Source organism: Pseudomonas sp. NPDC089392 (assembly GCF_044749595.1).
In the GTDB taxonomy this organism is placed as follows: domain Bacteria; phylum Pseudomonadota; class Gammaproteobacteria; order Pseudomonadales; family Pseudomonadaceae; genus Aquipseudomonas.
This window is the reverse complement of record NZ_JBIVIF010000047.1, coordinates 1-45,555: the sequence shown is the minus strand read 5'-3', so window position 1 is coordinate 45,555 and position 45,555 is coordinate 1. Positions and strand designations below refer to the sequence as shown.

At 61.6% G+C, this 45,555-nt stretch carries 44 protein-coding genes, 1 tRNA gene and 1 pseudogene; 16 read left to right on the top strand and 30 right to left on the bottom strand.

Annotated elements, in window-relative coordinates:
- Positions 1 to 264 precede the first annotated feature (264 nt).
- On the top strand, positions 265 to 423 hold the full coding sequence (locus ACIP1G_RS27250; protein ID WP_009681539.1) for a YqaE/Pmp3 family membrane protein: 159 nt from the start codon (positions 265 to 267) through the stop codon (positions 421 to 423).
- A 125-nt stretch (positions 424 to 548) separates the two neighbouring features.
- Here ACIP1G_RS27250 and ACIP1G_RS27245 read toward each other — a convergent pair whose 3' ends face one another.
- From ACIP1G_RS27245 to ACIP1G_RS27200, 10 genes are all read right to left on the bottom strand, one after another.
- Complete coding sequence (locus ACIP1G_RS27245; RefSeq protein ID WP_400742636.1) at positions 549 to 2,372, bottom strand: prolyl oligopeptidase family serine peptidase; 1,824 nt, start codon at positions 2,370 to 2,372, stop codon at positions 549 to 551.
- Entirely contained in the window at positions 2,338 to 3,498 is a 1,161-nt protein-coding gene (pqqE, locus tag ACIP1G_RS27240) for a pyrroloquinoline quinone biosynthesis protein PqqE (RefSeq protein WP_400742633.1), read from the bottom strand. Before pqqE ends, ACIP1G_RS27245 begins: the two co-directional genes overlap by 35 nt.
- On the bottom strand, positions 3,470 to 3,745 hold the full coding sequence (gene pqqD, locus ACIP1G_RS27235; protein WP_021782695.1) for a pyrroloquinoline quinone biosynthesis peptide chaperone PqqD: 276 nt from the start codon (positions 3,743 to 3,745) through the stop codon (positions 3,470 to 3,472). Before pqqD ends, pqqE begins: the two co-directional genes overlap by 29 nt.
- The gene (pqqC, locus tag ACIP1G_RS27230) at positions 3,742 to 4,497 is read right to left on the bottom strand and encodes a pyrroloquinoline-quinone synthase PqqC (RefSeq protein WP_061550893.1); all 756 of its coding nucleotides are present in this window, start codon (positions 4,495 to 4,497) and stop codon (positions 3,742 to 3,744) included. Before pqqC ends, pqqD begins: the two co-directional genes overlap by 4 nt.
- A gap of 134 nt (positions 4,498 to 4,631) precedes the next feature.
- Complete coding sequence (pqqB, locus tag ACIP1G_RS27225) at positions 4,632 to 5,543, bottom strand: pyrroloquinoline quinone biosynthesis protein PqqB (RefSeq protein WP_400742630.1); 912 nt, start codon at positions 5,541 to 5,543, stop codon at positions 4,632 to 4,634.
- Between the two features lie 79 nt (positions 5,544 to 5,622).
- Positions 5,623 to 5,694: a pyrroloquinoline quinone precursor peptide PqqA gene (gene pqqA, locus ACIP1G_RS27220; RefSeq protein ID WP_003243383.1), complete on the bottom strand. Its 72-nt coding sequence runs from the start codon at positions 5,692 to 5,694 to the stop codon at positions 5,623 to 5,625.
- A 170-nt stretch (positions 5,695 to 5,864) separates the two neighbouring features.
- A complete protein-coding gene (pqqF, locus tag ACIP1G_RS27215) occupies positions 5,865 to 8,153 on the bottom strand; it encodes a pyrroloquinoline quinone biosynthesis protein PqqF (RefSeq protein WP_400742627.1) in 2,289 nt (762 codons plus the stop codon).
- A 157-nt stretch (positions 8,154 to 8,310) separates the two neighbouring features.
- On the bottom strand, positions 8,311 to 9,105 hold the full coding sequence (locus ACIP1G_RS27210; protein WP_400742624.1) for a carbon-nitrogen hydrolase family protein: 795 nt from the start codon (positions 9,103 to 9,105) through the stop codon (positions 8,311 to 8,313).
- Between the two features lie 14 nt (positions 9,106 to 9,119).
- Positions 9,120 to 10,802, bottom strand: coding sequence for a flavin monoamine oxidase family protein (locus tag ACIP1G_RS27205; RefSeq protein WP_400742621.1), 1,683 nt, complete (start codon positions 10,800 to 10,802; stop codon positions 9,120 to 9,122).
- Between the two features lie 162 nt (positions 10,803 to 10,964).
- Complete coding sequence (locus ACIP1G_RS27200; protein WP_400742618.1) at positions 10,965 to 11,279, bottom strand: helix-turn-helix domain-containing protein; 315 nt, start codon at positions 11,277 to 11,279, stop codon at positions 10,965 to 10,967.
- Positions 11,280 to 11,829: 550 nt separating this feature from the next.
- On the opposite strand from ACIP1G_RS27200, the gene ACIP1G_RS27195 reads away from it, so the two are divergent.
- A complete protein-coding gene (locus ACIP1G_RS27195) occupies positions 11,830 to 12,120 on the top strand; it encodes a hypothetical protein (protein ID WP_400742615.1) in 291 nt (96 codons plus the stop codon).
- Positions 12,121 to 12,132: 12 nt separating this feature from the next.
- Here ACIP1G_RS27195 and ACIP1G_RS27190 read toward each other — a convergent pair whose 3' ends face one another.
- Entirely contained in the window at positions 12,133 to 12,594 is a 462-nt protein-coding gene (locus tag ACIP1G_RS27190) for an Lrp/AsnC family transcriptional regulator (RefSeq protein WP_012270181.1), read from the bottom strand.
- A gap of 276 nt (positions 12,595 to 12,870) precedes the next feature.
- On the opposite strand from ACIP1G_RS27190, the gene ACIP1G_RS27185 reads away from it, so the two are divergent.
- The 5 genes from ACIP1G_RS27185 (at position 12,871) to ACIP1G_RS27165 (ending at position 15,464) form a co-directional block, all read left to right on the top strand.
- Positions 12,871 to 13,425 carry a serine acetyltransferase gene (locus tag ACIP1G_RS27185; protein WP_400742612.1) on the top strand — a complete coding sequence of 185 codons (555 nt, stop codon included), beginning with the start codon at positions 12,871 to 12,873 and terminating at the stop codon, positions 13,423 to 13,425.
- A gap of 42 nt (positions 13,426 to 13,467) precedes the next feature.
- The gene (locus tag ACIP1G_RS27180; protein ID WP_400742609.1) at positions 13,468 to 13,752 is read left to right on the top strand and encodes a DUF4160 domain-containing protein; all 285 of its coding nucleotides are present in this window, start codon (positions 13,468 to 13,470) and stop codon (positions 13,750 to 13,752) included.
- Positions 13,749 to 14,276 carry a DUF2442 domain-containing protein gene (locus ACIP1G_RS27175; RefSeq protein WP_400742606.1) on the top strand — a complete coding sequence of 176 codons (528 nt, stop codon included), beginning with the start codon at positions 13,749 to 13,751 and terminating at the stop codon, positions 14,274 to 14,276. Before ACIP1G_RS27180 ends, ACIP1G_RS27175 begins: the two co-directional genes overlap by 4 nt.
- A 491-nt stretch (positions 14,277 to 14,767) precedes the next feature.
- Complete coding sequence (locus ACIP1G_RS27170) at positions 14,768 to 14,947, top strand: type II toxin-antitoxin system HicA family toxin (RefSeq protein ID WP_400742603.1); 180 nt, start codon at positions 14,768 to 14,770, stop codon at positions 14,945 to 14,947.
- A gap of 109 nt (positions 14,948 to 15,056) precedes the next feature.
- Positions 15,057 to 15,464, top strand: a complete 408-nt coding sequence (locus ACIP1G_RS27165; RefSeq protein ID WP_400742602.1) for a type II toxin-antitoxin system HicB family antitoxin — start codon at positions 15,057 to 15,059, stop codon at positions 15,462 to 15,464.
- Positions 15,465 to 15,715: 251 nt separating this feature from the next.
- Here the strand turns inward: ACIP1G_RS27165 and ACIP1G_RS27160 are convergent, their stop codons facing one another.
- On the bottom strand, positions 15,716 to 15,937 hold the full coding sequence (locus ACIP1G_RS27160; protein ID WP_400742599.1) for a hypothetical protein: 222 nt from the start codon (positions 15,935 to 15,937) through the stop codon (positions 15,716 to 15,718).
- Here ACIP1G_RS27160 and ACIP1G_RS27155 point away from each other — a divergent pair.
- The gene (locus ACIP1G_RS27155) at positions 15,915 to 16,499 is read left to right on the top strand and encodes a hypothetical protein (protein ID WP_400742597.1); all 585 of its coding nucleotides are present in this window, start codon (positions 15,915 to 15,917) and stop codon (positions 16,497 to 16,499) included. The genes ACIP1G_RS27160 and ACIP1G_RS27155 overlap by 23 nt on opposite strands.
- Before the next feature lie 9 nt (positions 16,500 to 16,508).
- Here ACIP1G_RS27155 and ACIP1G_RS27150 read toward each other — a convergent pair whose 3' ends face one another.
- The gene (locus ACIP1G_RS27150) at positions 16,509 to 16,745 is read right to left on the bottom strand and encodes a WYL domain-containing protein (RefSeq protein ID WP_400742594.1); all 237 of its coding nucleotides are present in this window, start codon (positions 16,743 to 16,745) and stop codon (positions 16,509 to 16,511) included.
- A 21-nt stretch (positions 16,746 to 16,766) separates the two neighbouring features.
- Here ACIP1G_RS27150 and ACIP1G_RS27145 point away from each other — a divergent pair.
- Positions 16,767 to 17,071, top strand: a pseudogene (locus ACIP1G_RS27145) (tyrosine-type recombinase/integrase); the annotation flags it as partial.
- Complete coding sequence (locus tag ACIP1G_RS27140) at positions 17,061 to 17,291, top strand: hypothetical protein (RefSeq protein ID WP_400742592.1); 231 nt, start codon at positions 17,061 to 17,063, stop codon at positions 17,289 to 17,291. The pseudogene ACIP1G_RS27145 and the gene ACIP1G_RS27140, both read left to right, overlap by 11 nt.
- 96 nt (positions 17,292 to 17,387) lie before the next feature.
- Here ACIP1G_RS27140 and ACIP1G_RS27135 read toward each other — a convergent pair.
- The 5 genes from ACIP1G_RS27135 to rpsU form a co-directional block, all read right to left on the bottom strand.
- Positions 17,388 to 17,464, bottom strand: a tRNA-Ile gene (locus ACIP1G_RS27135).
- Between the two features lie 16 nt (positions 17,465 to 17,480).
- Positions 17,481 to 21,224: an EAL domain-containing protein gene (locus tag ACIP1G_RS27130; protein WP_400742589.1), complete on the bottom strand. Its 3,744-nt coding sequence runs from the start codon at positions 21,222 to 21,224 to the stop codon at positions 17,481 to 17,483.
- A 288-nt stretch (positions 21,225 to 21,512) separates the two neighbouring features.
- Positions 21,513 to 23,363: an RNA polymerase sigma factor RpoD gene (gene rpoD / locus ACIP1G_RS27125; RefSeq protein WP_400742586.1), complete on the bottom strand. Its 1,851-nt coding sequence runs from the start codon at positions 23,361 to 23,363 to the stop codon at positions 21,513 to 21,515.
- A gap of 67 nt (positions 23,364 to 23,430) precedes the next feature.
- Positions 23,431 to 25,413: a DNA primase gene (gene dnaG, locus ACIP1G_RS27120; RefSeq protein ID WP_400742583.1), complete on the bottom strand. Its 1,983-nt coding sequence runs from the start codon at positions 25,411 to 25,413 to the stop codon at positions 23,431 to 23,433.
- Positions 25,414 to 25,716: 303 nt separating this feature from the next.
- Entirely contained in the window at positions 25,717 to 25,932 is a 216-nt protein-coding gene (rpsU, locus tag ACIP1G_RS27115; protein WP_003255575.1) for a 30S ribosomal protein S21, read from the bottom strand.
- A gap of 204 nt (positions 25,933 to 26,136) precedes the next feature.
- Here rpsU and tsaD point away from each other — a divergent pair, with 204 nt between their 5' ends.
- Entirely contained in the window at positions 26,137 to 27,162 is a 1,026-nt protein-coding gene (tsaD, locus tag ACIP1G_RS27110; protein WP_400742581.1) for a tRNA (adenosine(37)-N6)-threonylcarbamoyltransferase complex transferase subunit TsaD, read from the top strand.
- A gap of 16 nt (positions 27,163 to 27,178) precedes the next feature.
- Here the strand turns inward: tsaD and plsY are convergent, their stop codons facing one another.
- Positions 27,179 to 27,748 (bottom strand): glycerol-3-phosphate 1-O-acyltransferase PlsY, encoded by a 570-nt coding sequence (plsY, locus tag ACIP1G_RS27105; protein WP_400742578.1) that lies wholly within the window; start codon positions 27,746 to 27,748, stop codon positions 27,179 to 27,181.
- A 74-nt stretch (positions 27,749 to 27,822) separates the two neighbouring features.
- Between plsY and folB the strand changes: the two genes are divergently transcribed.
- The gene (gene folB, locus ACIP1G_RS27100) at positions 27,823 to 28,179 is read left to right on the top strand and encodes a dihydroneopterin aldolase (protein WP_004375185.1); all 357 of its coding nucleotides are present in this window, start codon (positions 27,823 to 27,825) and stop codon (positions 28,177 to 28,179) included.
- Complete coding sequence (gene folK / locus ACIP1G_RS27095) at positions 28,170 to 28,679, top strand: 2-amino-4-hydroxy-6-hydroxymethyldihydropteridine diphosphokinase (RefSeq protein ID WP_400742575.1); 510 nt, start codon at positions 28,170 to 28,172, stop codon at positions 28,677 to 28,679. The genes folB and folK overlap by 10 nt, the downstream gene beginning before the upstream one ends.
- A 109-nt stretch (positions 28,680 to 28,788) precedes the next feature.
- Here the strand turns inward: folK and ACIP1G_RS27090 are convergent, their stop codons facing one another.
- The 11 genes from ACIP1G_RS27090 to ACIP1G_RS27040 form a co-directional block, all read right to left on the bottom strand.
- Positions 28,789 to 29,895 (bottom strand): multifunctional CCA tRNA nucleotidyl transferase/2'3'-cyclic phosphodiesterase/2'nucleotidase/phosphatase, encoded by a 1,107-nt coding sequence (locus tag ACIP1G_RS27090; RefSeq protein WP_400742573.1) that lies wholly within the window; start codon positions 29,893 to 29,895, stop codon positions 28,789 to 28,791.
- Positions 29,896 to 29,950: 55 nt separating this feature from the next.
- Positions 29,951 to 31,519, bottom strand: a complete 1,569-nt coding sequence (locus tag ACIP1G_RS27085) for a SpoVR family protein (protein WP_400742570.1) — start codon at positions 31,517 to 31,519, stop codon at positions 29,951 to 29,953.
- Positions 31,516 to 32,787 (bottom strand): YeaH/YhbH family protein, encoded by a 1,272-nt coding sequence (locus ACIP1G_RS27080; protein ID WP_400742569.1) that lies wholly within the window; start codon positions 32,785 to 32,787, stop codon positions 31,516 to 31,518. The genes ACIP1G_RS27085 and ACIP1G_RS27080 overlap by 4 nt, the downstream gene beginning before the upstream one ends.
- Positions 32,788 to 32,928: 141 nt before the next feature.
- On the bottom strand, positions 32,929 to 34,851 hold the full coding sequence (locus ACIP1G_RS27075) for a PrkA family serine protein kinase (RefSeq protein ID WP_400742567.1): 1,923 nt from the start codon (positions 34,849 to 34,851) through the stop codon (positions 32,929 to 32,931).
- Positions 34,852 to 35,134: 283 nt separating this feature from the next.
- On the bottom strand, positions 35,135 to 35,464 hold the full coding sequence (glpE, locus tag ACIP1G_RS27070) for a thiosulfate sulfurtransferase GlpE (protein WP_400742565.1): 330 nt from the start codon (positions 35,462 to 35,464) through the stop codon (positions 35,135 to 35,137).
- Between the two features lie 15 nt (positions 35,465 to 35,479).
- Positions 35,480 to 36,346, bottom strand: a complete 867-nt coding sequence (locus ACIP1G_RS27065) for a symmetrical bis(5'-nucleosyl)-tetraphosphatase (protein ID WP_400742562.1) — start codon at positions 36,344 to 36,346, stop codon at positions 35,480 to 35,482.
- Positions 36,346 to 36,726, bottom strand: coding sequence for a Co2+/Mg2+ efflux protein ApaG (gene apaG / locus ACIP1G_RS27060; protein ID WP_135001515.1), 381 nt, complete (start codon positions 36,724 to 36,726; stop codon positions 36,346 to 36,348). The genes ACIP1G_RS27065 and apaG overlap by 1 nt, the downstream gene beginning before the upstream one ends.
- A 206-nt stretch (positions 36,727 to 36,932) precedes the next feature.
- Entirely contained in the window at positions 36,933 to 37,736 is an 804-nt protein-coding gene (gene rsmA, locus ACIP1G_RS27055; RefSeq protein WP_400742560.1) for a 16S rRNA (adenine(1518)-N(6)/adenine(1519)-N(6))-dimethyltransferase RsmA, read from the bottom strand.
- Positions 37,733 to 38,722, bottom strand: a complete 990-nt coding sequence (gene pdxA / locus ACIP1G_RS27050) for a 4-hydroxythreonine-4-phosphate dehydrogenase PdxA (protein ID WP_400742557.1) — start codon at positions 38,720 to 38,722, stop codon at positions 37,733 to 37,735. Before pdxA ends, rsmA begins: the two co-directional genes overlap by 4 nt.
- Complete coding sequence (surA, locus tag ACIP1G_RS27045) at positions 38,719 to 40,038, bottom strand: peptidylprolyl isomerase SurA (protein WP_400742555.1); 1,320 nt, start codon at positions 40,036 to 40,038, stop codon at positions 38,719 to 38,721. Before surA ends, pdxA begins: the two co-directional genes overlap by 4 nt.
- Entirely contained in the window at positions 40,019 to 42,853 is a 2,835-nt protein-coding gene (locus ACIP1G_RS27040; RefSeq protein WP_400742552.1) for an LPS-assembly protein LptD, read from the bottom strand. The genes surA and ACIP1G_RS27040 overlap by 20 nt, the downstream gene beginning before the upstream one ends.
- 130 nt (positions 42,854 to 42,983) lie before the next feature.
- Here ACIP1G_RS27040 and ACIP1G_RS27035 point away from each other — a divergent pair, with 130 nt between their 5' ends.
- Genes ACIP1G_RS27035 through ACIP1G_RS27025 form a run of 3 tightly spaced genes read left to right on the top strand, consistent with a single transcriptional unit; the run spans position 42,984 to position 45,440 of the window.
- The gene (locus ACIP1G_RS27035) at positions 42,984 to 44,003 is read left to right on the top strand and encodes an aminoglycoside phosphotransferase family protein (protein WP_400742549.1); all 1,020 of its coding nucleotides are present in this window, start codon (positions 42,984 to 42,986) and stop codon (positions 44,001 to 44,003) included.
- Entirely contained in the window at positions 44,000 to 44,671 is a 672-nt protein-coding gene (gene murU / locus ACIP1G_RS27030; RefSeq protein WP_400742546.1) for an N-acetylmuramate alpha-1-phosphate uridylyltransferase MurU, read from the top strand. Before ACIP1G_RS27035 ends, murU begins: the two co-directional genes overlap by 4 nt.
- A gap of 1 nt (position 44,672) precedes the next feature.
- Entirely contained in the window at positions 44,673 to 45,440 is a 768-nt protein-coding gene (locus tag ACIP1G_RS27025) for a TerB family tellurite resistance protein (RefSeq protein ID WP_400742543.1), read from the top strand.
- Positions 45,441 to 45,555 lie beyond the last annotated feature (115 nt).

Here is a 45,555-nt window from a genome sequence, read left to right as displayed (position 1 = left end):
AGGCTGCAACCCACCTGGCACAGGAATAACTGGCCCGAAACAGATGTAGGAGCAGCCTTGTGCTGCGAAGCGCCGCGCGGGCGGCGCTCGATCTGCGCATCAACCTGAATCCCCAGCCATGCACCTGGAGGCCCTAACCCCACTTCCCCGACAGGCAAAGCGCAGCCACTCCTCCCCAACTCTGCGTGAAGAACCTTTTCCTACCTGTGGAACCTCTACGGCGGCCGGCTAGTCTCTGATGTAACCCTTTCAGGAGACACTCGCATGGACTTTATCCGCATCATCATCGCCATCATCCTGCCGCCGCTGGGGGTGTTCCTGCAGGTGGGGTTTGGCGGGGCGTTCTGGCTGAATATCCTGCTGACCTTGCTGGGGTACATTCCGGGGATCGTGCATGCGGTGTACATCATCGCCAAGCGCTAAGCGGCAAGCACGGTCCCTGTAGGAGCAGCCTTGCGCTGCGAAAGGGCCCTTATGGCCAGCGCATTTGCTGTGCCTGTAATGGCCTCTTCGCAGCACAAGGCTGCTCCTACAAAGACTCGGTCGGCTTATTGCCCGAGCACCCGGCAATAAAACTTCCACTCTTCTTCCAGCGCATGCGCCAGGTTTTCCGCCTTACGGAACCCATGCCGCTCCCCCGCATAGAAGTGCCCTTCAGCCTCGATCCCGTTAGCCTGCAACGCCGCCAGCATCGACCGCGTCTGCTCCGGCACCACCACCGCATCCAGCTCACCCTGGAAGAAAATCACCGGAACCTTGATCTGCCCCGCATGCAGCAGAGGCGTGCGTTGGCGGTAGCGCTCGGCATCCTGCTGCGGGTCGCCTATCAGCCAGTCCAGGTAATCGCCCTCGAACTTGTGCGTGGCACGCCCAAGCGCAACCGGGTCGCTGACCCCATACAGACTGGCGCCGGCGCGGAATACATCATGGAAGGCCAAGGCACACAGCGTGGTGTAGCCGCCAGCGCTGCCGCCGCGGATGAACGCCTTGTGCCTGTCGACCAGGCCCTGTGCGGCCAGGTATTCGACCGCCGCGCAGGCATCCACCACATCGCTTTCGCCCCAGCGCAAATGCAGTGCCTGGCGGTATGCCCGGCCATAGCCGGTGCTGCCGCGGTAATTCAGGTCGGCGACCGCAAAGCCGCGTTGGGTCCAGTACTGGATGCGCGGGTCGAGCACGGGATAGCAGGCCGAGGTTGGCCCGCCGTGGATGAACACCACCAGCGGCGTGGCGCCATGCGACCGCGCTGCCGGGTAGAAGAACCCATGGGCCTGCTCGCCGTCACTGCCGTAGTGGATTGATTGCGGCAGGCTGATTTGCCCTGCCGGCAACACTTCGGCACCACCGGCCAGCACCCGTACCTCGTGGTTGCTGCGATCAATGGCAATCACCGTCGGCGGGCTGATGGGCGAGGCGGCGATGGCATAGAGGTGGTCGCTATCCATGGCCAGGTTGCGAAAGCGTGTATAGGCACTGGCGAAACGCTCCGTGCGGCCATCGGCGCCGCGCAGCCCCAATTGCCCGAAGCCGTTTTCGAACCAGCTGGCCAGGTAGCTTTGCGGCCCCAGCGCCAGCCAGGTGCAGGTGCCGAGTTGCCAAGGCGCAGCAGCGTGGTCCGCAGGCTCGGCAGGCAGGGCCTGCCAGTGGCCATCGACCTCACCCCAGGGCTGCCAGAAGCCATTGCGGTCGGACAGGCAGTACAGCCGGCTTTCGGCATCGAAACGTGGCTGTTGCAGCGACTCGTCAGCGGCGGCCACACACTGCACCGGCCCCCATTGGCCGCTGCTGTCACGTGCGCGGCACATCAACCGGGTCACGGTCCAGGGCTGTGCCGGGCGGTCCCATTCGACCCACGCCAGCCGCTGGCCATCGTCACTCACAGTGGGTGAGGCATAGAAGTCGGCGCCCTCGGCGAGTACCTCACGGCTGCCCTCGCGCAAAGCGACCAGGCGATGCTCGACCTGTTCGGCATGGCATTCCTCGACAGCTAGTACCTGGCCGTCGTGCCACTGCACATCACCGTAGCGACAGTTGGCATCCTGGGTCAGTGCACGCGGCAGTAGATCGTCCAGCGGCTGGGTGTAGACCTGCTGGTCCTTTTCGTTGACGAACACCAGCCCGTCGCCACCCAGGCAAAAGCTGCCACCGCCATACTCGTAGACCCGGCTGCGCACGCTGAAGCCATCCGGCGTCAGGCAGCGGGCCTGGTAGTGCAGCCAGTGCCAGATACGGCAAGCGCCATCGGCCGGGCGAAATTCAAGCCAGAACAGCCCGTCGGCACTGACCTTGAGGTCGGCAAAGTCAGTGCCGGCGGCAACCGCCTGGGCCGCGCTGAATTCAGCCGCGGACGATGACACGGGAGTTTCGTTCATTGCGGAAGGTCATCTGTTCAATGGCGAGCTGGGCGCTTTCCGCCTCCTCGCGGGCCTTGAGGATGATGCCGTGGTCGGCCGATTTGGCGCACACCGGGTCGGCGTTGCTGGCGTCACCGGTCAGCATGAAGGCCTGGCAGCGGCAGCCGCCGAAGTCCTTTTCTTTCTCGTCACAGGAGCGGCACGGTTCGCGCATCCACTCATAACCACGGAAGCGGTTGAAGCCGAACGACTCATACCAGATATGGTGCAGGTCGTGGTCGCGAACGTTGGGGAACTGCACCGGCAACTGGCGGGCGCCGTGGCAGGGCAGCGCGGTGCCGTCCGGGGTGATGGTGAGGAACAGGTTGCCCCAACCGTTCATGCAGGCCTTGGGGCGTTCTTCGTAGTAGTCCGGGGTGACGAAGATCAGCTTGCACGGGTTGTCCTCGGCCTTGAGCTTGTCCCGGTACTCGTTGGTGATGCGCTCGGCACGCTCCAGCTGCGCGCGGGTTGGCAGCAGGCCCAGGCGGTTGAGGTGGGCCCAGCCGTAGAACTGGCAGGTGGCAAGCTCGACGAAGTCGGCTTCCAGGGCGATGCACAGCTCGATGATGCGGTCGATCTTGTCGATGTTGTGCCGGTGGGTGACGAAGTTGAGCACCATCGGGTAGCCGTGGGCCTTCACCGCACGGGCCATCTCCAGCTTTTGCGCAAAGGCCTTCTTCGAGCCGGCCAGCAGGTTGTTCACCTGCTCGTCGCTGGCCTGGAAGCTGATCTGGATATGGTCCAGGCCAGCTTTCTTGAAGTCGGCGATGCGCGCCTCGGTCAGGCCGATGCCCGAGGTGATCAGGTTGGTGTAGTAACCCAGCCGGCGGGCCTCGCCGATCAGCTCGGCAAGGTCTTGGCGCACCAGCGGTTCACCGCCGGAAAAGCCGATTTGCGCAGCACCCATTTCCCGCGCCTCGGCCATTACCTTGAACCACTGCTCGGTGCTCAGCTCCTGGCCCTGGGCGGCAAAGTCCAGCGGGTTGGAGCAGTACGGGCACTGCAGCGGGCAACGGTAGGTCAGCTCGGCCAGCAGCCACAGCGGCAGGCCGACCTCGGGCGTGGGCGGCAACTCAGGCGAGGACGATCCAGTGTTCGGCACGGGCCACCTCCATGAACTGCTCGATGTCATCGGCTACTTGCGGGACACCGGGAAATTGCTGTTCGAGTTCGCTGATGATTGCTGCCACGTCACGCTGGCCGTCGATCAGGCCACCGATCAGGCTTGCGCTGTCGTTGAGCTTGATCATGCCCTCGGGGTATAGCAGCACATGGCCCTTCTGTGCCGGCTCGTACTGGAAGCGGTAGCCGGGGCGCCAGTTTGGCACCTGGTTACGGTCGAAACTCATAGGGTGATCCCCTTGTGCCACACCCGTTCCTGGGTGACGGAGTGATAGGGCGGGCGGTTCAGCTCGTAGGCCATGCTCATGGCGTCGAGCATGCTCCAGAGGATATCCAGCTTGAACTGCAGTATCTCCAGCATACGCTCCTGGCCCGCGCGGGTGGTGTAGTGCTGCAGGGTAATCGCCAGGCCGTGCTCCACGTCACGCCGGGCCTGGCCCAGGCGGGTGCGGAAGTACTCGTAGCCGGCCGGGTCGATCCACGGGTAGTGCTGCGGCCAGCTGTCCAGGCGCGACTGGTGGATTTGCGGGGCGAACAGCTCGGTCAGCGAGCTGCTGGCGGCTTCCTGCCAGCTGGCGCGGCGGGCGAAGTTGACGTAGGCATCCACGGCAAAACGCACGCCGGGCAGTACCAGCTCTTGTGAGCGCAGTTGGTCCGGGTCCAGGCCCACGGCCTGGCCCAGGCGCAGCCAGGCTTCGATGCCACCGTCTTCGCCGGGAGCGCCGTCGTGGTCAAGCAGGCGCTGGATCCACTCGCGGCGCACTTCGCGGTCCGGGCAGTTGGCCAGGATCGCGGCATCCTTCATCGGGATGTTGACCTGGTAGTAGAAGCGGTTGGCCACCCAGCCCTGGATCTGCTCGCGGCTGGCGCGGCCCTGGTACATCGCCACGTGGTAAGGGTGATGGATATGGTAGTAGGCGCCCTTGGCGCGCAGGGCCTGCTCGAATTCGGCAGGGGACATTGGCAGTGCGTCGCTCATTCGGCTGGCTCCTGTAAAACTGAGTCTCGGCTCGATCCCTGTAGGAGCGGGTTTACCCGCGAACACCGGCAGAGCCGGTGCCATACACTGTGTTGGATTCTTCGCGGGTAAACCCGCTCCTACAGGATTTGTTTTTACAACTCGATACTCATGCCATCGAAGGCCACTTCCACGCCCCGGCGCAGTACTTCGGCGCGCTCGGGCGAGTCTTCGTCGAGAATCGGGTTGGTGTTGTTGATGTGGATAAGTACCTTGCGCTGACGCGGGAAACCATCGAGCACTTCCAGCATGCCGCCGGGGCCGTTCTGTGCCAGGTGGCCCATTTCGCGGCCGGTGCGGGTGCCTACACCACGGCGCTGCATTTCATCGTCTTCCCACAGCGTGCCGTCGACCAGCAGGCAGTCAGCGCCATGCATCATCGTCAGCAGTTTTTCATCGACCTGGCCCAGGCCCGGGGCATAGAACAGCTTGCCGCCAGTGCGGGTGTCCTCGACCAGCAGGCCAAGGTTGTCGCCCGGGTGCGGGTCGAAGCGGTGCGGCGAATAGGGCGGTGCGGCACTGCGCAGGGGGAACGGGGTGAACTTGAGGTTGGGGCAGGCGTCGATCACGAAGCTGCCTTCCAGCTCGATGCGGTTCCACTGCAGGCCGCCGTTCCAGTGGCTGAGCATGTTGAACAGCGGGAAGCCGGTGGTCAGGTCCTGGTGGACCATGTCGGTGCACCACACCTGGTGCGGGCAGCCTTCGCGCAGGCTGAGCAGGCCGGTGGTGTGGTCGATCTGGCTGTCCAGCAGGACGATGGCGTTGATGCCAGTGTCGCGCAAGGCCCGGGCCGGCTGCATCGGCGCAAAGGCTTGCAGTTGGGCGCGGATGTCGGGCGAGGCATTGCACAGTACCCAGTGCACGCCGTCGTCGGACAGGGCGATGGACGACTGTGTACGCGCCGTGGCCCGCAGGGTACCGTCACGGTAGCCCTTGCAGTTGACGCAGTTGCAGTTCCACTGTGGGAACCCGCCACCGGCGGCGGAGCCGAGAACCTGGATGTACATGGCCACTCTCTATGCTGAAAACCGGATCGGAAAAACGAAAACGCCCCGGCAGGCCGAGGCGTGAAACCCTAAGCCGGGCTTAGCGGTTAGCGAAGTACATGGTGACTTCGAAGCCGATACGCAGATCAGTGTATGCAGGTTTGGTCCACATGGAATTACTCCTTCCGGATGGGGTTGGGGTTGTTCAGCTACTACTTGGGTACCACCATTGGCTGGAGGTTCCATAAGCTGGGATTGCGCTATCTTACAAGAAAAATTTGTACCGAAAGGTTAATTATTCGAAAAGTGCCGTTGCATTTCGCGTAACAATCGTCGGTTCGGTCATTGCCAGAAGGCATCTGGCGCGGCAGCGTTGGCCAAGCTTAGCCAAGGGCAACCTATATCGAGCAGGTCGCTCAGCAGCTGGTCCAGATCCGTCTGCCGCGTGTTCAGGATAGAAGCGCGCAGCTCATCCAGCTTGCCGGGTTGTGTAGCCAGGTGTGTCTGCCACGCCCATTCGGCTAATTCGGCGTTGGCCATGGCGGGTTCGTCGAACTGCCCGGCCAAGGTTTGGCGGGCGGCTGGGTCCAGGGTAACGCCCTGACGCAGCAGGGTTAGCAGGTGGTCAAGAATGTGTGCTTGGCTGGTGTGGGGCGATTGCACCCCGAACAGCAGGCCGCCGACGCCCTCGACCTGACGAAAGGTACTGAATACCGCGTAGCCGAGTTGCAGCTCTACCCGCAGGCGCTGGTAAACCGGCCCTTGCAGCAGCTGGGCGAGCAGGCGGCCAGCGGCTTCGTTGGCCGCCGGTAGTGGGCAGAACAGCAGCAGGGCATGCTCACTGCCGGGCACTTCGGCATGCTGCCAGCGGCGTTTTGCCCAGGCGGTCAGAGGTGCAGGTGCCGAACCTTGGCCAGGGCAGTGCTGCAATGCAGTTGCCAAGGCGTTTAGCGCGGTGTCGTCGAAGCCCACAGCCAGGCCGTGCCAGCGTGTGTGCTGCCACAGGCTGTCGAGCTGTGTCTGTTGCAGCGTGCAGACCGGAACAGGCGCAGGCATGGCGCCCAACACCGCGTCGGGCAGTAATTTGAGCAGGGCCCTGATGGGAATCAGCGCCGCAGGCTGCGGCGAGGTTGCCAGCCAGCTGACGGCAGGGGGCTTGAGCAGCAATGCCAAGGCCTGTTCCACGGTGCGCACTACCGCTGCCGGCAGGCCGGCGCAGCGCAATTTCCAGTATTCGCCAGCGCTACTGAACTGCAGCTGCACCGCTACACGCTCGCAGCGCTCTTGCAGGGGCTGCAAGGCGCGTTCAAGCATCGCGTGCAGCTGCTGGCGCAAGGGCGAAGGGACATGCCAGCGCATGTACAACGCCGCGTATTGACGAGCGCCGGGCAGCTGGTTGCTGACGTTGAGTGCCGCAGGCAAAGGCTGCGGCCTGGCATTGGGCAGGTCGGCCATCAGCAAGGGGTCGACTACGGGCAGTTGCCATTGCCCATGCTCGCGGCCTGCCAGGCCTTCCAGCAGGGCGAGCAGGGCCCTTGAACCTTGCGCATCCAGCTTGGCGAATGGCTGGCCGGTGCTGTCCCGGCGGGCCAGCTCCAGCGCGCTGGCGCTGTGTTCGCGGCTGTGCTGCAGCAGGCCGAATGCGCTGTTCAACTGCTCAGGGTCGGCCTGGCGGATGAAACTGAACCAACCTTGCAGCAGGGCATTGGCTTCGTCTGGACAAGCATCTGCGCTGAGCTTCAGGTCGATGTGCCACAGCAACTGCCCGGCAAAGGCATACAGCATTTCGGCCTTGAAGCTTTGCAGCCAGCCACGCTGGCGAAGCTTACAAAGCCAGGTACCCGGGCGACTGTCACCGAGGCAGGCGATCAGCAGCTCCAGGGCCTGCTCGGCACCTGTCGGGAGGTGCTCGTGAGTGAAGATCAGTGGCGCAGTGTTTGTCGACAGTGGCGGCGGCACAACCTGTGGCACGTGCTCACCCGTTGCGAACAGTGCGGCATGCTGGCGGCCAAGTTGCTCCAGTACATCCAGCGGCTGCGGGCCGCACAGGCTCAGGACGATCTGGCCGCCTTGGTAGAAGCGCTGGTGAAAGCCTGTAAGCGCTTGCTGGAAGGCCGGATCCTGCAAGGCCAGGGTGTGCCGGTTACCGGCATGGAAAGCGCTCAGTGGATGGCCGGGTGCCACGGCCTGCAGCAAGGCGAACTGCTGCTGCGCCTGGGGGTTGCGCGACCAGGCGATGAACTCGGCATGGATCACTTCACGTTCGCGGCGTTGGCGTTCTATGCCCAGGTCCGGCTCGGCCAGCATCTGGCACAGGCGTTCGAGGCCGCCTGCCAAGGCACTGGGCGGGACTTCGAAGAAGAAATCGGTGGTGCGTTCGCGGGTGCTGGCGTTGACCTGGCCGCCGAGGGCCTGCACGTAGCGCATCAGGCCGTCGTCCAGTGGAAAGCGTGGGGTGCCGAGGAAGAACAGGTGTTCGAGGAAATGGGCCAGGCCGGGCCATTTGCCTGGGGCGTCGTGGCTACCCGCGTGCACCCGCAGTGCGGCGGCCGAGCGCTTCAGGCGCGGGGCGTGGCGCAGGGTCAGCTGCAGGCCGTTGGCGAGGGTGAGGTGGCGGGTGGCGTCAGGCATGGGGGCTCCGGTAACTGCTGGCCATGCTAACCCATTTTTTTGCAGGCCCGGCCTCTTCGCGGGTGAACCCGCTCCTACAGGATTGGTGTTGAGCTCCAGATCACGCTGTTCTTGTAGGAGCGGGTTTACCCGCGAATGGGCCGCAAAGCGGCCCCTGTCAGTCTTTACGCAGATGCAACTCCTGGCGCAAATCGTCCAGATAAGGAAACGCCAATCGCCCCTGCACCACCCGCTCATGCTCCAGTTCTGCCAGCAACTGGCATTCATCCCGCCCGGCCATGGCCAGCAGGCTGCCATCCGGGCCAATGATGCTGCTCTGCCCGCAATACTGGATCTCGTCTTCCGCGCCGCAGTAATTGGCATACACCAGGTAGCACTGGTTCTCCTGCGCCCGGGCCCGCACGGTCACCTGGCAGATGAAATCGTATGGCGTCATGTTCGCCGTCGGCACCAGGATCAGCTCGGCGCCGCCCAGCGCCAGGCGCCGGGCGTTCTCCGGGAACTCGATGTCGTAGCAGATCAGCAGGCCGACCTTCCAGCCGTCCAGTTCCACCACCGGGAAGTGGTCGGGGCCCGCGCTGAACATCGAACGGTCGAGCTCACCGAACAGGTGGGTCTTGCGGTAGTTGCTCAGGCTACGGCCATGCGCATCGATCAACTGCACGCTGTTGTAGAGCTCGCCATCATCGCCGCGCTCCGGGTAGCCATAGACGATGGCGATGCGGTGCGCCTGGGCGATTTCCACCACTTCCATGGCCGCCGGGCCATCGTCGGTCTCGGCCAGGCGCTCGACCTGGGCCAGGCCGATGTTGTAGCCGGTCAGGAACATCTCCGGGCACACCAGCAACTGGGCGCCGCGTTCGGCCGCCAGTTGCGCCTGGTGGCGCAACCGTTGCAGGTTGCCGGGCACGTCCAGTGGCTTGGGCGCGCCCTGGAATAGAGCGATGCGCATGCTGCCTCCTTGTCTCAGTCGGCCAGGGCGATTGGGCCGATTTCGTCGAATACGTCGCCTGGGCCTGGGTTGTCCGGGTGGGTACGGCCACCGAAGTGGTTCATGATACCCCACACCGCATTCAGCGACGTCTGCACCGCGCCTTCCACCCAGGCCGGGGTCCACGACACGTCGTCACCGGCAATGAACATGCCGCGTTGTTCGGCTGGCATGTCCTGCTGCATGAAGTGTGCGTACATGCGCTGGTTGTAGCGGTAATGGCCCGGCAGCGCGCCCTTGAAGGCGCCCAGAAAGTGCGGGTCGGCCTCCCAGGAAATGGTGATCGGGTCGCCGATGATGTGCCCGGCAATATCGGTTTTCGGGTAGATCTTCTTCAGCGCGTCCAAGGCCAGTTGCACGCGCTTTTCCACCGGGTGCGGCAACATCTTCAGCGCATCGCTCATCCAGGCATACGACAGGCAGATCACCCCTGGCTTGTCGTCGCCGTTGTCGAACAGGTAGGTGCCGCGGGTGAGGCGGTCGGTGAGCGTCATGCTCATCAGGTCGCGGCCGGTTTGCGGGTCCTTGTCCTTCCAGAACGGCCGGTCGACCATGACGAAGGTTTTCGACGACTGCATGTAGCGGGTGCGGTCCAGGGCCATCCACATTTTCTGCGAGAACAGCGATTCCTCGCAGTCGATCTGGGTGGTCAGCAGCCAGGTCTGGCAGGTGGCGAGCACGGCGCTGTAGTGGCGGGTGTCGCCCCAGTTGTCGGTGACTGCCAGGCGGCCATCGGCGGCGCGGGCAATGCGCTTTACCCCGGTACGCGGTGCGCCGCCATGCAGCGCGCTCAGGCTGGTGCCCTCCGGCCAGTGCACGCAGCGCTCCGGTACATGGCGCCAGATGCCTTGCGGCACCTGCTCCACACCACCGACCACCAGATGCTGGTGGTCGTCGCAGTTGGTCATCACCACGCGGAAGATTTCCAGCATCGAGTTGGGGAAGTCCGAGTCCCAGCCGCCGGTGCCGAAGCCGACCTGGCCGAACACTTCGCGGTGCTGGAAGCTCAGCTTGGCGAACGAGCGCGAGGTGGCGACGAAGTCATAGAAGGTGCGGTCGTCCCACAGCGGGACCAGCTTGTTCCACAGTTCTTTCAGGCGTGGCACATCACGGTCGCGGATGGCTTGCTGGATGTCGGCGAACTGCGCGCCACTTTCCAGCGCATCGGCCCAGGCGTCGGCCACCTCGTGGAACAGCTGGGGCAGGTCGGTAGCTTTTTCGGCGTAGTAGGTCTGGCCTTCCAGGTCGATCACCGTGCTGCCCGAAGCCGGGGTCAGCGGGTTGGGGAAGGGCTTGGTCTCCAGGCCCAGTTTGTCGACGTAATGGTAGAAGGCGGTGGACGACACCGGGAAACGCATGCCACCCAGTTCGGCGATGATCCCATCGGTACCGTTGAAGGCTTGCGAACGCAGCCGGCCACCCAGCTTGGAGGCCTCGTACACCACTGGCTTGAGGCCCAGCTTCATCAACTCGTAGGCCGCCACCAGGCCGGCGATACCGGCGCCCACGATGGCCACTTCCTCACCATGGCGCTCGGCGGGAATGCTGCCAAGGCCTGCCGGGTGTTCCAGCCAGTCGTCGAAGGCGAAGGGGAAGTCCGGGCCGAAGATGGTGATCGGCTGCTTGCCGTCGGCGGGGTGGCGGTTTTTCTTGTTCATTAAGTGACCTTGCCAGAGAGGCTGCGCGGGGAGCGGAGCCTGAGTATAGGAGATGCCTGGGGGTCATTTTAGGGAGTGGGGTGTTCGTTATTAAGGTGCAGAGTGTTGTCTTAATGTAGCTTTGCTCGTCGTTATTCACATAATTAGAGTGATTCTGACGAATCAGCTTAGTGAGGCCAAATGATCTACGGTCTCAGGGTATTTCTGCACCAGACGAATCAGTGCGACTGCTTGCGCATTGGGCCTGGAACGGCCTTGCTCCCAGTTCTCCAGCGTTCTGGCATTGGTTCGGAGATGGTTCGCGAACACTGCCCTGGACATGTTGAGGCGTTGGCGCAGTTCAAGCAGTTCGTTAGGAGCCAAAGGTGCTAGCTCGGTGAAGCTGGCTTTGTGCGAGCGCAGGGTTTTCTTGCCTTGGCGTTCTTCAGCCAGGGCGTCGAAGCCTTCCGTGAGCTCAGTGAACAAGTTGCGGGGCATTGGGGAAGCCTCTTGTGAATATCCCCATTCTGCATATCTCTACGCGATTTACGTATGGTTAATTGGTGACAAAAAGCATCAGCGCGTCTGATTGGCTTGTAGCTGCAAAGCTGAGATCGCTAGTGCACCGCGTATTCTGTGGGAGCGGGTTCACCCGCGAATGCGTCGGTAGATTCACAGCAGCATTCGCGGGTAAACCCGCTCCCACAGGGGACCGTGCTGCCTTTGTGATACGAGTGATCAGACAGATCCTACGCCCATGCCTTGAGATAAAGAATTACCCTACACCCGCTATCGCCTCGGTCTGGCATCGCGGGAATCGCTTCACCGTTATCTTCACCGGGTCGCCATAAATTCGGCGATCGGGCGTGAGAACCCGCTGATCTTTCTGGAGGCACACTGCTATGGCAGCTGTGCGCGGGCAGGCTTTGCCTGGCCGGGTACGCGCCTCCAAGTTCGCCGGTTCTCACCTCGCGCATGGCTGCCACCCAATTCCCGTGAGAAGGATGCGATTGGCCGCCAATCACCCCTGTGATGTGGAGGCTATACCATGACCGACCGCTTACTCGACCAACCCGAAAAACTCAAACCCACCGCCGAAAAGCCCTTCTGCAACTGCGAGTCCAGCCACCCGCCGCTATTCGCCATCCGCCCCGGCATCGACGCTGCCGACGCCTTGGTCCACGCCTGCCTGCTGGCCCGTGGCCTCAATCAGATCGCAACTGACTACGCCCAACACCACGCCCCCGAAAGGAGCCGTGACATCGTCTGGTCAATGCAGCATTCCGCCGAAAGCCTTTCGGCAATCCTGGAGGGCCTGCTCGACGGCCAGGAAGCCTGACCGCCGACCAGCTCAGAGCGGCTGCCCGCGGTCCACCTTGCTGCTGAGAATGATCGACGTGGTGGTCTTCTCCACCCCGTCGACACTGCCGATCTGATCGAGCAACTGGTCCAGCTGCTCAGGTGAATCCGTACGCAGCCAGGCCACATAGTCGAACTCGCCACTCACCGCGCACAACTGCTGCACCTGCCCCATGGCACTCAGGCGCCGCACCACCTCTTTGCCGGAGCGCGGTTGCACCTTGATCCCCACATACGCCTGCAGCCCGCCGCCTATCACACTCTGGCCCAGGCGCACGCCATAGCCGGAGATGACCTTGTTCTTTTCCAGCCGCTCCAGGCGCGAATTGACCGTGGTGCGGGCGATGCCCAGCTGGCGGGCGAGGGTGGCGACGCTTTCGCGGGCGTTGATCTGCAGCAGGGCGATCAGCTGGCGATCGATTTCATCCAGCGTGATGGAGCGGGAATCCGACATGGCGAGTCTCTACGGTTGGCCCCGCTAGCCTAGCCAGCCAGTGCCAATCAGGGCAAGGCCAGTCACCACCGCCCCTGCTGACGCGGTCCCGGTGTAGGAGCGGCCTTGTGTCGCGAAAGGGCTGCAAAGCAGCCCCAGGATTTCATCGGCGATGCAGATATTGCTGGGGCCGCTTTGCAGCCCTTTCGCGACGCAAGGCCGCTCCTACAACAACCGCGCTGGCCCGATGGCTTTACCTTCGGCATGATGAACCGCTAGTCCAACGGAAACCTAAGCGTGAACCTCGACCACCTGCTCGAATGCTGGCGACTGGAAGTCTCCAACAAGAAAAGGCCCGGACGCCGCATCAGCCTGCTGTTCAACGTGCTGCGCCGCGCACGCAAGGACAACAAGCTGCGTTTCCTCTTCGCCTACCGCCTGGCCCAGTACCTCGACGCCCGCGGCGGCCTGGCCCGGCGTCACGCCCGGCGCATGCAGCAACGGCTCAACCGCAAGTACGCCGTGGACATCGATATCGGCGCCCAGATCGCCCCCGGCCTGCGCATCGCGCACCTGCCAGGGGTGGTGATTACCCGGCACGTGAGCATCGGGCGCAATTTCTTCATTCGCCAGAACTGCTCGATCGGTATCAAGACCCTCGGGCTGGAGGAATACTCGCTGCGCATTGGCGACAACGTGAGCATGGGCGCCAACAGTTGCATCGTTGCCGATTGTATCGACATTGGCGACGACGTGGTGATTGGCGCGATGTCGCTGGTTACGCGGGATATTCCGGCAGGGATGACTTTCTACAATCCGCGGCAGGTGGAGATGCGGCCGAGAGGTGAGTAACCAAAAGAGTTACATTTTCTGGGCTGTCGGCGGGTTGGTCGAATGGTACTGTCTAGTGCAACCATTGCACTGTATGATCAGCCTATGCCCACGATCCATCGGTTGTCCAATTGCGTAATCTGCCTCTATGCAAATGACCATCTGCCTCCGCATTTCCACCTGCGGTTCAGTGATGGTCGTCAGGCTCTGATAGCGATCAATGATCTGTCTCCGCTGGCCGGGTTCGGTGCTTCACGGGTATCTCTGCGCGAGATGAGTGAGGCGCTTGAATGGGCCTCGCAGAACAGGGCTCGACTGCTAGCAATGTGGGAGGATCTGAATCCATGACCAATAAACATTTCCAACTGACCGAGGTGGCCGTTGCGGCCCCCTGTTCATTGCTGCTGACCTTTGCCGACGGGCAGCAATTCACTGTGGCTCTGGATGAAATCATAGCGAAACACGCGACGTTGGCCCCCCTTGCCGACCCCAAGGTATTCGCAACGGCTGCAATTGGTGAGTGGAAAGACACGGTCATCTGGGCCGGTGACGACAATCTTGAACTTGCTGCCGACAACCTGCGCGCACGCGCGGTGGAGCAGGTCGGGGAATGCTCGCATGAACTCATCTGGAACTGGATGGCCAAGCATGAGCTGACGTTCGATCGTGCAGCTCAGGAGCTGGGGCTGAGCAGACGTATGTTGGCTTACTACCGTAGTGGCGAAAAACCCGTTCCAAAGACCGTTGCCCTGGCTATGAAGGGGTGGGAAGCACTTCGGATGTCTGATGCGGAAGTGAAAAACGTATCCCGTCGAATGTCTGCCAAGTTCCCTAGTGGGGCAGCTGGGCAAGCCACGAAGCAACGAGCGTGATTCCCTAGCTGAACGACAGGCACAAAAAAGCCGCGCAATCGCGCGGCTTTGTCGTATCTGGTGGGCCCACACGGACTCGAACCGTGGACCAAAGGATTATGAGTCCGAAAAATACTCCCGTGATCATTGGACAGTAGTACCGGATTTTATTGAACATTCGGTCATATTGGGGAAAGACTTTTGATGTCGGTGTGGACGTTTAGGACTGTACCAGGCTGAACAGATCTTCAATGCTTTGCACTCTGCGCAATGCCCCCGAGCTCTGCGCAGCCCGTGGTGGACCTGTTCTGGGGATGCTTTTCACCTGACCTACCCTTTGCACCATTTTCCGAGGCAAAGTGCGTCGGCGGGAGGGGGACAAGTGATTTTCACAGCCGATTTTTTTCTGAGTTGAGCTTACTGTCGGCAATTCTTGGTGGTGGGTATAGTGTTGACAGGTGCGCTTCTGGTGGGTACAGTAACCACCAATAGCGCAGTGGAAGGAGGTGATGTTGAATAGCCGCGAGCTAATGGCGAAGATCGAGGCGGATGGTTGGATCGAGGTACGGGTGAAGGGAAGTCATCATCACTTTAAACACCCGACGAAGCCGGGATTGGTAACAATCCCACATCCGAAGAAGGATCTGTTGCTGAAAACAATCAACAGTATTTTGAAACAAGCCCAACTTTAAGGAGGAGGGTCTTTCAACCGCTTGATATCCATTGAGCCAAGCGGTTGAATCTGACCTAGCTGATGTCGAAGCTAGGGGATACAATACAGCGTCCGAGGAGGACAAATTAGTGCTTTATCCAATTGCGATTCTTCCTGGCGATGAGCAACACGCTTGGGGTGTCGAAGTTCCAGATATTCCTGGCTGCTTCTCAGCTGGTGATGATCTCGACGATGCTATGGCTATGGCCAAAGAAGCAATCGAGGGTCACTTGGAATTACTGGCCGAGGATGGAGCGGCGATTCCTACCGCACATAAGGTGACCGTCCATTCGGCTAACCCTGAGTATGCAGGCTGCACCTGGGCAGTGGTTGATATAGATATAACGAAATATCTAGGTAAGGCTGAAAAATTGAATATTACTCTACCTAGGCATTTGCTTAATCGTATCGACGAGTATGTGAAACACCACCCTGAGCAAAAAAGCCGATCCGGTTTTTTGGCTTCGGCTGCACTGAGAATATTGCAAGAAGCATAATATAACTGTTGGCCAAACTAAGTTTTAGAGGTTGCAAAACTAGGAAAATTAAATTCTTGAACAGGACGTTTTCTAGGCTCATAGATAGCTTGGGTCTGAGGGAGTTCAGACGGTAACCGACAAGGGATGCTTGTCGAGAAAGCATGACGTTTGCCCGTCTTTATGGCGGGCTTTGTGTTTGTAGAATCAAGAATTGACCGATTCAACTGTCCGTATCAAAGGGAAGGGCTGTCCGCACAGAAAGCTCTTGGTCAGCCCCGGTTGACGGCGGATTTAGAGCCTTCAACCTTGGGACGGATGAGATACCGGCCCAGCTCGATCTCACGGCGGATGGCCGAGTCGGACTGGCCCGAACGCTTGGCGTACTCGCCGACAGTGACGTAGGGCGTGTCGATGTGCTCGAACTCAGCAAAAAGCACCTTCAGAAAATACGAGGCCGGGATCATCGAGATGGGCGCGCCGGCACTGATCAAGATCTCCAGCCATCCACGATTTAAGAAGTACACGCTGTGGCTGATGACCGGTGATACGGCACCAGAAGGCGGCCAGGTCAGCCCGAACCGAGGTATCTACAAGGAACGTTCTATGAGCAAGGAATATGCGTCGTTCGCAAAGCCGATGGTCGGTGTAGCAATCATTGACTTGGTGATGCTGTGGTACTTCGATTGGGCTGGATGGGCATGGGTTGCGGCCGCAGTGCTTGCTGTGATGGTTCTGATTGGACGGTTCAAGGAAGCTTTGGAAGTTCATCGCGAACGCTCAGGGTCATCGCCGGCTGGCGCCGCCCCTGCCAAAGCAGCTGACCGCCCTCCGTTGCATCACCATCTTCTGCAAAAGTCGGATCAAGTCGCTGAGTTTACGCTCATCCAATTTAGGCGCCTTTTGGAAAGCACCTCTCGATCCATCGCCCATGATGCGACGCTGGAGGTGCAGGGTCTCTTGCTTCGATTTGACAAGACGACGGATACGGGGCCCCGCCCGCCCCTCGGGTCGGCAGTCAACAAGCCACTGTCCATCATCCTTTTTCGTGATTGACATGGAGACCTACTGACCACTCAGCTCAAACAGATGCCAAAACGTAGCCATCTCACCACTCGAGGTATCAGTAACTTCCCCCTGGATCCGGTCAACCCGGAATGTCCGGGGCTCTCGTCGCATGTGGAAGTAGCCCTTGAAATAGGTACTCCTGCACCCACGCCCCTTTGAGACAACCAGATGAACAGTGACCTCCCGATCTGAGTTACCAGAATCTGAACTCTGGTAGGCAGGTACCGGCTGCATGGCCAGATTTTGAAAGCTGGAGAGGAACTACAGAACCGGCTTACTGCAGCCTTAACTTTCAAACCGAGTTACTCAAAATTCCGGGATATTGTAGACGCAATCGGGCTTGAGCTACCTGAAGGTCAATTGAGTCATCTCTTGCGCCACACTTTCGCGAGCCATTACATGAAAAATGGTGGTGACATCCTCACGCTGAAACGAGTGCTTGGACATGCCACATTGGCTATGACTCAAAAATATTCGCATTTCAGCCCCGGCATCTGGCCGAGGTTGTGAAACTTAAACCTTTGTCCACTAAGCAAATAGGAGAAAAACATGAAGCCTAATACAAAGTTTATTGCACTGAAGGATCTCAAAGATCGGAAGTGGGTGGTTGCTGTCAGCTCAATCTCAAGTGTTGTGCCAGCCACTTCTAGCGGCTGGGAGGGTAAGGTGAAGGTGAATTTGAAAACACCGTTTTCTGGCTGGGGTGAGTCGCAGTCCCGCGAGGGCATCACGATCAATGAGGACGAGGCGCGGAAGCTGCTGTCAATTCTGCTGGATTAGTCGTATGTGGACATTTTGCGGGCGTTGGAAAGGTTGCTGCACCAACCTTCACTCTGCCTAAAATGACGAAAGCCGCGCAATGCGCGGCTTTCAAGGTGGTGGGCCCACACGGACTCGAACCGTGGACCAAAGGATTATGAGTCCTCTGCTCTAACCGACTGAGCTATAGGCCCTCAGTAAGTGGCCGGATTATAACGAGGGTTTCGCACCTGTGCCATCTGAAAGATCCGATAGTGCTATGCGAAGAAACGTTGCGGCGAACTCTTCTGGGGGCAGGGGCAGGCTGACGATGTAGCCCTGGATCTGCTCGCAGCCTTCGGCGGCCAGGAAACGTTGCTGGGCCTGGTTCTCCACGCCTTCGGCAATGATGGTCAGCTGCATGCTGCGCCCCAGGGCGATGATCGCGCGGGCGATGGCGGCGTCGTGGGGGTCGTCGGGCAGGCCGCGGATGAACGACTTGTCGATCTTGAGAATGTCCAGCGGCAGGCGCTTGAGGTAGCTCAGCGATGAGTAACCGGTGCCGAAATCGTCGATGGCCAGTTGCACGCCCAGTTTCTTCAGCTGGTACAGCACGGCCAGGGCTTCTTCGGCCTGGCTCATGATGAAGTTTTCGGTGATTTCCAGCTGCAGGTCTCCGGCCTTGAGCTGGTGAAGCTTGAGCAGCTGCTCGATGCGCCGGGCCAGATGCGGGTGGCGTAGCTGGGCGCCGGCGAGGTTGATCGACAGCGGGCCAAAGGGTTCGTAGTGCAGCTTCCAGGTTTGCATTTGCAGGCAGGCCTGCTCCAGTACCCAGTCGCCGAGCTGAAGGATGGTGCCATTCTCTTCGGCCAGGTGGATGAAGTGTTCCGGCGGCACTTCGCCAAAGGTCGGGTGGCTCCAGCGGATCAGCGCTTCGGCACCGACCAGTCTCTGGGTCTTGAGGCTGAGCTTGGGCTGGAAGTACAGGCTCAACTCGTTACGTTCGATGGCCCGGCGCAGCTCGTGCTCCAGGGCGATGCGCTCGCTGGCCTGGGCGGTGAGGTCGCGGGTATAGGCTTCGACGCGGTTGCGGCCCTTGGCCTTGGAGCGGTACATGGCGGCGTCGGCGTTGCGGATCAGCGAGGAAACATCCGAACCGTCCTGTGGATAAAGGCTGATGCCGATGCTGGCGCTGGTGAAGAACTCGTGTTCACCGGCCTGGAATGGCGCATTGAAGCAAGCCAGCAGCTTGTTGGCGATGGTGCTGGCGTCGCTGGGCTTGTGCAGGCCAGGCAACAGGATGATGAATTCGTCGCCGCCCAGGCGGGCCACGGTGTCAACGTCGCGTACCTGTTCTTTCAGGCGCTGGGCGATGCCCTTGAGCAACAGGTCGCCAACCGGGTGGCCGAGGCTGTCGTTGATGTGCTTGAAACGGTCGAGGTCGAGGAATAGCACAGCACCCTGGCGGTTGGACACTTGCGCGCAGGTGAGCACGGCCTGCAGGCGGTTCTCGAACAGGGCGCGGTTGGGTAGGCCGGTCAACGGATCGTGGTGGGCTTGGTAGTCGAGTTTGGCCTGCGCGTGCTTGATGCTGGAGATATCTGCGAAAACTGCCACGAAGTGGGTGACTTCGCGTTCACTGTTGCGCACGGCGCTGATGGTCAGCCAACTTGGATAGAGTTCGCCATTCTTGCGCTTGTTGTAGATCTCGCCTTGCCAGTGGCCTTCGGCGGTCAGCTGGTGCCACATGGCCACATAGAAGGCGCTGTCGTGCTGGCCGGAGGCGAGCAGGCGCGGGGTCTGGCCGAGGGCTTCGATCTCGCTGTAGCCGGTAATTTCGCTGAAGGCGCGGTTGACGGCGCTGATGCGCTGGTCGATATCGGTGATCAGCACGCCTTCGGCGGTGTTCTCGAACACAGTGGCGGCCAACTGTAGTTTTTCCTGCATCAGGTGGCGTTCGGTAATGTCGCGGGCAATGGTCAGCATGCAGTCGACGCCGCCAATCGGCAGCGGCCGTGCGGACAGCTCGCACAGGCGTATCTGCCCGTCGCTGCGGCGGATGTGGCAGGTGAAATCGCGCACGAAGCCATCGCGGTTGAGCTGTTCTATCAGGCGCTTGCGTTCGTTGAGGTCGACCCAGATACCCAGGTTCAGCGAGGTCTGGTCGATGGCCAGGTTGAGGTCGTAGCCGGTGAGGCGGCAAAAGCCCTCGTTCACTTCAAGCAGCAAGCCGTCACTCTGGCGCGACAGTAAAAGGCCGTCGGGTGAGGCGTGGAAGGCTTTGGCGAACTTTTCTTCCGAGGTTTGCAGCTGCTCCTGGGTTTCCTTCAGCTGGCTGATGTCGCGTACCGCTACCACCAGCGCCGGGGTGCCGTCGAGTTCGAAGGTTTCGGCCGAGGTCAGGCCGGTGAACAGCTGGCCGTTGCTGCGCCGGAAGCTCATCTCCAGGTTGCGAATACCGCCCCGGTGCAGGCGCTCAAGCAGCTTTGGCCCGGTGCCTTCAACGCCCCACAGGTTCAGCTCGGTGGCGCTGCGGCCAATCACTTGGCCCGGAGTCAGGCCGATCTGCTCTTCGAAGGCTTCGTTGACTTCCAGCAGGCAGCCGTCACTGTGGCGGGCGATAAGCAAGATGTCAGGGCACTGTTGGAAGACCGAGGCAAACTTCTGCTCCGACAGGCGCAGGGCGTCCTCGGTACGCTTGGTGTCGCTGATGTCGATCATCAGCCCGCGCATCAAAGGCTGATGGCCATGCTCGATCATGCTGACGATGTTGCGTACCCACAGTGGCTGGCCATCGGCCCGGATGACCCGGTAGTCCAGGCTGTGGTCACGGCCGCCCGCCGTTTCGCTGTCACAGTAGGCCTGGGCCCACAGGGCATCTTCCGGGTGCAGGATGCTGCGCCAGAAGCCAGGCTTGAGCCATTCGCTCAGCGGGTAACCCAGCAGGTCTTCGGCATGAGGCGAGACGTAGCTGTAGGTGAAATCATTGGCATCGGCTTCCCAGGCAATGGCGGACAGGCTCTCGACCAGGCCACGGTAGTGGTACTCGCTGCTGCGCAACTCCTGTTCAAGGGAGATGCGCCGGGAAATCTCCGAGCTGAGCCGGCGGTTGATGCGGATGACCACGGCCAGTACTGCCATCAGCAGCAGCACCGTTGGCAGGCCATAGACCAGCAAGTCGGACCAGAACATCCGCTGGTCGACCACATTGCCCACCCAGTGCTGCTGGATCTGGCTGACTTCGTCGCTGCTCATGTCGGCCATTACTTTATCCAGAATGCCGACCAGCACCTTGTTGTCGCGGGGGGCGGCCATGGCCAGTTGGTAACGGTAGGGCGTTTCGCCGCTGACGTAGAGACCGTCGAGTTTCAGCTGGCGCAGGCTCCAGATGCTGGAAGCCAGGTCGCCGACCACGGCGTCCACTTGGTCGGTGGCCAGGGCTTGCAGTGTGGAGCTGACGTTGGGCAGTGCCACCAGGTTGAGGTCGGGGTGATGGGTACGCAGCAGCTCGTGTGGGGCGTAGTTTTCGACCACGGCGATTTTCAGGCCGTACAGGTCGTCCAGGTTGCGCGGTTGGGCACCGCCTTTGTGGGCGAGGATGACGATGGGGAAGTCGAGGTACGGGCGGGTGAAGGCCAGATAGCCCTGGCGTTCGGGGGTGGACATGATGCCGGGCAGCAGGTCGATGCGGTTTTGCCGCGCCTGCGCCAGTACCTCGGTCCAGCTGCTGGGTTCGACCGGTTTTAGCGTCACGCCCAGGCGTTGCTGGATCATGGCGATGTAATCGGCGGCCAATCCCTGGTACCGGCCCTCCTGGTCGCGAAACTCGAACGGTGGCCAAGAGGCGTCTATGCCCAGGCTTAGCTGCGGGTGGGCAGCCAACCAGGCTTTCTCCTCGTCTGTCAGGGTCAGGGCGCCGGCCGTTGTGTTCCACAGAATCAGGAGCAGCAACAGGATGGCCGGCTTCAAGGACATGGCGGCCTCGCATTCAGATAGTCTGAAGTCGAGTGTAGACGGGCATTGCTGCAGGTGTGCGGTGGAAGGTGGGGTCTTTTGTCAGATACAACAGGGCCTTGCGCAAATTCCGGGGCGGCGCAGTCACTGTATGAGATTTTGTGGGGGCGGGCTTGTCCCGCGAAGCCGGCGACGCGTTGCATGGCACCGGCTTTGCCGGTGTTCGCGGGACAAGCCCGCTCCCACAGGGACCCCGAACATTTCGAAAGGCAGAAAAGAAAAACCCCGGCCTGGGCCGGGGTTTTGACATCACTCGTCGAGGAAGCTGCGCAGGTGCTCGCTGCGAGTCGGGTGGCGCAGTTTGCGCAACGCCTTCGCTTCGATCTGACGGATACGCTCACGCGTTACGTCAAACTGCTTGCCCACCTCTTCGAGGGTGTGGTCGGTGTTCATGTCGATACCGAAACGCATGCGCAGCACCTTGGCTTCGCGTGCGGTCAGGCCCGAGAGCACGTCGCGGGTGGCTTCTTTCAGGCTTTCGACCGTGGCTACGTCGATCGGGGACTGCATGGTCGAGTCCTCGATGAAGTCGCCCAGGTGCGAATCTTCGTCGTCACCGATCGGGGTTTCCATGGAGATCGGCTCTTTGGCGATCTTCAGTACCTTGCGGATCTTGTCCTCAGGCATTTCCATGCGCTCGCCCAGCTCTTCCGGGGTCGGTTCGCGACCCATTTCCTGCAGCATCTGCCGGGAAATACGGTTGAGCTTGTTGATCGTTTCGATCATGTGCACCGGAATACGGATGGTGCGTGCCTGGTCGGCGATCGAACGGGTAATTGCCTGACGAATCCACCAGGTGGCGTAGGTCGAGAACTTGTAGCCGCGACGGTATTCGAACTTGTCCACCGCTTTCATCAAGCCGATGTTGCCTTCCTGGATCAGGTCGAGGAACTGCAGGCCACGGTTGGTGTACTTCTTGGCGATGGAGATGACCAGACGCAGGTTCGCCTCGACCATTTCTTTCTTGGCGCGGCGGGCCTTGGCTTCACCGATCGACATGCGACGGTTGATTTCCTTGATCTCGACAACGGTCAGGCCGGTTTCGGTCTCAAGGTCGATCAGCTTCTGTTGGCAAGCGACGATAGCAGCGTTTTTTTCACCCAGGGCAGCAGCCCACTTGGTGTTGCGCTTGGCCAGGTCACCGCTCCAGGTCTGGTCGGTTTCGTTGCTCGGGAACATACGCAGGAAGTCGGCGCGCGGCATGCGGGCGTCACGCACGCACAGCTGCATGATGGCGCGTTCTTGCTGGCGCAGACGGTTCAGGGCGTCACGTACACGCTCGACCAGTACTTCAAACTGCTTGGGTACCAGCTTGATCGGCATGAACAGGTCAGCCAGGGCCTGCAGGGCCTCGATGCTTTCCTTGTGGGCGCGACCGTTTTTCTTCAGGACCTTTTGAGTGGCCTGAAGCTGGTCGTTGACCGCACCGAAACGCTGGGCTGCGATGACCGGATCGGGACCGCTTTCGGTCTCTTCCTCGTCGTCACTGCCTTCGCTTTCTTCGTCTTCGTCGTCCGATTCTTCCTTGGCCGCAGGGGCCTTGGCGCCAGGGACCGGCACTTCGTCGGTGGGCGCCGCGATATTGTCGTCAGGGTCGATGTAACCGCTGAGAACATCGGACAGGCGGCCACCTTCGGCGGTGACGCGGTCATATTCGCCGAGAATGTAGTCGACAGTGCCCGGGAAGTGGGCGATAGCGCCCATGACTTCACGAATGCCTTCCTCGATACGCTTGGCGATTTCGATCTCGCCTTCGCGGGTCAGCAGCTCGACGGTACCCATTTCGCGCATGTACATGCGCACCGGGTCGGTCGTGCGGCCGATATCGGTTTCAACTGCCGCCAACGCAGCAGCGGCTTCTTCCGCCGCGGCTTCGTCGGTGTCGGCTTCCGCCAACAGAAGGGCATCCGCATCCGGAGCACTCTCGAATACGTTGATCCCCATGTCGTTGATCATGCGGATGATGTCTTCCACCTGTTCCGGATCTGAAATATCCTCAGGCAGGTGGTCGTTGACCTCCGCGTAAGTCAGGTAGCCCTGCTCACGACCGCGGGTGATCAACTCTTTGATACGAGACTGCTGTTGCGCTTTTCCGGACATAACACCCTATCCACTGAAGGTCTTGGCGGGCAAAAAACAAGCCGAGGATTATACCCGAGCATGGGCCTCACGCGCCAGATGAGGTCGGCGTTTGTGCGGGAACATTCCGGCTCAGCAGGGCGAGGAGCTGGGTTTTTTCCTCGCTGGTCAATTCGCTTTGACGTGATTTCCTGAGCAGTTGTTCCAGGCTGCGCTCGCGTTGGCGGGCGGACAAGCTAGTTATAGTGTCGAAAAACTGTTGTTCAAGGTTATCGGCCACGATCAGCCATTCCTTTTCTGCCAGGGCCCGCAGCAGGCGGCCCTGTTCGGTGCCATGCCAACGTGCGATCAACTGCATTGAGCTTAGCCCAGGATTTTTCTGTGCGGCTTCGATCAGTGCCACCAGCAGCTGGCTATACAGATGTTCTTCGTCGGCGAAGTGGCTGGCGTCTTCCACCTTGCCGGCCAGCAGCGGGTGGTGCAGCAGGGTGCGCAGGGCGGCCAGGGTGGGCGGCTCGACCGGGGCCGGTACGCGCGGTGGCGCCTCGTCACGTTGCTGCCAGGGCTTGCCGCCTTTGCGATTCTTGTCCCAGGGCTTGTCGCTCCACGGTTTCTTGCCGCCGCCTTTGTTCGGCTTCCACTCCGGTTCCTGGTGCACGGGGGCATAGTCGTGCTGCGGCATGTCGCCGTAGTCCGGGGTGTAGCTCGCCATGGCATCGTAGTCATAGCCAGGGTCGTAATCGGGCACGCTGCTGGCAGCCGGGGTTTGTTGCGCCAGCTGTTCGACCTGCTGTGGGTCGAGGCCGGTGATTTCTTTCAGGCGGTTGCGCATCAGCTGGCGCAGGTTGGCGCCGGGGATTTTTTCGATCAACGGTGCGGCCAGGGTCGCCATGTGCGCCTTGCCTTCCAGCGAGCGCGGGTCGGCTTCGACGCTCAGTTGCTCGAAAAAGTAATCGGCCAGCGGCTGGGCGTGCTGGTTGATACGTGCCCTGAAGGCATCTGTGCCCTCGGCGCGCACCAGGCTGTCCGGGTCTTCGCCTTCGGGCAGGAACAGAAAGCGCGCGCGGCGGCCGTCCTGCAGGTTCGACAAGGTCGATTCCAGCGCACGCCAGGCGGCCTTGCGCCCGGCCTGGTCGCCGTCGAAGCAGAACAGCACGCTGGGCACCACGCGGAACAGGCGCTTGAGGTGCTCTTCGCTGGTGGCGGTGCCGAGGGTGGCCACGGCATTGCGCAGGCCCTGCTGGGCCAGGGCGATAACGTCCATGTAGCCCTCGACCACGATGATCTCGTCGAGGTTGCGGTTGTGCTTGCGCGCCTCGTACAGCCCGTACAGCTCCTGGCCCTTGTGGAACACTGGGGTTTCCGGGGAGTTCAGGTACTTGGGCTTGTCGTCGCCGAGCACCCGGCCACCGAAGGCGATGATGCGCCCGCGGCTGTCGCGGATCGGGAACATCACCCGGTCGCGGAAGCGGTCGTAGCGCTTGCCGCTTTCGGCGTTCTCGATCAGCAGGCCGGCGTCGATCATCACCTTTTGCTGCAGGGTGTCGGCACCCAGGTGCTTGAGCAAGTTGTCCCAGCCCGGCGGGGCGAAGCCCAGGCCAAAGTCGCGGGCGATTTCCCCGGACAGGCCACGGCCCTTGAGGTAGTCCACCGCCGCCTTGCGGGTCGGGTGGCTGCGCAGGGCCTGGCGGTAGAACTCCGAGGCGGCGTCCAGCAGAGGGTACAGCGGCGAGTCGGTTGGCTGGCGTGGTTTGTGGTCACGGCGGCCTTGTTCGCGGGGCACTTCCATGCCCGCGGCGCGGGCCAGTTCCTCGACGGCCTGGGGGAAGTCCAGGTTGTCGTGGTCCATGACGAAGCCCAGGGCGTTGCCGCCGGCGCCGCAACCGAAGCAGTAGTAGAACTGCTTGTCGGGGCTGACCGTGAAGGAAGGGGTCTTTTCCTTGTGGAACGGGCAGCAGGCGGAGTAGTTCTTGCCGGTTTTTTTCAGCTGGACGCGCGAACTCACCACGTCGACGATGTCGAGGCGGTTGATCAGGTCGTCAATGAAGCTCTGGGGAATCAGCCCGGCCATGGCAGTCTCGTCATCTGGCAACTGGCAAGTCTAATCGCTCGCGCGCCGAATGGGGCGGGTGCAGCTTGGGGAAGTGCGAGGGAATGTGTGCTCGCCGCCAGCCCCTAAGGGCCCGTCAGTCGGACGTGCACGTCTGGTCATACAGCAAGAAGGACCAGCTCTGACGTTTCAGGCAGGTTGCCCCGTGTGCAGTTCGCATGAAGCTTGTGCAGGGCCTTGGGCTAGCTGCCCAAGTTTGAAGCGACCACTGCCATCGCCCGGCGGTTAGCCGGGCAGGCAGAAGCTTTGCGTTGAACGCCTGTATTAGTACAGGCGAACGGCGCGGCGCTGTTCGCGCTGAACTTTCTTGGCGTGACGCTTAACAGCAGCAGCTGCTTTGCGCTTACGCTCTGCGGTCGGCTTCTCGTAAAACTCGCGGCTACGAACTTCAGCCAGTACACCGGCTTTTTCGCAGGAGCGCTTGAAACGACGCAGAGCTACGTCGAAGGGTTCGTTCTCTTTAACTTTGACGGCTGGCATCCAGGGCTACCTTAATTCATTACCGGGGTAGACGTGCTCCTGGCAAAACAAAGGTGTGCTGGAGAACGTCGGTTTTCAAGGGTTGCGGATGTTAACCCTTAGCAAGCCGGAATGCAAAGCCTCTGATCGAAAACCGCTGGTCGGCATCCAACTCGGGGACTATCATGCGCGGCTTCGAATTCAGCCCCCACAAGGGACGAACCCATGCTAGTACTGGGATTGGAAACATCCTGCGACGAAACTGGCGTCGCATTATACGACAGCGAACGCGGTTTGTTAGCCGATGCGCTGTTCAGCCAGATCGACCTGCACCGCGTGTTCGGTGGGGTGGTACCCGAGCTTGCCTCGCGTGACCACGTCAAGCGCATGCTGCCGCTCATTCGCCAGGTGCTGGACGAGGCTGGCTGCGTCGCCACCGAGATCGACGCCATCGCCTACACTGCGGGCCCTGGCCTGGTCGGCGCATTGCTGGTGGGCGCCTCCTGTGCCCAGGCGCTGGCCTTTGCCTGGGACATCCCGGCAATTGGCGTGCACCACATGGAAGGCCACTTGCTGGCGCCCATGCTGGAAGAAAATCCCCCCGAGTTTCCGTTCGTCGCTTTGTTGGTTTCCGGTGGGCATACCCAGCTGGTCCGGGTGGATGGGATCGGCCAATACCAACTGCTGGGCGAGAGCCTGGACGACGCCGCCGGCGAAGCCTTCGACAAGACCGCCAAGCTGATCGGCCTGAATTATCCGGGTGGCCCGGAAATCGCTCGGCTGGCCGAACAGGGCGTGGCTGGGCGCTTCGTGTTCCCGCGGCCAATGACCGACCGGCCGGGCCTGGAGTTCAGCTTCAGTGGCCTCAAGACCTTCGCCCTCAACACCTGGCAGCAATGCAAGGATGCTGGCGACGACGGTGAGCAAACCCGTTGCGACGTGTCCCTGGCATTCCAGCAGGCGGTGGTAGAGACTTTGACCATCAAGTGCAAGCGCGCCCTCAAGCAGACTGGCCTCAAGCGCTTGGTCATCGCTGGCGGCGTGAGTGCCAACAAGGCCCTGCGCGCGTCCCTCGAGGACATGCTGGGCAGCATCAAGGGCAATGTGTACTACGCTCGTCCGCAGTTCTGCACCGACAATGGCGCGATGATCGCCTATGCCGGTTGCCAGCGCCTGTTGGCCGGGCAGCAGCAGGACCTGGCAATCAGCGTGCAGGCACGCTGGCCGATGGAGCAGTTGCCGCCGCTGTAAGGTTTGGTTGCAGGGTTCAGAAGTGGCGCTCGCGCCCGGCGAACAGGTCGCGCAGGTTGCTGCGGTGGCTCCACACGATCAATGCGGTAAGCACGGTGATCGGCAGCAGGGCTTCTGGCTCGCGCCAGGCCAGCAATGGCAAGGTCAGCGGCGTGGCGATCAGTGCGGCCAGCGAGCTGGTGCGGGTGAGGTAGAAGATCAGCAGCCAGGCGCCAATGGCCAGCAGTGCGGCCGGGAAGTACAGGCCCATGAGCATGCCGGCGGCCGTCGCCACACCCTTGCCACCCTGGAAGCGGAAGTACAGTGGGAACAGATGGCCCAGTACCGCACACACGCCGACCCAGGCCTGTTCTTGCAGGTCCAGCCCGGCAAGGCGGGCGAGCAATACTGGCAACAGGCCCTTGCACAGGTCGCCAAGCAGGGTCAGGATCGCCAGTTTGCGGCCTGCCAGGCGTAGCATGTTGGTGGCGCCGGCATTGCCTGAACCGCTGGAACGCGGGTCCGGGCTGCCCGAAAGGCGGCTGAGGACAATGGCGAAGGACAGCGAGCCAAGCAGGTAGGCGAGCAACGCCAGTAACCAAAACATGCTAACTATTCCGGGCGAGGACGCCCTGATTCTAACGGCGCCAGTCGCCCTTGTCGTGCTGTGGAGAGAAGTGCTTGGACAGAGTGTTCATCGAAGGCCTGGAAGTCGATACCGTCATCGGTGCCTATGACTGGGAGCGGGATATTCGCCAGTGCTTGCGCCTGGACCTGAGCTTTGCCTGGGACAACCGCCCGGCGGCGGCTGGTGATGACCTGAACCTGGCGCTGGATTACGCCAGTGTGTCGGCGCGTATCCAGGCATTTGCCGAGCAGGCCCGTTTCGAACTGGTGGAAACCTTTGCCGAGCGCCTGGTGGCTACGTTGATGGAAGAGTTCCACATCCCGTGGGTGCGCTTGAAGCTGACCAAGCCGGGCGCGGTGCCGGCGGCTCGCGGTGGTGTTGGCGTGGAGATCGAGCGCGGATGTCTCTGAGCACGGTTTACCTGGGCCTTGGCAGCAACATCGACCGCGAGGCGCACCTGTGCGCCGGGCTCGATGCGTTGGCCGGCATCCTCACCGACATGCGCTGTTCGCCGGCGTTCGAAAGCCAGGCGGTGGGCATCAAGAGCGGGCCGTTCATCAATTTCGTGGTGACCGGGCAAACTGCGTTGCCGTTGATCGAGCTGGACCGCCGGCTGAAGTTCATCGAGGCCGATAACGGCCGCTATGCGCCAGACCGCAAGGGGCTGCCGCTGGATATCGACGTGCTGATGTATGACGACCTGCATGGCGCCTTCGATGGGCTGGTATTGCCCCGGGCCGAGATCTTGAAGAACGCCTTTGTGTTGTGGCCGCTGTCTCTGCTGGCACCCGAGTTGGTGCATCCGGGGGCGGGCAAGAGCATGGCGCAGTTGTGGCAAGAAGCACAGATCGACCAGGTGCTTGCCCCGGTCGCGTTTGAGTGGCGTGGGTTGCAGCTGACTCCAGCATAATCCTGTACCGGCCCTTTCGCGGCTAAAGCCGCTCCTACAGGGATTGCACAGCACTTGGCATCATACGATCCCTGTAGGAGCGGCTTTAGCCGCGAAAGGGCCCGCAGCTCTAACCGCGCTGGTAAGCCTCAAGCGCTTTCAGCCGCTCAGCTTTGAGCGCTTCGCCCAGCGCCTGGCCAGCCAGCCCGGCCTGCACCAGCGGCTTCACATCCACCGCCCGCGCCGCCGCAGCGGCCCTTCGCAAATACTCGGCCTGTGGATAACCCGCTTTGCCATCCCCCAGTGCTGCCATCTCGCAAGCAGCAATGAAATCCTCAAACCGCTGCGGCCGCCGGTACACATCGAACTTCTGCAACAGCTCCAGTAGCGCCATGGCAGGCAGCGCCAGCGCCTGATTGGCCTGCGCCAGGCACTCCCCCGTCAGCAGCGCCAGTTCCTGGCATTCTCGCGGCGCCTTGAGCCGCTGGTTTACGGCTTTGATCGAAGCGGGAGCCAGCGGGTGCAGCAGGCAGGCCCAGCGCACGTGCAGGGGCTGCTCATGCAACGCAGCCTGCTCCAGCGCCGCCAGTGCCTGGGTATCGTCCTCAAGCTCAGGCAGCAGCTCCTGCAGGGCCCCACAGGCACGCAACACCAGGAAGAACACCTGCGGTTGCGCCTCCATCAGCGCTCGCTCGATTTCCTTCCAGCTGCGTTCGGCGGTCAGGGCCTGCAACTCGCCTGAGGCACTGATCTGGCGCATCAGCGCCAAGGTCTCGTCGGCAACCCGGAAACCCAGCGGTGCATAGCGGGCAGCAAAGCGCGCAACGCGCAGCACGCGCAAGGGATCTTCGGCGAATGCAGGTGAAACATGGCGCAAAATGCGCTGATCGAGATCGTCTTTGCCATGGTAAGGATCGTAGACCGTGCCCGCTTCATCCTCGGCCATCGCATTGATGGTCAGGTCACGCCGTATCAGGTCTTCTTCCAGGGTAACGTCGGGGCTGGCGTGAAAAGTGAACCCGCCATAACCGCGCCCGCTCTTGCGCTCGGTGCGCGCCAGGGCATATTCCTCACCGGTTTTCGGGTGCAGGAATACCGGGAAATCGGCACCGACCGGGCGATAACCCTTGGCAAGCATTTCTTCGACGGTGGCGCCAACCACCAGCCGGTCGATATCGCTGACGGGGCGGCCGAGCAGGCGGTCACGCACGGCGCCGCCGACTTTGTAGATGTTCATGTGCAGCTCTCCATAACTGCCGACAGGATACCCCGTCGGCAGTTATGGCGTGGCACTAGAGGTGGTGGATGACAGCCAGGTCCATGCGGCCGTAGTCGGCGCTTTCGCCGTGCTCGCCGCGTGGTGGCATGTGGTGGGTCTTCATCACTTGCTCACCCTGTACGGTCTCCAGGTGGATATCGAAGCCCCACAGGCGGTGCAGGTGCTTGAGCACCTCATCGGTCGAGTCGCCCAGCGGTTTGCGGTTGTGTTGCTGGTGGCGCAGGGTCAGCGAACGGTCGCCGCGGCGGTCGACGCTCCAGATCTGCACGTTCGGCTCGCGGTTGCCCAGGTTGTATTGCGCCGCCAGTTGCTCGCGGATGGTCCGGTAGCCGGCTTCGTCATGGATGGCGGGTACCAGCAGGTCGTCACGCTGGTCATCATCGAGGATGCTGAACAGCTTGAGGTCGCGCATCACCTTGGGCGACAGGTACTGCAGGATGAAGCTCTCGTCCTTGAAGCTGCTCATGGCGAACTTGATGGTAGAAAGCCAGTCACTGCCAGCAATTTCGGGGAACCAGTGGCGATCTTCTTCCGTCGGATTTTCGCACATGCGGCGGATGTCGGTGTACATCGCAAACCCCAGCGCGTAGGGGTTGATGCCGCTGTAGTACGGGCTGTCGAAGCCGGGTTGGAACACCACGCTGGTGTGCGACTGCAAAAACTCCATCATGAAGCCTTCGGTGATCAGCCCCTCGTCGTACAGGTCGTTCATCAGGGTGTAGTGCCAGAATGTCGCCCAGCCTTCGTTCATTACCTGGGTCTGGCGTTGCGGGTAGAAGTACTGGGCGATCTTGCGCACGATGCGCACCACTTCGCGCTGCCAAGGTTCGAGCAGCGGGGCATTCTTCTCGATGAAATACAGGATGTTTTCCTGTGGTTCGGCGGGGTAGCGCCCTTCATCGCGTTCGTTACCCTTATCGGCGCTTTTCGGAATGGTCCGCCAAAGGTCGTTGATCTGCCGCTGCAGGTGCTCTTCGCGCTCCTGTTGCCGGCGCCGCTCTTCTTCGGCAGAAATCGGGTAAGGGCGCTTGTAGCGGTCGACACCGTAGTTCATCAGGGCATGGCAGGAGTCGATCAAGTCTTCCACGGCATCGATGCCATGGCGCTCTTCGCAGCGGGCGATGTACTGCTTGGCGAACACCAGGTAATCAATGATCGAACTGGCGTCGGTCCAGGTGCGGAACAGGTAGTTGCCCTTGAAGAAACTGTTGTGGCCGTAGCACGCGTGGGCAATCACCAGTGCCTGCATGCACATGGTGTTTTCTTCCATCAGGTAGGCGATGCACGGGTCGGAGTTGATCACGATCTCGTAGGCCAGGCCCATCTGGCCGCGGCTGTACGACTTTTCGGTGCTGAGGAACTGCTTGCCGTAGGACCAGTGGTGGTAGCCCAGCGGCATGCCGACGGAGGCGTAGGCGTCCATCATCTGCTCGGCAGTGATCACCTCGATCTGGTTGGGGTAGGTGTCCAGGGCGTAACGCTCGGCCAGCCGACTGATTTCCCGGTCGTAGGCCTGGATCAGTTCGAACGTCCACTCGGACCCGGTGGAAATGGGTTGGCGTCTCTGTGCTCTGGCGGTCATGTGGCTAACCTGCGCTGGAAGAGTTCACGGAAGACCGGGTAGATGTCGCCGGCCGATACCAACTGCTGCTGGGCGAACGTGTCGGGGAAGCCTTCGCCGATGCGCTCGTATTCATACCACAGCGCCTGATGCTCACGGGGGGTGATTTCCACGTAAGTGTAGTACTGCACATGCGGCATGATCTGCTTGGACAGGATTTCGCGGCAGATCGGTGAGTCGTCGTTCCAGTTGTCGCCGTCGGAGGCCTGGGCGGCGTAGATGTTCCAGTCGCTGGCCGGGTAGCGCTCGGCCATGATCTCCTGCATCAGCTTGAGCGCACTGGAGACGATAGTGCCGCCGGTTTCCCGCGAGTAGAAGAATTCTTCTTCGTCGACTTCACGGGCGCTGGTGTGGTGGCGGATGAACACCACCTCGATGCGGTCATAGTTACGCTTCAGGAACAGGTACAGCAGGATGAAGAAGCGCTTGGCGATGTCCTTGGTAGCCTGGGTCATCGAGCCAGACACGTCCATCAGGCAGAACATCACCGCCTTGGAGCTGGGGTTGGGCTGTTTGACCAGCAGGTTGTACTTGAGGTCGAACGTGTCGAGGAAGGGCAGGCGGTTGATGCGTGCCTTCAGGCGTTCGATTTCCTGCTCGGTTTCCTGGATATCGGTGAAGTTGTCCGGTTCTTCGACCCGCAGTCGGTCGAGTTCCTTTTGTGCTTCACGCAGCAGTGCGCGGCTGCTGCCGGTCAGGGCGATACGCCGGGCGTGGGCCGAACGCAGGGTGCGTACGATGTTGATGCGCGACGGGTTGCCTTCGTTGGCGATACCGGCGCGCACGGTCTTGAAGGTGTCGGCCCCGGTCAGGTGACGTTTGACCAGGTTGGGCAGTTCGAGGTCTTCGAACATGAACTCAAGGAACTCTTCCTGGGTGATCTGGAAGACGAATTCGTCCATGCCCTCGCCGGAATTGCCGGCCTTGCCACGGCCGCCGCCGCCCCCTCCGCCTTGCGGCCTGGGGATGTGTTCGCCGGCTGTGAATTCCTTGTTGCCAGGGTGCACGATGGTCTGTTTGCCCCCGCGACCATGGTGCAGCACCGGTTCGTCGATGTCGCGCCCCGGAATACTGATCTGCTCGCCATGTTCCATGTCCATGATGGAACGGCGACTCACCGCCTCTTCGACGGCCTTCTTGATGTGCTCACGGTAGCGCCGCAGAAAACGCTGGCGGTTGACCGTGCTCTTGTTCTTGCCGTTCAGGCGTCGGTCTATAACGTAGCTCATGGTCCCTCCGGTAGCTGGGAGCAGCTGCAAGCCACAAGCTTCAAGCTGCCAGAAAGAGCAGCCACCGCTGCTGCAAGCTACGGCGCCGGGCTTGCGCTCGGCGCTGGGCAGCTTGGAGCTTGCGGCTTGTAGCTTGCCGCTTTATTGCGATTTCCTGACCCGCAGGTACCATTCCGACAGCAGGCGCACCTGTTTGTCGGTATAACCACGCTCCACCATTCGGGTGACGAAGTCGTTGTGTTTCTTCTGGTCCTCTTTGCTGGCCTTGGCGTTGAAGCTGATGACTGGCAGCAGGTCTTCGGTGTTGGAGAACATTTTCTTCTCGATCACTACCCGCAGCTTTTCATAGCTCAGCCAGCTTGGATTCTTGCCGTTGTTGTTGGCGCGTGCGCGCAATACGAAGTTGACGATCTCGTTGCGGAAGTCTTTCGGGTTGCTGATGCCCGCCGGCTTCTCGATCTTCTCCAGCTCCTCGTTGAGAGCGATGCGGTTGAGGATTTCGCCGGTTTCCGGATCGCGGTATTCCTGGTCCTGGATCCAGAAGTCGGCATACAGCACATAGCGGTCGAAGATGTTTTGCCCGTATTCGCTGTAGGACTCCAGGTAAGCGGTCTGGATTTCCTTGCCGATGAACTCGATGTAGCGCGGTGCCAGGTATTCCTTCAGGTAGCGCAGGTAGCGTTCGCGCACTTCGGCCGGGAACTGTTCCTGCTCGATTTGCTGCTCCAGCACGTACAGCAGGTGCACCGGGTTCGCCGCAATTTCATGTGGGTCGAAGTTGAACACCTTGGACAGGATCTTGAAGGCGAAGCGAGTGGAAAGGCCGTTCATGCCTTCGTCGACGCCGGCCGAGTCGCGGTATTCCTGGATCGACTTGGCCTTTGGATCGGTGTCCTTGAGGTTTTCCCCGTCGTAGACGCGCATCTTCGAATAGATGTTGGAGTTCTCTGGCTCTTTGAGGCGCGAGAGCACCGTGAACTGCGCCAGCATCTTCAGCGTATCCGGTGCGCAATGGGCCTTGGACAGCGAACTGTTGACCAGCAGCTTGTCGTAGATCTTGATCTCGTCGCTGACGCGCAGGCAGTACGGCACCTTGACGATGTAGATCCGGTCGATGAACGCCTCGTTGTTCTTGTTGTTGCGGAAGGTGTGCCACTCCGATTCGTTGGAGTGCGCCAGCAGGATACCGGTATAGGGAATCGCCCCAAGGCCTTCGGTACTGTTGTAGTTGCCTTCCTGGGTGGCGGTGAGCAAGGGGTGCAGGACCTTGATCGGTGCCTTGAACATTTCGACGAATTCCATCAGGCCCTGGTTGGCCCGGCACAGCGCGCCCGAGTAGCTGTAAGCGTCGGCGTCGTTCTGTGGGTACTCTTCAAGTTTGCGGATATCGACCTTGCCGACCAGGGCAGAAATGTCCTGGTTGTTTTCATCGCCGGGTTCGGTCTTGGCGATGGCGATCTGGTTCAGGATCGAAGGGTAGAGTTTGACCACTGTGAATTTTGAGATGTCACCGCCGAATTCTTGCAGGCGCTTGGTGGCCCAAGGCGACATGATGGTGTTCAGGTAGCGCCGTGAGATCCCATACTCTTCCTCGAGAATGGCCCCATCTTCGGTGGCGTTGAACAAGCCAAGCGGTGATTCGAATACCGGTGAGCCTTTGATGGCGTAGAACGGTACCTTTTCCATCAACTGCTTGAGTTTTTCGGCCAAGGAGGACTTGCCGCCGCCCACCGGCCCCAGCAGATAGAGGATCTGTTTCTTCTCTTCCAGGCCTTGGGCGGCGTGGCGGAAGTACGAGACGATCTGGTCGATGCACTCTTCCATGCCATGGAAGTCGGCAAAGGCCGGATAGCGGCGGATAACCTTGTTGGAAAAGATACGCGACAGCCTGGAGTTGGCAGAGGTGTCGATCAGTTCGGGCTCACCGATGGCCAGCAACAGCCGTTCGGCCGCCGATGCGTAGGCACTGCGATCCTCTTTACACAGCTCGAGGTACTCCTGCAGCGAGAGTTCTTCCTGGCGCGTAGACTCGAAACGTTGTTGGAAGTGGCTAAAAATACTCATGACGTCACCTCGCTCGATACGTGGAGACGACGCCGGATCAGTCAGCTGATGCTGGCATGCAACCGGGTTCGCCGATTGCTGTATACCCCCCAGAACACCCTGTAACGCTACCGATGACCCGCACGCCGGTGTACCGGCTCTCCCCTTTTTTGGATGGCCTGAGCTTAAGCGTAGTTGGTTATCTGCAAGGTCAAGGGGCGAGGGAGGGAGAAGTTGCGAGCGACCGTTCGTCTGATTGCCCGCAAGCCCGCGCGGGGCGCGGGCTGCAGTAAAAATGAAAAAATTATTCGGCGGTGCCTTGGGCGGTCTCGGCCGGGTAGGTGGCGCGCCACAGCTCAAAGCCGCCATCGACGCTGTAGACGTCGGAGAAACCTTGGTTCACCAGGTAGGCGGCAGCGCTCTGGCTGGAATTGCCGTGGTAGCACACCACCAAGGTCGGGGCATCGAGGTCGGCATTGCGGATGAACTCGGCCACCGAATGGTTATCCAGATGCTGGGCACCAGTGATGTGGCCGGCCGCGAAGGCCTGCGGGTCGCGAATGTCGACGACTACCGCACCTTGCGCGCGCAGGGCCAGGGCCTGTTCGGGAGGGATGCGCTTGAATTCGCTCATGGGTACGGCTCTCTTTCAGGGTTGATCGTTCAGTGTAGTGGGTTGTGCCCGCGGGCGGACGGTGCCGTCGTCGGCGCAGTCGCAGCGGTGATACTCACCGCTGTCGACGTTGTACAGGGTCATGGCGCCGCCCCACACGCAGCCGGTGTCCAGGGCGATGACGCTGGGGTCGTCGACACGGCCTTCAAGCGCGGCCCAGTGGCCGAAGATGATCTTCACGTGGCGTGAGCGGCGGTCTTTGTGGGCAAACCACGGCTTGTAGCCTTTGGGTGCGGTACCCACGCCTTCCTTGCTCTTGAGGTCGAGCTTGCCCTCGGCGGTGCAGAAGCGCATGCGGGTGAAGTAGTTGGTGATGACCCGCAGGCGTTCGATGCCTGCAAGATTCTTGCTCCATTTGTTCGGCTCGTTGCCGTACATGCCGTCGAGGTACAGCTTCAGGCGGCCATCGTCGCGCAGCACCTGTTCTACCTCTTCTGCCAACTTCAGGGCCTGGCCAAGCGTCCACTGTGGCGGTATGCCCGCGTGAGCCATGGCGATACCCCTGGCTTCGTCGTAATGCAGCAGCTTTTGCTGGCGCAGCCAGTCGAACAGTTGGTCGGCGTCTGGGGCTTCGATGATCTCGCGCAGGGTGTCGCTTTTCTTCAGGCGCTCGACGTTGTGCCAGGCGGCCAGCAGGTGCAGGTCGTGGTTGCCCAGCACGCAGACCAGCGACTGGCGCATGGCGTAGAGGTAGCGCAGGGTTGCCAGTGATTCGGGGCCACGGTTGACCAGGTCGCCGACCAGCCACAGGCGGTCGACGGCCGGGTTGAAGTTGACGCGTTCGAGCAGGCACTTGAGTGGCTGCAAGCAGCCCTGCAGGTCACCGACGGCGTAGGTGGCCATCAGTGCAGCGCCCCGGGTACCGCCAGGCGGAAGGGGGCGATCTCGGCATCGAAGCGTTTACCGTCTTCGGCGAACATCTGGTAGCTGCCCTGCATGGTGCCCACGCGGGTGCTGATGACCGCGCCACTGCTGTAAGTGTGGCTCTGGCCCGGGTCGATGTTGGGTTGCTGGCCGACCACGCCAGCGCCGCGCACTTCCTCGACCTCGCCGTCACCGTTGGTGATCAGCCAGTGGCGCGACAACAGTTTGGCTTTGAGCGAGCCGTTGTTCTGCACGGTAATGGTGTAGGCGAACGCGAAACGACTGTTTTCGGGGTCGGATTGGTCTTTGAGGTAACGGGTCACGACGCTGACGTCGATCTGATAGCGGGGATCGGACATGCAATGGCCTTGGGCGAACTGACGCAATAATGCAGTCTAGGCCATAGGCAGGGGGGAGGGCCAGCGGTGTAGGGGGTTGGGGATTTGTGTTGTCTGTGCCGGCCTCTTCGCGGGTAAACCCGCTCCCACAGGATCTCACCACATTTGAAGGTAGTGGAATATCTGTGGGAGCGGGTTTACCCGCGAAGAGGCCGGTGCAGGCTGTATCAGGCTTGTTGCTGGTCAGCCAACTGGTCAGCCAGGCGCACAAAGGCCGCCAGGTCCAGCTGTTCAGGACGCAGGCTGCCATCTACGCCAGCAGCCTCGATGGCCGCGCTGTCGAGCAGGCCTTTCAGGGTGTTGCGCAAGGTCTTGCGGCGCTGGTTGAACGCTTCACGTACCACACGTTCCAGCAGCAGGTGGTCCTTGGCCGGGTACGGCAGTACTTCGTGCGGTACCAGGCGAACAATGGCCGAATCCACCTTCGGCGGTGGGTTGAAGGCGCCAGGGCCGACATTGAACAGGTGCTCGACCCGGCAGTGGTACTGCACCATGATCGACAGACGCCCCCAGTCACCACCGCCAGGGCCGGCAGCCATGCGCTCGACCACTTCCTTTTGCAGCATGAAGTGCATGTCGCGGATCAGCCCGGCATGGCTGAGCAGGTGGAAGATCAGCGGGGTGGAAATGTTGTAGGGCAGGTTGCCCACCACCTTGAGGCTGCGCGGCGGCACGCCCAACTGGTTGAAGTCGAACTTCAAGGCGTCGCCCTGGTGCAGGCGGAAGTTGCTGCGGCCAGCAAACTTGTGCTGCAGGATTGGCACCAGGTCCTTGTCCAGTTCCACCACGTCCAGCTGTGCGCCACTGCCCAGCAGGCCTTCGGTCAGGGCGCCCTGGCCCGGGCCGATTTCCAGCAGGTGTTCGCCAGCCTTGGCGTTGATGGCACGCAGGATGCGGTCGATGATGCCGGCGTCGTGCAGGAAGTTCTGGCCGAAGCGCTTGCGCGCCCGGTGTTGGTATTGCTCGTTCATGGTCGGTTCTCGGCCATCTGGTAGGCGGTTTCCAGCGCGACGCGCAGGCTGCCGGTGTCGACCTTGCCGCTGCCGGCCAGGTCCAGGGCGGTGCCGTGGTCGACCGACGTGCGGATGATCGGCAGGCCCAGGGTCACGTTCACTGCAGCGCCGAAGCCTTTGTACTTGAGTACGGGCAGGCCCTGGTCGTGGTACATCGCCAGCACCGCGTCGCAGTGCTCCAGATATTTTGGGGTAAACAGGGTATCGGCCGGCAACGGCCCGCGCAGGTCCATGCCTTCGGTGCGCAGGCGGGCCAGGGTCGGCTCGATGATGTCGATTTCCTCGCGGCCCAGGTGGCCGCCTTCACCCGCGTGCGGGTTGAGGCCACACACCAGGATGCGTGGGTTGGCAATGCCGAACTTGTCGCGCATGTCGGCATGCAGGATGCGGGTAACACGCTCGACGCGCTCGGCAGTGATGGCGTCGGCAATGTCACGCAGCGGCAGGTGCGTGGTCACCAGGGCCACGCGCAGGCCGCGGGTAGCCAGCATCATCACCACTTGCGCGGTGTGGGTCAGCTCGGCGAGGAATTCGGTGTGCCCGGAGAAGGCAATGCCGCTTTCGTTGATCACGCCCTTGTGCACAGGGGCGGTGATCATCCCGGCGAAATGCCCATCCAGGCAGCCTTGGCCGGCACGGGTCAGGGTTTCCAGTACGAACGCGGCGTTGGCTTTGTCGAGTTGGCCTGGCACTACCGGGGCCGCCAAGGGGGTATCCCACACGTACAGGCTACCCGCTGGCGCCGGTTGCTCGGGCCATTGGCCCGGCGCTACCGGCAGCAGGTTGACGGCCAGCCCCAGCTGCGTGGCCCGCTCGGCGAGCAGGTCACGGCTGGTGATGGCGATCAGGGGGTGAGGCTGGGCGTCTGCGGCGAGCAGCAGGCACAGGTCGGGACCTATGCCGGCCGGCTCGCCGGGGGTGACGGCGAAGCGCAGGGGCTTCACTGGGCGGCCTGGTCAGCGCCAGGCAGCTTGATTTCAACGTAGGCTTCGTCGCGGATCTGGCGCAGCCAGGTTTGCAGCTCTTCGTCGTACTTGCGGTTGCGCAGTACGCTCAGGGCCTGCTGCTCGCGCGCCTGCTCGGTGCTGTCGGTGGCGCGGCGGCCCAGCACTTCCAGAACGTGCCAGCCGTACTGGGTCTTGAACGGTTTGGTCACTTCGCCTTGCTGGGCGTTGGCCATCTGTTCACGGAACTCCGGTACCAGGCTGTTCGGGTCTACCCAGTTGAGGTCGCCGCCGTTAAGCGCCGAACCCGGGTCTTCCGAGAAGCTCTTGGCCAGCTCGCCGAAATCTTCGCCGTTCTTGATGCGATCGTACAGGCGCTCGGCCAGTTGCTCGGTGGCCGCCTCGCTGCGGATCTCGCTTGGCTTGATCAGGATGTGGCGCACGTGCACTTCATCACGCAGCACGTTCTCGCTGCCACCGCGCTTCTCCTCAAGCTTGAGGATGATGAAGCCGTTGGGTATGCGGATCGGCTGGGTGATTTCACCAATCGGCATGCTGCTGAGCATCTTGGCGAAGTCGGGTGGCAGCTGGCCAGCTTTTCGCCAGCCCATCTCGCCGCCTTCCAGGGCGTTCTCGCTGGCCGAGTTGGCAATCGCCATCTGGCCGAAGTCCGCGCCTTGCTTGAGCTGCTGGTAGACATCGCCGACTTTGCGCGCAGCCTTCTGGATGTCGTCCGAGTTGGCCGCTTCCGGGGTCGGGATCAGGATGTTGGCCAGGCGGTACTCTTCCGACATCTGCATCTTGCCCATGTCCGAGTTGAGGAAGTTCTTCACTTCCTGCTCGGACACCTGGATGCGCTCGGCCACGCGGCGCTGGCGCACGCGGCTGATGATCATCTCGCGCTTGACCTGCTCGCGGGCGTCGTCGAACGACAGGCCGTCGTGGGCCAGGGCGGCGCGGAACTGCTCCAGCGACATGCCATTGCGCTGGGCAATGGTGCCGATGGCCTGGTTCAGCTCTTCGTCGGTGATGCGGATGCCGGAGCGCTCGCCGATCTGCAACTGCAGGTTCTCGACGATCAGGCGTTCCAGCACCTGCTGTTCCAGAGCGCCAGTCGGCGGCACGCCGCCGCCGCGCTTAGCGATGGTTTGCTGAACCTCGTGGACACGCTGGTCCAGCTGGCTTTGCATGACCACGTCGTTGTCGACGATGGCCACCACGCGATCAAGAGGTTGCACCGCGGCATGCACCGCGCCACTCAGCAAAGCGACGCCCAGCAACACTGGGCGCAGACGATCAATAAGCTTGGTCTTCACGTTCACGGTAACCTTGAATGCCTTGGTCGAGGAAAGACTCGACCTTGTTGCCAACTACGCCACCGAGGCCTTTCAGGACGATCTGAAGGAAGATGCCGTGGTCGCCTTTTTCGTTCGCCGGGAGGGCTTGGCTGAAGTCGTCGTAATCAAGCCAGTAGCGGTTGATCAGGCGCAGCTTCCAGCAGCAGTTGTCGTATTCGAAACCGCCCATGGCTTCCAGGGTACGGTTGCGGTTGTAGTCATGCTGCCAGCGAGCGATGACGTTCCACTGCGGAACAATTGGCCAGATGACCGAGAAGTCATGCTGCTGGATCTTGTAGTAATCCTTGATGTAGTTCGGATCACCCGGGGTGCCATAGTCGCCGCCGCCCACTTTCCAGGTACCCGTGGTCGAGTCGTAGGAAATGGTGTCGTTGCGGTAGCGATAACCGAAGTTGACGATCTTGTTCGGGTTGTCTTCAGGCTGGTAGTGGAACATCGCGCTGCCCGAACGGGTGCTGCGGCTGTCCGGGTCCCAGTTGAAGTCCGAATTGAAGCGCCAGTCGCGGTTGAAGTAGTAGTTGTACAGCAGGGCATATGGCGACACATCGGACTGCGCATCCTTGCGGGTGCGGTAGTCGATGCCTGGCAGCTGGACCTTGCGGTCCTTGAAGTAGTAAGCCTGGCCGATGCTGAAGTTCTGGCGTTCGAAGCCGTTGTCTTCGATCCAGCGGGTGGTTACGCCCAGCGACAGCTTGTTCTCGTCGCCGATGCGGTCGGTACCGCTGAAGCGGTTGTCACGGAACAGCGAGTCGTAGCTGAACAGTGTTTCACCCGAGTCGAACAGCGGGATGTCCACCTGGTCCTTGTACGGGACATAGAGGTAGTACATGCGCGGCTCGAGCGTCTGGCGATAGTTGGTGCCGAACAGCGAGGTATTGCGGTCGAAATACAAGCCGCTGTCGACGCTGAGAATCGGGATATCGCGGTTCTGGTTGCTCTTGAAGTCGCCGAACAGGTCCAGGGTCTCGGGGCTCGAAGCGGCAACGTCACTCTTGCCCTTGCTGTCCAGGTCAAGATCGTAATGGGTGTACATGTACTTCAGCTTCGGCGTGACATAGCCGTAGCTGGCGGTCATCGGCAGGCTGATGGACGGGGCGACGTTCAGACGGGTACCGTTTGCACGGGCGACACCGAAGATGTTCTCGTCGAGGCGACGGCCACCCAACACATTACCGTTGGCATCCACAACGGTGCCGGCGGTGAGGTCAGGGTTACCATCCTCATCGAAAACCAGGTCATCCTTCAGGTCACGATCGAAGCGAACGGCTTCGGTCTCGTAATCAAAGTTCAAACCGCCCGGCTTGAAGGGAAGCGAACCGTTGAGCGTCAATTGCGGCAGGCGATCATATGGCGTGATCTGCGAGATGGTGGCCATCTCGTAGGCATGTACATTCAAGCGCGCGGTGTAGCTGTCGCCACGATAGGTCAGCGCACCCTGCTGGTTGAGCAGGTCTTTGCTTTCCACGCCAATCTGGTCGGACTCCAGGTCCTGGAAGTAGAACGGGTCACTGATGTCGGTGTAGTCCACCTCGGTCATCAGGCGCTGGTCCAGGCCACCCTTGTGCTGCCAGTTGACCATCCAGCGCTGTTCTTCGTAGTCGGTCTGTTCCTTGCGATCGTCGTTCTTGTCGTTGAGGTACGCGCCACCGAACTGGCCTTCGCTCGAAGGTGTCAGGTAACGGAACTCGCCTTCCATCAGCAGGCCGCGCTTGGCCATGTAACGAGGGTACAGCGTGGCGTCGTAGTTGGGCGCCAGGTTGAAGTAATACGGCGTGACCAGCATGAAGCCGGTATCGCTGCTGGTGCTGAACGATGGCGGCAGGAAGCCGGACTGGCGACGGTCGTCGATCGGGAAGTAGATGTACGGTGTGTAGAACACCGGGAAATCCTTGACCCGCAGCGTAACGTTGGTCGCGGTACCGAAGCCTGTGGCCGGGTTCAGGGTGATGTTGTTGCCCTTCAGCTGCCAGGCGTTGCTGCCCGGTTCGCAGGTGGTGTACGTACCGTCCTTGAGGCGGATGATGGCGTTTTCGCCACGCTTGGCGTACAGGGCGTTGCCGCGAATGTGCGACTTGTGCATCACGTATTCGGCGTTGTCGACCTGGGCTTCGCCCGTGTCGAGCTGGATCTGTGCCTCGTCACCGACTACCAGCGAGCCGTTGTCACGGATCTTGACGTTGCCCTTGAGCTCGCCGCGGTTTTCCGCCTGATAGAGGTTGGCCTCGTCGGCTTCGGCCTGCATGCTGCCCTGGCGCATCACCACGTTACCGGCGAGGGTAGCGATCTGCTGCTCCTGCTGGTACTTGGATACCTTGGCGTTGATGTAGGTCGGCGACTCATCTTTCGGCGTGGTGTCGGCCATGCCCGGACGGGTTGGCTCGATATACGCGCCACCGCAGTAAGGGCCGGTTTCGGCCAGCTGCGCGGCGGTGAGCTTTTCACGCGGTACCCAGTCCAGGTGGCTGTAGTCTTCACTGCGCGACTTCAGGCCACGGCCCTTGGCCTCGGTCACCAGCATTGGCTGGTCCGCGGTTTCGGCTTCGCTCGCGGCTTCGGTGCCGGAAGTGACGGCTGCACCCTCGTGCACCGGGCGCGGCGGCAGGTTGTTGACTGGGGCCTTGGGCTTGCAGTCCCAACCACCGGCGGCGGACACTTGGCAGTCGAACTGTTCGGCTGCCACCACGTATGACGTGGCCAGAGGTTGCAGGGCCAGCAGACCGCCGGTTACCAGCAACGGAAACTTTCTACGAAACGCGGGGGATTTCAATGCCATCTTATTAGTCCGGGCTTCCTGCGTGCCATCTGCCCGCGTGTGGGGCCGCACGCCTCTCGATGGTCTGAAAAAGATGCTGGATAATAAAGCATGACCCGCTTGACGGCTAGGGCCGTCGGAGACCCTTGTAATGCCTGAACACGATGTACGCCTGCAACAACTGACGGTCTGGCTCGCTGAGCAGCTTAATGATCTTTTCCTGAAAAACGCCTGGGGCTTAGTGCCTGCAGGCAGCCTGACTGCGGCCAGCAGCGACGCCAGCTTCCGCCGTTATTTCCGCTGGCAGGGCGCTGGCCACAGCTTTGTGGTCATGGATGCGCCCCCGCCGCAGGAAAACTGCCGACCGTTCGTCGCCATTGACCACCTGCTGGCCAGCGCCGACGTGCATGTACCACTGATCCACGCCCAGGACCTGGAGCGTGGGTTCCTGCTGCTGGGTGACCTGGGCCATCAGACATACCTTGACATCATAGATGCCGACAACGCCGATGGCCTGTTCGCCGATGCTATCGACGCGCTGCTGAAGTTCCAGCGCCTGCCGATGGACGCCCAGTTGCCCAGCTATGATGACGCCCTGCTGCGCCGCGAGGTCGAGCTGTTCCCCGAGTGGTATGTGGGGCGTGAGCTTGGCCTGGCCCTCAACGACATCCAGAAGGCCACCTGGCAGCGTGTCAGCCAGTTGCTGATCGACAGCGCCCTGGCCCAGCCCAAAGTGCTGGTGCACCGCGACTACATGCCGCGCAACCTGATGCAGAGCATGCCCAACCCCGGCGTGCTGGACTTCCAGGACGCGGTGTACGGGCCGGTCACCTACGACATCACCTGCCTGTTCAAGGACGCCTTCCTCAGCTGGCCGCAGGCGCGGGTCGAAGGCTGGCTGCGTAACTACTGGCAACAGGCGCAGGCTGCCGGCATCCCGGTGCACGCCGAGTTCGAAGCGTTCCAGCGTGCCAGCGACCTGATGGGCGTGCAGCGCCACCTGAAAGTGATCGGCATCTTCGCCCGCATCTGCCACCGCGACGGCAAACCGCGCTACCTGGGCGACGTGCCGCGCTTCTTCGCCTATATAGAAGAAGTGATCAGCCGTCGGCCCGAATTGGCGGAGCTGGGTGAGCTGATTGCCGAGTTGCAGGCCGGAGCGCGTGCATGAAGGCAATGATTTTGGCAGCGGGCAAAGGCGAGCGCATGCGCCCGCTGACCCTGCACACCCCCAAACCGTTGGTCCCGGTCGCCGGCCAGCCGCTGATCGAATACCACCTGCGCGCCTTGGCGGCAGCAGGCGTTACCGAGGTGGTGATCAACCATGCCTGGCTCGGCCAGCAGATCGAAGACCACCTGGGCGATGGCAGCCGCTTCGGCCTGAGTATCCGCTATTCGCCCGAGGGCGAGCCGTTGGAAACCGGCGGCGGCATCTTCAAGGCCCTGCCTTTGCTGGGTGATGCGCCATTCCTGCTGGTGAATGGCGATGTCTGGACCGACTATGACTTCGCGCGCCTGCGGGCTCCCCTGCAGGGGCTGGCGCACCTGGTGCTGGTCGATAACCCCGGCCATCACGGCCGCGGTGACTTCCGCCTGGTGGGCGAGCAGGTGGTCGATGGTGATGATGCGCCAGGCACGCTGACCTTCAGCGGCCTTTCGGTGCTGCACCCGGCGCTGTTCGACGGTTGCCAGCCCGGTGCCTTCAAGCTGGCGCCGCTGCTGCGTCAGGCCATGGCGGCCGGCAAGGTCACGGGCGAACACTACCGAGGGCACTGGGTGGATGTTGGCACGCTTGAGCGCCTGGCCGAGGTCGAGCGCCTGATTGGCGAGCGCGCCTGACATGTGGTGGCCAGGCACACTGATTGGTGTGGGTGCCGGCTTTGCCATTGCCAGCATCCCGGGGGCCTTGCTCGGTGCATTGCTCGGGCAAGCCATGGACCGCCGTCTGCGACTGGAAGGCTGGGAAGACATGCGCGAGCGCCTGAGCGGGCGCCCGGCCTTGGCGGACGATGAGTTGCTGTTCGTGATGCTCGGGCGGCTGGCCAAGTGCGATGGTCGGGTGGGCGAGCAGCATATCCAGCAGGCGCGCCAGGAGATGGTGCGCCTGGACCTGGCCGAGGCGGCCCGGCTGCGCGCGATCAATGCGTTCAACCGCGGCAAGGCCGGCAAGGACCGGCTTGGCGGGCACCTGCGGCGTATTCGTCAGCAGCCGCATGCGGCGGAAGGTACCTTGCGTGCCTGTTGGCGCATGGTCTGGGCCGACGGCAAGATGGGCAACAAGGAGCGTGAGTTGCTGCTGGACTGGGGGCAGAAACTGGGCATGAGCCGGCGCCAGGTGCAGGCCATGTCGCTGGAGTACGAACCGCGCAAGGCTGCGGGTGCGCGCGACGTGCCCATGACCTATGCGGCTGCGTTGCGGCTGTTGGCGGTAGAGGCGGACGCCGATGGCGACAAGGTCAAACAGGCGTATCGGCGACTGGTCAGCCGGCACCACCCGGACAAGCTGGCGGGCACAGGGGCCAGCGAGGCGCAGCTGCGTGAAGCGACCGAGCGTACCCGCGAGTTGCACCAGGCCTATGCCATGATCCGTAAGCGGCGGGGCCTGTAAGGGCCTCTTGGCGGCTAAAGCCGCTTGTATGGTGATACTTGAAGGGGTGGTGGGACGAAAAAGCCGATTCTGACTGTTCACAGCAGTACAGACCGTGGGAGACATCGCCCCACCC

Bases quoted from the DNA above. Each gene is read 5' to 3' on its own strand.
- glpE (WP_400742565.1), bottom strand. From the start codon at position 35,464: ATGAGCGAATTCAAGCGCATCCCTCCCGAACAGGCCCTGGCCCTGCGC.
- ACIP1G_RS27190 (WP_012270181.1), bottom strand. From the start codon at position 12,594: ATGTCGGATTCCCGCTCCATCACGCTGGATGAAATCGATCGCCAGCTG.
- ACIP1G_RS27200 (WP_400742618.1), bottom strand. From the start codon at position 11,279: ATGCCCCGCAACTTGTTCACTGAGCTCACGGAAGGCTTCGACGCCCTG.
- ACIP1G_RS27065 (WP_400742562.1), bottom strand. From the start codon at position 36,346: ATGGCCACCTACGCCGTCGGTGACCTGCAGGGCTGCTTGCAGCCACTC.
- rpoD (WP_400742586.1), bottom strand. From the start codon at position 23,363: ATGTCCGGAAAAGCGCAACAGCAGTCTCGTATCAAAGAGTTGATCACC.
- apaG (WP_135001515.1), bottom strand. From the start codon at position 36,726: ATGTCCGATCCCCGCTATCAGATCGACGTCAGCGTCGTGACCCGTTAC.
- pqqC (WP_061550893.1), bottom strand. From the start codon at position 4,497: ATGAGCGACGCACTGCCAATGTCCCCTGCCGAATTCGAGCAGGCCCTG.
- dnaG (WP_400742583.1), bottom strand. From the start codon at position 25,413: ATGGCCGGGCTGATTCCCCAGAGCTTCATTGACGACCTGATCAACCGC.
- ACIP1G_RS27085 (WP_400742570.1), bottom strand. From the start codon at position 31,519: ATGACCGCCAGAGCACAGAGACGCCAACCCATTTCCACCGGGTCCGAG.
- ACIP1G_RS27130 (WP_400742589.1), bottom strand. From the start codon at position 21,224: ATGTCCTTGAAGCCGGCCATCCTGTTGCTGCTCCTGATTCTGTGGAAC.
- ACIP1G_RS27090 (WP_400742573.1), bottom strand. From the start codon at position 29,895: ATGAACATCTACAAAGTCGGCGGCGCCGTGCGTGACCGCCTGCTCGGC.
- ACIP1G_RS27210 (WP_400742624.1), bottom strand. From the start codon at position 9,105: ATGCGCATCGCTCTATTCCAGGGCGCGCCCAAGCCACTGGACGTGCCC.
- ACIP1G_RS27245 (WP_400742636.1), bottom strand. From the start codon at position 2,372: ATGAACGAAACTCCCGTGTCATCGTCCGCGGCTGAATTCAGCGCGGCC.
- ACIP1G_RS27180 (WP_400742609.1), top strand. From the start codon at position 13,468: ATGGTACTGTCTAGTGCAACCATTGCACTGTATGATCAGCCTATGCCC.
- ACIP1G_RS27080 (WP_400742569.1), bottom strand. From the start codon at position 32,787: ATGAGCTACGTTATAGACCGACGCCTGAACGGCAAGAACAAGAGCACG.
- ACIP1G_RS27205 (WP_400742621.1), bottom strand. From the start codon at position 10,802: ATGAACAAGAAAAACCGCCACCCCGCCGACGGCAAGCAGCCGATCACC.
- murU (WP_400742546.1), top strand. From the start codon at position 44,000: ATGAAGGCAATGATTTTGGCAGCGGGCAAAGGCGAGCGCATGCGCCCG.
- ACIP1G_RS27040 (WP_400742552.1), bottom strand. From the start codon at position 42,853: ATGGCATTGAAATCCCCCGCGTTTCGTAGAAAGTTTCCGTTGCTGGTA.
- ACIP1G_RS27195 (WP_400742615.1), top strand. From the start codon at position 11,830: ATGACCGACCGCTTACTCGACCAACCCGAAAAACTCAAACCCACCGCC.
- pqqB (WP_400742630.1), bottom strand. From the start codon at position 5,543: ATGTACATCCAGGTTCTCGGCTCCGCCGCCGGTGGCGGGTTCCCACAG.
- ACIP1G_RS27150 (WP_400742594.1), bottom strand. From the start codon at position 16,745: ATGCAGCCGGTACCTGCCTACCAGAGTTCAGATTCTGGTAACTCAGAT.
- ACIP1G_RS27140 (WP_400742592.1), top strand. From the start codon at position 17,061: ATGAAGCCTAATACAAAGTTTATTGCACTGAAGGATCTCAAAGATCGG.
- ACIP1G_RS27155 (WP_400742597.1), top strand. From the start codon at position 15,915: ATGGGCGCGCCGGCACTGATCAAGATCTCCAGCCATCCACGATTTAAG.
- pqqF (WP_400742627.1), bottom strand. From the start codon at position 8,153: ATGCCTGACGCCACCCGCCACCTCACCCTCGCCAACGGCCTGCAGCTG.
- plsY (WP_400742578.1), bottom strand. From the start codon at position 27,748: ATGTTTTGGTTACTGGCGTTGCTCGCCTACCTGCTTGGCTCGCTGTCC.
- rpsU (WP_003255575.1), bottom strand. From the start codon at position 25,932: ATGCCAGCCGTCAAAGTTAAAGAGAACGAACCCTTCGACGTAGCTCTG.
- rsmA (WP_400742560.1), bottom strand. From the start codon at position 37,736: ATGAACGAGCAATACCAACACCGGGCGCGCAAGCGCTTCGGCCAGAAC.
- folK (WP_400742575.1), top strand. From the start codon at position 28,170: ATGTCTCTGAGCACGGTTTACCTGGGCCTTGGCAGCAACATCGACCGC.
- ACIP1G_RS27025 (WP_400742543.1), top strand. From the start codon at position 44,673: ATGTGGTGGCCAGGCACACTGATTGGTGTGGGTGCCGGCTTTGCCATT.
- ACIP1G_RS27250 (WP_009681539.1), top strand. From the start codon at position 265: ATGGACTTTATCCGCATCATCATCGCCATCATCCTGCCGCCGCTGGGG.
- ACIP1G_RS27175 (WP_400742606.1), top strand. From the start codon at position 13,749: ATGACCAATAAACATTTCCAACTGACCGAGGTGGCCGTTGCGGCCCCC.
- pqqD (WP_021782695.1), bottom strand. From the start codon at position 3,745: ATGAGTTTCGACCGTAACCAGGTGCCAAACTGGCGCCCCGGCTACCGC.
- ACIP1G_RS27035 (WP_400742549.1), top strand. From the start codon at position 42,984: ATGCCTGAACACGATGTACGCCTGCAACAACTGACGGTCTGGCTCGCT.
- ACIP1G_RS27075 (WP_400742567.1), bottom strand. From the start codon at position 34,851: ATGAGTATTTTTAGCCACTTCCAACAACGTTTCGAGTCTACGCGCCAG.
- tsaD (WP_400742581.1), top strand. From the start codon at position 26,137: ATGCTAGTACTGGGATTGGAAACATCCTGCGACGAAACTGGCGTCGCA.